This is a genomic window from Pseudomonas sp. SCA2728.1_7, from assembly GCF_018138145.1.
In the GTDB taxonomy this organism is placed as follows: Bacteria; Pseudomonadota; Gammaproteobacteria; order Pseudomonadales; family Pseudomonadaceae; genus Aquipseudomonas; species Aquipseudomonas koreensis_A.
Genome location: NZ_CP073104.1, coordinates 2,852,081 through 2,908,898, shown reverse-complemented (window position 1 = coordinate 2,908,898; position 56,818 = coordinate 2,852,081). Strand labels below are relative to the sequence as shown.

At 59.6% G+C, this 56,818-nt stretch carries 52 protein-coding genes and 1 pseudogene (2 of these 53 cut by a window edge); 36 read left to right on the top strand and 17 right to left on the bottom strand.

Annotated features, from left to right (window positions below):
• From dsbC to KBP52_RS13050, 6 genes are all read left to right on the top strand, one after another.
• Window positions 1–485: the 3' portion of a bifunctional protein-disulfide isomerase/oxidoreductase DsbC gene (gene dsbC / locus KBP52_RS13075; RefSeq protein ID WP_007908974.1), read on the top strand. It extends 247 nt beyond the left edge of the window; 485 of the gene's 732 nt are visible here — the last part of the coding sequence; its start codon lies off the left edge, out of view; its stop codon occupies window positions 483–485.
• A 131-nt stretch (window positions 486–616) separates the two neighbouring features.
• Window positions 617–1,921, top strand: a complete 1,305-nt coding sequence (locus KBP52_RS13070) for a homoserine dehydrogenase (protein ID WP_007908972.1) — start codon at window positions 617–619, stop codon at window positions 1,919–1,921.
• A gap of 109 nt (window positions 1,922–2,030) precedes the next feature.
• A complete protein-coding gene (gene thrC, locus KBP52_RS13065; protein ID WP_212622903.1) occupies window positions 2,031–3,440 on the top strand; it encodes a threonine synthase in 1,410 nt (469 codons plus the stop codon).
• Window positions 3,441–3,560: 120 nt separating this feature from the next.
• Window positions 3,561–4,934 (top strand): transporter substrate-binding domain-containing protein, encoded by a 1,374-nt coding sequence (locus KBP52_RS13060; RefSeq protein ID WP_116028698.1) that lies wholly within the window; start codon window positions 3,561–3,563, stop codon window positions 4,932–4,934.
• Between the two features lie 116 nt (window positions 4,935–5,050).
• A complete protein-coding gene (locus tag KBP52_RS13055; protein WP_077571265.1) occupies window positions 5,051–5,458 on the top strand; it encodes a response regulator in 408 nt (135 codons plus the stop codon).
• A gap of 166 nt (window positions 5,459–5,624) precedes the next feature.
• Entirely contained in the window at window positions 5,625–5,906 is a 282-nt protein-coding gene (locus KBP52_RS13050) for a DUF3509 domain-containing protein (protein WP_077571266.1), read from the top strand.
• A gap of 176 nt (window positions 5,907–6,082) precedes the next feature.
• On the opposite strand, the gene KBP52_RS13045 is transcribed toward KBP52_RS13050, so the two are convergent.
• Complete coding sequence (locus KBP52_RS13045) at window positions 6,083–7,063, bottom strand: TIGR02285 family protein (RefSeq protein WP_212622902.1); 981 nt, start codon at window positions 7,061–7,063, stop codon at window positions 6,083–6,085.
• The gene (locus tag KBP52_RS13040) at window positions 6,990–8,189 is read right to left on the bottom strand and encodes a CaiB/BaiF CoA-transferase family protein (protein WP_212622901.1); all 1,200 of its coding nucleotides are present in this window, start codon (window positions 8,187–8,189) and stop codon (window positions 6,990–6,992) included. The genes KBP52_RS13045 and KBP52_RS13040 overlap by 74 nt, the downstream gene beginning before the upstream one ends.
• Window positions 8,190–8,335: 146 nt before the next feature.
• Here KBP52_RS13040 and KBP52_RS13035 point away from each other — a divergent pair, with 146 nt between their 5' ends.
• From KBP52_RS13035 to KBP52_RS13025, 3 genes are all read left to right on the top strand, one after another.
• On the top strand, window positions 8,336–8,878 hold the full coding sequence (locus KBP52_RS13035) for a YaeQ family protein (RefSeq protein ID WP_007908961.1): 543 nt from the start codon (window positions 8,336–8,338) through the stop codon (window positions 8,876–8,878).
• A gap of 55 nt (window positions 8,879–8,933) precedes the next feature.
• A complete protein-coding gene (gene recJ, locus KBP52_RS13030) occupies window positions 8,934–10,643 on the top strand; it encodes a single-stranded-DNA-specific exonuclease RecJ (protein WP_212622900.1) in 1,710 nt (569 codons plus the stop codon).
• 268 nt (window positions 10,644–10,911) lie between these two features.
• Window positions 10,912–12,018, top strand: coding sequence for an NADH:flavin oxidoreductase/NADH oxidase (locus KBP52_RS13025; RefSeq protein WP_123594919.1), 1,107 nt, complete (start codon window positions 10,912–10,914; stop codon window positions 12,016–12,018).
• Window positions 12,019–12,226: 208 nt separating this feature from the next.
• On the opposite strand, the gene KBP52_RS13020 is transcribed toward KBP52_RS13025, so the two are convergent.
• Window positions 12,227–13,855, bottom strand: coding sequence for a glucan biosynthesis protein D (locus tag KBP52_RS13020; protein ID WP_116028700.1), 1,629 nt, complete (start codon window positions 13,853–13,855; stop codon window positions 12,227–12,229).
• Between the two features lie 391 nt (window positions 13,856–14,246).
• Between KBP52_RS13020 and KBP52_RS13015 the strand changes: the two genes are divergently transcribed.
• Window positions 14,247–14,432 carry a hypothetical protein gene (locus tag KBP52_RS13015; protein WP_007908956.1) on the top strand — a complete coding sequence of 62 codons (186 nt, stop codon included), beginning with the start codon at window positions 14,247–14,249 and terminating at the stop codon, window positions 14,430–14,432.
• Window positions 14,433–14,720: 288 nt separating this feature from the next.
• Here the strand turns inward: KBP52_RS13015 and KBP52_RS13010 are convergent, their stop codons facing one another.
• Window positions 14,721–15,233, bottom strand: coding sequence for a Bro-N domain-containing protein (locus KBP52_RS13010; RefSeq protein ID WP_212622899.1), 513 nt, complete (start codon window positions 15,231–15,233; stop codon window positions 14,721–14,723).
• Window positions 15,234–15,652: 419 nt separating this feature from the next.
• Between KBP52_RS13010 and KBP52_RS13005 the strand changes: the two genes are divergently transcribed.
• Both KBP52_RS13005 and KBP52_RS13000 read left to right on the top strand, forming a co-directional pair.
• The gene (locus KBP52_RS13005) at window positions 15,653–15,898 is read left to right on the top strand and encodes a type II toxin-antitoxin system PrlF family antitoxin (protein ID WP_116028703.1); all 246 of its coding nucleotides are present in this window, start codon (window positions 15,653–15,655) and stop codon (window positions 15,896–15,898) included.
• Window positions 15,898–16,299, top strand: coding sequence for a type II toxin-antitoxin system VapC family toxin (locus KBP52_RS13000; protein WP_077571271.1), 402 nt, complete (start codon window positions 15,898–15,900; stop codon window positions 16,297–16,299). The genes KBP52_RS13005 and KBP52_RS13000 overlap by 1 nt, the downstream gene beginning before the upstream one ends.
• Window positions 16,300–16,373: 74 nt before the next feature.
• On the opposite strand, the gene KBP52_RS12995 is transcribed toward KBP52_RS13000, so the two are convergent.
• The 8 genes and pseudogenes from KBP52_RS12995 to KBP52_RS12960 all read right to left on the bottom strand — a co-directional run bounded on the left by KBP52_RS12995 (window position 16,374) and on the right by KBP52_RS12960 (window position 26,490).
• Window positions 16,374–17,870, bottom strand: coding sequence for an amino acid permease (locus tag KBP52_RS12995; protein ID WP_137219484.1), 1,497 nt, complete (start codon window positions 17,868–17,870; stop codon window positions 16,374–16,376).
• A 219-nt stretch (window positions 17,871–18,089) separates the two neighbouring features.
• Window positions 18,090–19,514 (bottom strand): gamma-aminobutyraldehyde dehydrogenase, encoded by a 1,425-nt coding sequence (locus KBP52_RS12990; protein WP_212622898.1) that lies wholly within the window; start codon window positions 19,512–19,514, stop codon window positions 18,090–18,092.
• A 167-nt stretch (window positions 19,515–19,681) separates the two neighbouring features.
• Window positions 19,682–20,509, bottom strand: coding sequence for an ABC transporter permease (locus tag KBP52_RS12985; protein ID WP_077571274.1), 828 nt, complete (start codon window positions 20,507–20,509; stop codon window positions 19,682–19,684).
• Window positions 20,499–21,434 carry an ABC transporter permease gene (locus KBP52_RS12980; protein WP_016986394.1) on the bottom strand — a complete coding sequence of 312 codons (936 nt, stop codon included), beginning with the start codon at window positions 21,432–21,434 and terminating at the stop codon, window positions 20,499–20,501. The genes KBP52_RS12985 and KBP52_RS12980 overlap by 11 nt, the downstream gene beginning before the upstream one ends.
• A 1-nt stretch (window position 21,435) precedes the next feature.
• The gene (locus KBP52_RS12975) at window positions 21,436–22,473 is read right to left on the bottom strand and encodes an ABC transporter ATP-binding protein (protein WP_212622897.1); all 1,038 of its coding nucleotides are present in this window, start codon (window positions 22,471–22,473) and stop codon (window positions 21,436–21,438) included.
• A 277-nt stretch (window positions 22,474–22,750) separates the two neighbouring features.
• Window positions 22,751–23,903, bottom strand: a pseudogene (ydcS, locus tag KBP52_RS12970) (putative ABC transporter substrate-binding protein YdcS).
• 83 nt (window positions 23,904–23,986) lie between these two features.
• On the bottom strand, window positions 23,987–25,444 hold the full coding sequence (locus KBP52_RS12965) for a gamma-aminobutyraldehyde dehydrogenase (protein WP_212622896.1): 1,458 nt from the start codon (window positions 25,442–25,444) through the stop codon (window positions 23,987–23,989).
• A 131-nt stretch (window positions 25,445–25,575) separates the two neighbouring features.
• Window positions 25,576–26,490, bottom strand: coding sequence for a LysR family transcriptional regulator (locus KBP52_RS12960; RefSeq protein WP_007967749.1), 915 nt, complete (start codon window positions 26,488–26,490; stop codon window positions 25,576–25,578).
• A gap of 177 nt (window positions 26,491–26,667) precedes the next feature.
• Between KBP52_RS12960 and KBP52_RS12955 the strand changes: the two genes are divergently transcribed.
• The 16 genes from KBP52_RS12955 (at window position 26,668) to KBP52_RS12880 (ending at window position 43,975) form a co-directional block, all read left to right on the top strand.
• Window positions 26,668–27,390 (top strand): tellurite resistance TerB family protein, encoded by a 723-nt coding sequence (locus KBP52_RS12955; RefSeq protein ID WP_212622895.1) that lies wholly within the window; start codon window positions 26,668–26,670, stop codon window positions 27,388–27,390.
• 370 nt (window positions 27,391–27,760) lie between these two features.
• Window positions 27,761–29,383 (top strand): methyl-accepting chemotaxis protein, encoded by a 1,623-nt coding sequence (locus tag KBP52_RS12950; RefSeq protein WP_116028711.1) that lies wholly within the window; start codon window positions 27,761–27,763, stop codon window positions 29,381–29,383.
• Entirely contained in the window at window positions 29,383–29,919 is a 537-nt protein-coding gene (locus tag KBP52_RS12945; RefSeq protein ID WP_212622894.1) for a chemotaxis protein CheW, read from the top strand. The genes KBP52_RS12950 and KBP52_RS12945 overlap by 1 nt, the downstream gene beginning before the upstream one ends.
• The gene (locus KBP52_RS12940; RefSeq protein WP_212622893.1) at window positions 29,916–31,187 is read left to right on the top strand and encodes a CheR family methyltransferase; all 1,272 of its coding nucleotides are present in this window, start codon (window positions 29,916–29,918) and stop codon (window positions 31,185–31,187) included. Before KBP52_RS12945 ends, KBP52_RS12940 begins: the two co-directional genes overlap by 4 nt.
• Window positions 31,184–31,867, top strand: coding sequence for a chemotaxis protein CheW (locus KBP52_RS12935; RefSeq protein ID WP_212622892.1), 684 nt, complete (start codon window positions 31,184–31,186; stop codon window positions 31,865–31,867). The genes KBP52_RS12940 and KBP52_RS12935 overlap by 4 nt, the downstream gene beginning before the upstream one ends.
• Entirely contained in the window at window positions 31,864–34,152 is a 2,289-nt protein-coding gene (locus KBP52_RS12930; protein ID WP_212622891.1) for a hybrid sensor histidine kinase/response regulator, read from the top strand. The genes KBP52_RS12935 and KBP52_RS12930 overlap by 4 nt, the downstream gene beginning before the upstream one ends.
• Window positions 34,149–35,159, top strand: coding sequence for a chemotaxis response regulator protein-glutamate methylesterase (locus KBP52_RS12925; RefSeq protein WP_212622890.1), 1,011 nt, complete (start codon window positions 34,149–34,151; stop codon window positions 35,157–35,159). Before KBP52_RS12930 ends, KBP52_RS12925 begins: the two co-directional genes overlap by 4 nt.
• Window positions 35,160–35,207: 48 nt before the next feature.
• Complete coding sequence (locus tag KBP52_RS12920) at window positions 35,208–36,209, top strand: PleD family two-component system response regulator (protein WP_077571285.1); 1,002 nt, start codon at window positions 35,208–35,210, stop codon at window positions 36,207–36,209.
• A 106-nt stretch (window positions 36,210–36,315) separates the two neighbouring features.
• A complete protein-coding gene (locus tag KBP52_RS12915) occupies window positions 36,316–36,936 on the top strand; it encodes a hypothetical protein (RefSeq protein WP_212622889.1) in 621 nt (206 codons plus the stop codon).
• A 112-nt stretch (window positions 36,937–37,048) separates the two neighbouring features.
• Window positions 37,049–38,144, top strand: a protein-coding gene (gene prfB / locus KBP52_RS12910; protein ID WP_102900567.1) for a peptide chain release factor 2 whose coding sequence is annotated in 2 segments (ribosomal slippage) — window positions 37,049–37,120 and window positions 37,122–38,144 — 1,095 coding nt in all. Because the reading frame shifts where the segments join, the coding sequence is not laid out codon by codon here.
• A 113-nt stretch (window positions 38,145–38,257) separates the two neighbouring features.
• Window positions 38,258–39,760: a lysine--tRNA ligase gene (gene lysS, locus KBP52_RS12905; RefSeq protein WP_064120555.1), complete on the top strand. Its 1,503-nt coding sequence runs from the start codon at window positions 38,258–38,260 to the stop codon at window positions 39,758–39,760.
• 105 nt (window positions 39,761–39,865) lie between these two features.
• Window positions 39,866–40,579: a TetR family transcriptional regulator gene (locus KBP52_RS12900; protein ID WP_077571286.1), complete on the top strand. Its 714-nt coding sequence runs from the start codon at window positions 39,866–39,868 to the stop codon at window positions 40,577–40,579.
• A 155-nt stretch (window positions 40,580–40,734) separates the two neighbouring features.
• Window positions 40,735–41,289 carry a hypothetical protein gene (locus KBP52_RS12895; RefSeq protein ID WP_212622888.1) on the top strand — a complete coding sequence of 185 codons (555 nt, stop codon included), beginning with the start codon at window positions 40,735–40,737 and terminating at the stop codon, window positions 41,287–41,289.
• Window positions 41,290–41,340: 51 nt separating this feature from the next.
• Window positions 41,341–42,591 (top strand): flavohemoglobin expression-modulating QEGLA motif protein, encoded by a 1,251-nt coding sequence (locus tag KBP52_RS12890; RefSeq protein WP_176091693.1) that lies wholly within the window; start codon window positions 41,341–41,343, stop codon window positions 42,589–42,591.
• Between the two features lie 152 nt (window positions 42,592–42,743).
• A complete protein-coding gene (locus tag KBP52_RS12885; RefSeq protein ID WP_212622887.1) occupies window positions 42,744–43,649 on the top strand; it encodes an alpha/beta hydrolase in 906 nt (301 codons plus the stop codon).
• The gene (locus tag KBP52_RS12880; RefSeq protein ID WP_034154859.1) at window positions 43,646–43,975 is read left to right on the top strand and encodes a hypothetical protein; all 330 of its coding nucleotides are present in this window, start codon (window positions 43,646–43,648) and stop codon (window positions 43,973–43,975) included. Before KBP52_RS12885 ends, KBP52_RS12880 begins: the two co-directional genes overlap by 4 nt.
• A 431-nt stretch (window positions 43,976–44,406) precedes the next feature.
• Here the strand turns inward: KBP52_RS12880 and KBP52_RS12875 are convergent.
• The 4 genes from KBP52_RS12875 to KBP52_RS12860 form a co-directional block, all read right to left on the bottom strand.
• A protein-coding gene (locus KBP52_RS12875; RefSeq protein ID WP_212620801.1) for an IS3 family transposase occupies window positions 44,407–45,629 on the bottom strand; the annotation gives its coding sequence in 2 pieces (ribosomal slippage) (window positions 44,407–45,278 and window positions 45,278–45,629; 1,224 coding nt in all).
• Window positions 45,630–45,856: 227 nt separating this feature from the next.
• Complete coding sequence (locus KBP52_RS12870) at window positions 45,857–46,645, bottom strand: OmpA family protein (protein WP_212622886.1); 789 nt, start codon at window positions 46,643–46,645, stop codon at window positions 45,857–45,859.
• Between the two features lie 54 nt (window positions 46,646–46,699).
• Window positions 46,700–47,104: a DUF4398 domain-containing protein gene (locus KBP52_RS12865; protein ID WP_034154861.1), complete on the bottom strand. Its 405-nt coding sequence runs from the start codon at window positions 47,102–47,104 to the stop codon at window positions 46,700–46,702.
• Between the two features lie 375 nt (window positions 47,105–47,479).
• A complete protein-coding gene (locus KBP52_RS12860) occupies window positions 47,480–47,824 on the bottom strand; it encodes a pilin assembly protein (RefSeq protein ID WP_122843232.1) in 345 nt (114 codons plus the stop codon).
• Between the two features lie 213 nt (window positions 47,825–48,037).
• Here KBP52_RS12860 and ppc point away from each other — a divergent pair, with 213 nt between their 5' ends.
• The 7 genes from ppc (at window position 48,038) to KBP52_RS12825 (ending at window position 55,361) form a co-directional block, all read left to right on the top strand.
• Entirely contained in the window at window positions 48,038–50,668 is a 2,631-nt protein-coding gene (ppc, locus tag KBP52_RS12855) for a phosphoenolpyruvate carboxylase (RefSeq protein ID WP_212622885.1), read from the top strand.
• A 300-nt stretch (window positions 50,669–50,968) separates the two neighbouring features.
• Complete coding sequence (gene adk / locus KBP52_RS12850; RefSeq protein ID WP_008078383.1) at window positions 50,969–51,619, top strand: adenylate kinase; 651 nt, start codon at window positions 50,969–50,971, stop codon at window positions 51,617–51,619.
• A gap of 93 nt (window positions 51,620–51,712) precedes the next feature.
• The gene (gene tsaB, locus KBP52_RS12845; protein ID WP_116028724.1) at window positions 51,713–52,387 is read left to right on the top strand and encodes a tRNA (adenosine(37)-N6)-threonylcarbamoyltransferase complex dimerization subunit type 1 TsaB; all 675 of its coding nucleotides are present in this window, start codon (window positions 51,713–51,715) and stop codon (window positions 52,385–52,387) included.
• A gap of 256 nt (window positions 52,388–52,643) precedes the next feature.
• Entirely contained in the window at window positions 52,644–52,952 is a 309-nt protein-coding gene (locus KBP52_RS12840; protein WP_116028725.1) for a hypothetical protein, read from the top strand.
• Entirely contained in the window at window positions 52,952–53,812 is an 861-nt protein-coding gene (locus KBP52_RS12835; RefSeq protein ID WP_116028726.1) for a DUF72 domain-containing protein, read from the top strand. The genes KBP52_RS12840 and KBP52_RS12835 overlap by 1 nt, the downstream gene beginning before the upstream one ends.
• Window positions 53,813–53,844: 32 nt before the next feature.
• Window positions 53,845–54,666: an isocitrate lyase/phosphoenolpyruvate mutase family protein gene (locus tag KBP52_RS12830; RefSeq protein WP_116028727.1), complete on the top strand. Its 822-nt coding sequence runs from the start codon at window positions 53,845–53,847 to the stop codon at window positions 54,664–54,666.
• A gap of 2 nt (window positions 54,667–54,668) precedes the next feature.
• Window positions 54,669–55,361 (top strand): extensin family protein, encoded by a 693-nt coding sequence (locus tag KBP52_RS12825; protein ID WP_212622884.1) that lies wholly within the window; start codon window positions 54,669–54,671, stop codon window positions 55,359–55,361.
• A gap of 3 nt (window positions 55,362–55,364) precedes the next feature.
• On the opposite strand, the gene KBP52_RS12820 is transcribed toward KBP52_RS12825, so the two are convergent.
• Window positions 55,365–55,985, bottom strand: a complete 621-nt coding sequence (locus KBP52_RS12820) for an energy transducer TonB (RefSeq protein ID WP_077571299.1) — start codon at window positions 55,983–55,985, stop codon at window positions 55,365–55,367.
• 95 nt (window positions 55,986–56,080) lie between these two features.
• Between KBP52_RS12820 and KBP52_RS12815 the strand changes: the two genes are divergently transcribed.
• Window positions 56,081–56,818 carry the 5' portion of a class I SAM-dependent methyltransferase gene (locus KBP52_RS12815; protein ID WP_176091694.1) on the top strand. It continues 42 nt past the right edge of the window, so 738 of the gene's 780 nt are visible here — the first part of the coding sequence; it begins with the start codon at window positions 56,081–56,083; its stop codon lies off the right edge, out of view.

Sequence of the window (56,818 nt, the reverse complement as noted above, 5' to 3'; positions counted from 1 at the left end):
ATGGCAAACCGGTCAACCTGACCGAGAAGACCGAACGCCTGGGCATCTCCAAACTGATCAACGCTATCCCGGTGGCCGAAACCGTGGTTTATCCGGCCGTGGGCGAGACCAAATCGCACATCACCGTGTTCACCGACACCACCTGCCCGTACTGCCACAAGCTGCACGCCGAAGTGCCTGAGCTGAACAAGCGCGGCATTGAAGTACGCTACGTTGCGTTTCCGCGTCAGGGTTTGAACTCGCCGGGTGACGAGCAACTGCAAGCCGTGTGGTGCTCGAAAGACAAGAAAGCCGCCATGGACAAAATGGTCGATGGCAAGGAAATCAAGGCCGCCAAGTGCGATAACCCGGTTTCCAAACAGTTCGCCCTCGGTCAGTCGATCGGCGTGAACGGTACACCGGCCATCGTTTTGGCTGACGGACAAGTGATTCCGGGCTACCAGCCTGCGCCACAAGTCGCCAAACTGGCGCTGGGCGCGAAGTAAATTCGCATCGTCACGGTCAACCGTGACGATCATGGTCCGGCAGCCACATCGCCGGGCCATCAATAGAGAGCCGCGAGCACGCGGTTGTTTTCCGGCCGACCCCGCGTCGGCCGTTTTATGGGGAGTTCACAGTGAATCCGGTCAAAGTAGGCATCTGTGGGTTAGGGACCGTCGGTGGCGGTACCTTCAACGTACTTCAGCGCAACGCCGAGGAAATTGCTCGTCGTGCCGGGCGTGGAATCGAAGTGGCACAAATTGCCATGCGCACGCCAAAGCCTCAGTTCCAGACGACCGGTATTGCGATTACCAACGATGTCTTCGAAGTGGCCACGAACCCTGAGATCGACATCGTCATAGAGCTGATGGGCGGCTACACCGTTGCCCGCGAGCTGGTACTCAAGGCCATCGAGAATGGCAAGCATGTGGTCACCGCGAACAAGGCTCTGATTGCCGTTCACGGTAATGAAATTTTCGCCAAGGCTCGCGAGAAAGGCGTGATCGTGGCGTTCGAAGCGGCTGTGGCCGGTGGCATTCCGGTGATCAAGGCGATCCGTGAAGGTCTGTCCGCCAACCGCATCAACTGGGTCGCCGGGATCATCAACGGCACCGGTAACTTCATCCTCACCGAAATGCGTGAGAAGGGCCGTACCTTCGAAGACGTGCTGGCCGAAGCGCAGGCACTGGGTTACGCCGAAGCCGATCCGACCTTCGACGTTGAAGGCATCGACGCCGCGCACAAACTGACGATTCTGGCCTCCATCGCCTTCGGCATTCCGCTGCAATTCGACAAGGCTTACACCGAAGGTATCACCAAGCTGACCACCGCTGACGTCAACTACGCCGAAGCGCTGGGCTACCGCATCAAGCACCTCGGTGTGGCGCGCAGCACTGCCGCCGGCATCGAGTTGCGCGTACACCCGACGCTGATCCCGGCCGATCGCCTGATCGCCAACGTCAACGGCGTGATGAACGCGGTGATGGTCAACGGTGACGCCGCCGGTTCGACACTGTTCTACGGCGCTGGCGCCGGCATGGAGCCAACCGCTTCGTCGGTGATCGCCGATCTGGTCGACGTGGTTCGCGCCATGACTTCCGATCCGGAAAACCGCGTGCCGCATCTGGCCTTCCAGCCGGACTCGCTGTCGGCCCATCCGATCCTGCCGATCGAAGCCTGCGAAAGCGCGTACTACCTGCGCATTCAGGCCAAGGACCATCCGGGCGTACTCGCTCAGGTGGCGAGCATCCTCTCGGAGCGCGGCATCAACATCGAGTCGATCATGCAGAAGGAAGTCGAGGAACACGACGGTCTGGTGCCAATGATCCTGCTGACCCACCGTGTGGTCGAGCAGCGCATCAACGATGCCATCGCCGCCCTCGAAGCGCTGGCCGGCGTCAATGGTCCGGTTGTCCGGATCCGCGTCGAGCACCTGAACTAAACAGAAGCAGCTGCAAGCTTCGAGCTGCAAGCTGCAAGAGAAAAGCGGTCTGGCTTTTACTTGCAGCTTATAGCTCGTAGCTTGAAGCTCAAACCGAAGGTTTGAAATCATGCGTTATATCAGTACCCGCGGCCAGGCACCGGCCCTGAATTTCGAAGACGTCCTGCTGGCTGGTCTGGCGACCGACGGCGGTCTGTACGTTCCGGAAAACCTGCCACGTTTCACCCAGGAAGAAATCGCTTCCTGGGCCGGCCTGCCGTATCACGAGCTGGCTTTCCGCGTCATGCGCCCGTTCGTCACCGGCAGCATTCCGGACGCCGATTTCAAAAAGATCCTTGAAGAAACCTACGGCGTGTTCGCCCATAGCGCCGTGGCGCCGCTACGTCAGCTGAACGGCAACGAATGGGTGCTGGAACTGTTCCACGGCCCGACCCTGGCGTTCAAGGACTTCGCCCTGCAACTGCTCGGTCGTCTGCTCGACTACGTGCTGGAAAAGCGCGGCGAGCGCGTCGTAATCGTCGGCGCCACCTCCGGTGACACCGGTTCGGCCGCCATCGAAGGCTGCAAGCACTGCGAAAACGTCGACATCTTCATCTTGCACCCGCACAACCGTGTGTCCGAAGTGCAGCGCCGGCAGATGACCACGATTTTCGGCGAGAACATCCACAACATCGCCATCGAAGGCAACTTCGATGACTGCCAGGAAATGGTCAAGAACAGCTTCGCTGACCAGAGCTTCCTCAAAGGCACGCGCCTGGTGGCGGTGAACTCGATCAACTGGGCGCGGATCATGGCCCAGATCGTCTACTACTTCCACGCGGCCCTGCAGTTGGGCGGCCCGGCGCGTTCGGTGTCGTTCTCGGTGCCGACCGGCAACTTCGGCGATATCTTCGCCGGTTACCTGGCGCGCAACATGGGCCTGCCGATCAACCAGTTGATCGTCGCCACCAACCGCAACGACATCCTGCACCGCTTCATGAGTGGCAATCAGTACGTCAAGGACACTCTGCACGCCACGCTGTCGCCGTCGATGGACATCATGGTCTCGTCGAACTTCGAACGCCTGCTGTTCGACCTGCACGGTCGCAACGGCGCAGCGATCGCCGGCCTGATGGACACGTTCAAGCAAGGTGGTGGTTTCAGCGTCGAGCAAGAGCGCTGGACCGAAGCGCGCAAACTGTTCGATTCGCTGGCCGTGGACGACGCGCAGACTTGCGAAACCATCGCCGAAGTCTACGAGCAGACCGGTGAAGTGCTGGATCCGCACACCGCGATCGGCGTCAAGGCTGCACGCGAATGCCGACGCAACCTGGACATCCCGATGGTGATCCTCGGCACCGCGCATCCGGTGAAATTCCCGGATGCAGTGGAGAAAGCCGGCGTAGGAAAAGCGCTCGAGCTACCTGCACATCTTTCTGATTTGTTTGAGCGAAACGAGCGTTGCACCGTTCTGCCAAACGAGCTGAAAGCCGTGCAAGCCTTTGTCAGCCAGCATGGCAACCGCGGCAAGCCGCTTTAAGCCAGTAAAACCTGTCACATTTTGAAGCCCGTCTCCTGACGGGCTTTTTTGTTTCTGCTGCCACACTGCTCGGGTTTTCACCCACGAAGGACGGGTGAGTCGATCACGAAGGAAGTGGCAATGCTGTTTTATAGAGGTTTGAAACCGGCACTGGGTGTGTTGTTCATGTTCGGATTATTGGCGTTGATGCGCTGCAGCGTGGCGGCGCAACTGGCGCTGCACGATGATGCCGGGGCGTCCAGAGTCCAGCCCATCGAACTGGCTGCACACGAGCGTCAATGGATTCGCGACAACCCCAAAGTGACGGTGACGTCGGTGCAGTATCCGTTGTATCTGTTTCAGGATGAGCACGGGCAGTGGAGCGGCTTGAACAACGACGTGCTCAAGCGCGTCACGGCGATGACCGGGCTGCAGTTTGTGCATCAGGAGTCATTTTCCACTGATCACATGCTTGAACGTCTGGAGAGCGGCGCGGCCGATATCAGTACGACCCTGGCCATGAGCGAGGAGCGCAAGGCATTCCTCGATTACAGCCATGCGTTCGGTGGCGCGGGCTGGGTGTTTGTCGGCCGCGCTGACGCACCTCGGCTGGATGCCTTCGAGCAGTTGAGCAAACGCGTGCTGGTGCTACCGGCCCGGCATGCGCTGGAAGACATGATCAGGCGTGACTTTCCCTCGATCGAGATTCGCTCGGTCAAGACTTACGCCGAGGCGCGGGCGCTGGTTGAAAGCGGTGAAGCCTACGCCACCATCGAAAACGAAATTGGCGCGCAGCTTTACCCGCTGGGTTTGCTCAAGGTCGGCGGTCTGGTCGAGGGCAAATGGGAAGCGGATAACCTGGCCGTGCGCAAAGGCATGCCTGTGCTGCTGAGTATTCTCAACAAGGCCCTTGAGGCGTTTCCCGCAGCCGAATTGCGGGCGATCCGCCTGAAATGGCTGGAAGGTATTGCACCGGCGCCCGTGCCGTCAGTCTGGCAGCAGATGCTTGAATGGGGTTGCTGGGCAATGGGCGGGCTTGGCGTGTTCGGCCTGCTGTCGCTGATATGGAATCGGCGTCTGACCGCCGTGATCAAGCTGCGGCGCGCGGCGGAAAAGGATCTGGGCGATCAACTGGCATTTCAGCATGCATTGATCGACTCCATGCCGGACCCTGTGTTCGTCCGTGATCTGCAAGGGCGGCTGATCATGTGCAATCGTAGCTATGAGGAAGCGCTCTCGGTTCGACTGGATCAAGTGCTGGGGCGGCTGCTGATTGAAGTCAACGCGTTGCCTGAAGCCACGGCGCTGATGTTGCACGATGAGTTCATGGTGCAGTTGCGCACGCGCAAGTCGCGCTTCAGCAAACGGCGATTGCAGTTCAAGAGCGGTACCCGTGAGGTCTATCAGTGGACGGTGCCGTTCTACAGTGCCGACGGTAAATTGCGTGGGCTTTTGGGTGGCTGGACGGACATCACCCAGCGCCGCACAGAGAGCGGGTGCCGATGTCTGTATTGAAGATGGGAAATGTCCTATACGACGCGGCTACTTTTCCGATGGGAGGCTTAGGACGGCTGCCCTAGAGTGACAACCACTGCGGTGAGAGTCCGCGATTGTCGCTTCAGAGGCCGCTTATGCGCTCGCTTAAAGTCCTGATACTTGAACCCAATCCGTTCCAGCTGATGGCATTGCATCAAATGCTCAATGCCATTGGCATCTATGACGTGCTGACGGCGCCGTCGCTGGCGTCGGCCCTGTCTTCATTGGGCCATCGCGGCGTGGTCGATATCGCCATTTGCGATCCGCAGCTCAAGGGCGGCGATGGCCTGGCGCTGATCCAGCATCTGGCGGTTCAGCAGGAGGCACGCGCGCTGATCCTGCTGGGAACGGTCGCGCCAAGCCTGCTGAACGATCTCGACCCCTTGCTGAACGAACACAAAGTGCGGCTGTTGGGCCGCCTGCAAACCCCGGTGTCGGCGGTACTGATGCGCGGTTTGCTCGATAGCTACCTGATCGCCGCTTCGCCACCCGTGCGGGTTTGACGGGTACGGTTATTTTTCTGTCATCTTCGCCGTGCATGCTCTGACAGACCGGTGACACTCCAGGAATGGGGCAATCGGTATGCAGAACTTTCTTCTCGGGCCGGTGGTCATTTATTGTGAACACGCCCCAGGCACACAGTTTTCGGACTATTGAGTGGAGATCGAGATGGAAAGTATCAGTCTATTGCTCGGTGAGGCTCTGAGCCCGTATCAGGTTTCGTTGTCTCCAAGCGGTTCCCATGGCGAATGCCTGGTGACCTTGAAGAACAGTCACGGCGCCATCGTGGTTGAACGCGAATTCAATCAGGCACAGTTGACCGACAAGCGCCAGTTGACCGATGTCGTTGACGGCTTGCACCGCGACGTTCTGATTGCTGAAGGACGGCTGGAGCCTTGTGTGATCGCGGCCTTGCGCAATGCCGCACTGGACAAACGTGCGACGCTGTAAAGATGAAATATTTTTTGTGGGAACCTTCCTGCATCCCTGTCAGTCAGACCACGTAACAGCAGGATCAAGCATTGTGCTCCGGTGCTTGTCGCTTGCTGCTACGGGTCTTTATGTAGGCCACGTTTAACCCCGAGTCGTCTCCCCACTTCTCGGGGTTTCTTTTGTCTGCGATTTGCCTACTGCGCAGCCTGGCGTTCGAAGAATGTGCGGGCCTGTTCCAGATAATCCTCACGTCTGTCGGGATCCAGCCAAGCGGCGTAGAGCTGATTCAGGTGTTCATGCGGCAGGGTGCGCAGCAGATGATTGATCTCGCTGATGGCCTGGCGGCCTTGCGTGGTGTCGGAACAGGCGACGTAGCCTGACAGATACTTCCCATTGCCCTGAATCGGATAGAACTCCAGTTCATCTTCATTGATCTGTGCCTGTTTCGCCTGATAGCGAATCTCCGGCCAATAGCCCAACACCACCTGCAACCGACCGAGGCGCTGCATCGACAGCAGATTGGTCAGCGCATCGTTGCCGTAATGCGCAGTCAACGCACCGCTGGGCGCTTGATGCAAAAGGGTGTCGATGAACTCGCCGTAGCTGCGTTCCGCCACCACACCAACTTTGCGCTCCGTAGCGGCCAGCAGCGCCGCCAGGTCCACTTCACCGTCGACCAGATACGGTTCGAGCACCGAGCGATCTTGCTGGCGCACCACCAGGCCATTGCTCACGGCGCGAATCGCCGGGATCGAATACGCCACCCACTGCGCGCGCTCCTTGTTCCACAGCAGCGCGGGGTCACAGGCAAACGGGTTTTCATGGAGCATCTGCAGACCACGGGCGCGATTGACCCGCATCAGCGTGTGTTCGTATTGCGGCATGCCGGCGATCAGCAACGGCATCAGTTGGTCGATCACGCCCTGGCCCTTTTTCGGGCCTTCGAAAATGGTCAGTGGCGGCAAGTCGCGCAGCAACCAGATCAGCGTCGGTTTCGCTTGCGCTCCGGTCGACAGGGCGAGCAAAAACAACAGGCCGAACAGCCGCCACGTCCACCAATGGTGGGCGCGGTTGGCGTGCGATGTCTGCCGGTGTTTCAGCTTAAATGGCTCCGTCTTCACGCAGCTTGGCGATCTGTCTCTCGTCGTAGCCGAGGTCGTGAAGTACCTGCGCATTGTGTTCACCCAGTTGCGGTCCGACCCATTCTGAACTGCCCGGTGTCTCAGAGAGTTTCGGCACGATGCCCGGCATCTTGAAATCTTTGCCGTCGGGCAGTTTGGCGTGCAGGAACATCTCCCGGGCCAGATACTGCGGATCGTTGAACATGTCCTCGGCACTGAAGATCCGGCTGGCCGGTACCTCGGCCTGATTGAGCAGGTCGAGCACGCTTTGCAGCGGCAGCGAATTGACCCAGCGATCAATCACGCCATACAGCTCGTCGCGGCGATTATCGCGTCCGTCGTTGCTGGCCAATGTCGGATCGTTGGCCAGATCGTCGCGGCCGATGATCAGCATGAAACGTTTGAAGATCGCGTCACCGTTGGCGCCGATCTGCACATGCTTGCCGTCAGCGCTGGTGTGAATCGAAGAGGGCGTGATGCCGGGCATGATGTTGCCGCTGCGCTCGCGGATAAAACCGAACACGTCGAATTCCGGCACCATGCTTTCCATCATTGCGAAAATCGCTTCATACAGCGCCACGTCAACGACTTGGCCAAGGCCGCCGTTGACTTCGCGATGACGCAGCGCCATCAGCGCGCCGATCACACCCCACAGCGCGGCAATCGAATCGCCGATGGAAATGCCGGTGCGCACCGGCGGCCGGTCTTCGAAACCGGTGATGTAGCGCAGACCGCCCATGGACTCGCCAACCGCGCCGAAGCCTGGCTGATCTTTCATTGGTCCGGTCTGACCGAAACCGGACAGGCGCACCATCACCAGTTTCGGGTTCAGCGCGTGCAGGGTTTCCCAGCTCAGGCCCAGTTTTTCCAGCACGCCGGGGCGGAAGTTCTCGATGAGGATGTCGGCTTCGCTGAGCAATTTTTTCAGGATCGCCAAACCGTCAGGATGCTTGAGATTCAGCGTCAGAGATTTTTTGTTGCGCGCCTGGACGAACCACCACAGCGAAGTGCCTTCGTACAGTTTTCGCCATTTACGCAGAGGATCACCGCCGTCTGGCGACTCGATCTTGATCACTTCGGCGCCGAACTCGCCGCAAATACGCGAGGCAAACGGCCCGGCAATCAACGTACCCAATTCAATGACTTTCACACCGCTGAGCGGTTTGTTGGCGAACGGCATACTGAATCCTGTAGGACAAGGCTAAGCAGATACAGCGTTTTAACATAGCCGGCTGTCAGACGCCGCAGGTTGATCGCCATCAATTCGATGATTGCCTACCGCATCGGTTAGACTTGCCGACTTTCCTCGTATCAAGAAGCCCGTTCATGGCCCAGCCGTCCACTACCTACAAATTTGAACTGAACCTCACCGACCTCGACCGCAGTGTCTACGAGAGCGTCAAGCAGACCATCGCCCGTCACCCTTCGGAAACCGAAGAGCGCATGACGGTGCGCCTGCTGGCCTACGCCCTCTGGTACAACGAGCAGTTGTCGTTTGGTCGCGGTCTGTCAGACGTGGATGAACCTGCACTGTGGGAAAAGAGCCTGGACGACCGTGTTCTGCACTGGATTGAAGTCGGCCAGCCAGACGCCGACCGACTGACCTGGTGCTCGCGTCGTACCGAACGCACCAGCCTGCTCGCCTACGGCAGCCTGCGCGTCTGGGAAACCAAAGTGATCCCGGCGATCAAGAATCTGAAGAACGTCAACATCGCAGCAGTCCCGCAAGAAGTGCTGGAAACCCTGGCCAAGGACATGCCCCGCGTTATCAAGTGGGACGTGATGATCAGCGAAGGGACGATCTTCGTCACCGACGACCGTGGTCAGCACGAAGTCCAGTTGCAATGGCTGCAAGGTGAGCGCGGCTGATCCCGCGTCACCACCGGAATAATCCCACGTAATCAAGAGAAGTCTCCGTCACCCCATGCGTATCGAACCTCGTCAACTGCCCGAAACTCTGCCTTTTCTCGGTGATCTGCCGCCGCTGTTGACCCGCTTGTACGCGGCGCGGGGCGTGCAGTCCGAGGCAGAGCTGGACAAGAGCCTGGCGCGGTTGATCCCGTTTCAGCAACTCAAGGGCATCGACGCAGCGGTGGACCTGCTGGTGACGGCGCTGGAACAGCGCCAGCGCATCCTCATCGTTGGTGACTTCGATGCGGACGGCGCGACGGCCAGCACTGTCGGCATGCTTGGCTTGCGCTTGTTGGGCGCTGCGCACGTCGACTATCTGGTGCCGAATCGCTTCGAATATGGCTACGGCTTGACTCCGGAAATCGTCGAGGTCGCGATGACCCGCGATCCGCATTTGCTGGTGACCGTCGATAACGGCATCTCCAGCGTCGAAGGCGTGGCCGCCGCCAAACGTCATGGGCTCAAAGTGCTGATCACCGATCACCATTTGCCGGGCGATGAACTGCCATTGGCCGACGCGCTGGTCAATCCGAACCAGCCCGGTTGCGAGTTTCCGAGCAAGGCACTGGCCGGCGTCGGGGTGATTTTCTATGTGTTGATGGCGTTGCGCGCGCGTTTGCGCAGCCTCGGCTGGTACGAGAACAAGCCGCAGCCGAACATCGGTGAACTGCTTGATCTGGTGGCGCTGGGCAGCGTTGCCGACGTGGTGCCGCTGGACGCCAACAACCGGATTCTGGTGCATCAGGGCCTCGAACGAATTCGTGCTGGGCGTGCGCGGCCGGGGATCAAAGCGATCCTTGAAGTGGCCAAGCGAGACGCTGCACGCATTACCTCTACCGATCTCGGTTTCATCGTCGGCCCGCGTCTGAATGCCGCCGGGCGTCTGGATGACATGAGTCTGGGCATCGAATGTCTGCTCACCGCCGACGCCAATCTGGCACGGGAAATGGCCGCGCAACTCGACGGCATGAACCAGGATCGTAAATCCATCGAGCAGGGCATGCAGCGTGAAGCGCTGGCGCAGCTCAAGGACTTGCCGGTCGAGTCGATGCCGTTTGGTCTATGCCTGTTCGATCCGGAGTGGCACCAGGGCGTGATCGGAATTCTCGCGTCGCGGATGAAAGAACGTTATTTCCGTCCGACCATTGCCTTTGCCGATGCGGGCGATGGTTTGCTCAAGGGCTCGGGCCGCTCGGTTCAAGGTTTCCACATTCGCGATGCCTTGAGCGTGGTCGCAGCGCAGCATCCAAACCTGATAGCCAAGTACGGTGGCCACGCTATGGCGGCCGGTCTGACCTTGCCGCAGGAGAATTTTCCGCTGTTCGCCGAGGCCTTTGACGCTGAAGTGCGTAGGCAACTTCGCGAAGACGACCTGACCGGGCGCATGCTGACCGATGGCACGCTGGCGGTCGAAGAGTTCCACCTCGAACTGGCCCGCGCCCTGCGCCACGCCGGGCCTTGGGGGCAGCACTTCCCGGAGCCACTGTTTCATGGCGTGTTTCAGTTGGTCGAACAGCGAGTGGTCGGCGAGCGGCATCTGAAAGTGGTGCTGAAGAGCGAATGTGGCTCGGTGAAGCTGGATGGTATTGCCTTTGGCGTTGATCGCGATATCTGGCCGAACCCGACGATTCAGTGGGTTGAGCTGGCTTATAAGCTCGACGTTAACGAGTTTCGGGGTAATGAGACGGTACAACTGATGATTGCCCATATCGAACCGCGTTGACCCCTTCGCGAGCAGGCTCGCTCCCACAGGTACGGTGTTGTCCTTGTGGGAGCGAGCCTGCTCGCGAAAGCGTCCTTTCACACACTGAATCACTCTGAACCCTCCCTCATCCCCCGTTGTCGACTAGGCTCTAAGCACTGCTTGATTGGCCTTGTGACGTCTTGTCGAATTTTTTACCCGCGGGGGCGGGTGCTGCACCTTTTTCCTGTCACTCGTCGACTATTCAAACAGAACCCTGGAGCCTGCCCACTGATTTGAGAGGTGCCCCATGAGTCTGCTGCTTGAACCCTTCACCCTGCGCCAACTGACCCTGCCCAACCGCATCGCCGTGTCACCGATGTGCCAATACTCCAGCGTCGACGGCCTGGCCAACGACTGGCATTTGGTGCATCTCGGCAGCCGCGCGGTGGGCGGCGCCGGTCTGGTCTTCACTGAAGCCACGGCGATCACCGCCGACGGAAGAATCACCGCCGAAGACCTTGGCCTGTGGAACGACGAACAGATCGAACCGCTGCAACGCATTACCCGCTTCATTACGTCTCAGGGCGCGGTTGCCGGCATCCAACTGGCCCACGCCGGGCGCAAGGCCAGCACCCATCGGCCGTGGATCGGCAAGCACGGCAGCGTCAAACCCGATGATGGCGGTTGGACTCCGGTCGGGCCGTCGCCGATTGCCTTTGACCCGCAACACACTCAACCGAAACAGCTCGACGAAGGGCAGATTGCTGACGTCATTCAGGCGTTTGTCGATGCCGCCAAACGCGCACTGAAAGCTGGTTTCAGTGTGGTTGAGGTGCATGCGGCGCATGGTTATCTGCTGCATCAATTTCTCTCGCCGCTGAGCAATCAGCGTCGTGATCAATACGGTGGTTCGTTTGAAAACCGCATTCGTCTGGTGCTGCAAGTGACTGAAGCGGTGAGGGCGGTCTGGCCTGAGGAGTTGCCGCTGTTTGTTCGCGTTTCGGCCACAGATTGGGTAGAAGACGGTTGGAACCCGGATGAAACCGTGGAGCTGGCGCGGCGCCTGCACACCCTTGGCGCGGATCTGATCGACGTGTCGTCGGGCGGGACAGCGGCCAACGCCGAAATTCCGGTCGGGCCAGGCTATCAAACACGCTTCGCCGAACGTGTGCGCAAGGAGTCAGGCATCGCCACTGGCACCGTGGGAATGATTACCGAGCCGGCGCAAGCCGAGCACATTCTGCGCACCTGTCAGGCTGACATCATCTTCCTCGCCCGCGAGTTGTTGCGTGATCCGTACTGGCCGCTGCATGCCGACGATGATCTCGGTGGGCGCAAAGCGGTGTGGCCGGCGCAGTATCAGCGTGCGACTCATCGGGATCAGCCGATTCATGAGTCTGATTTGCGCGATTGAGTCAGTCGCGATAAAGCAAAAAGCCCCGGTCAGTGATGGCCGGGGCTTTGTTTTGTCTGGTTGTCGTTGCGCTGCCTGGTCGGACGCTATCGCGAGCAGGCTCACTCCTACAAGGGGCATGTGTCGTTCACAAAATACGTGTTCGACACAGATCAACTGTAGGAGTGAGCCTGCTCGCGATGAGGCCCTTGTAGGCGCTACATAACCATCAAGGGTACTTACGCTTGTCCGGCGCCGGCGGGAAGTACTGATACAACCAGGTCTCGCTCAACGTGCGGTCATTGGTGCGAATGAACAACCTCAGCTCCACCGGCTCCACGCTGTCATTGGTCGGGTACCAATCGAACAGAATCCGGTAACCCTTGATGTCATCCAGCACCAGCACGCTGAAGTCCTGCACCTTGCCGTTCGAGCAGGTCACCACTGGCTCGATCCCGGTGCCCTGCGGCAGTCGATCCAGACCGCCACCAGTGAAGTCCACGGCAAAACGACGCGCCCAAACCGGCGGATAATGCTCGCCCGGTGCCCAGCCCTCAACAAAACCGCCCATGCCGGAACGGGTTGCCTGCACTCGCGCCAACGGCGTACTTACCGGCGGCAATGCACTCCAGTAAAGCTTGTAGCCATAGTTCAGCGAATCGCCGGCAGCCACCGGTTTTTTCGGTGTCCAGAACGCGACGATGTTGTCGAGGGTTTCCCCGGTTGTAGGAATTTCCAACAGATCGATAGAGCCTTCGCCCCACGCCGTGGTCGGTTCGACCCACAGGCTCGGACGCTTGCTGTACCAGTCGACGGTGTCCTGATAGTTGGCGAATTCATGATCGGTCTGCACCAGCCCGAAACCTTTTGGATCGGTGTCGGCAAACGCATTGAATTGCAGGGTCGCCGGGTTGTTCAGCGGACGGCAGATCCACTCGCCGTTGCCGCGCCACATCGCCAGACGATCCGAGTCGTGGATCTGCGGGTGGATGGTGTCGCACATGCGGCGCTCGTGGGTGCCGCAACTGAACATACTGGTCATCGGCGAGATGCCCAATTGCTCGATCGCCGTGCGCGCATTGATGTGCGCATCGACTTCCATCACCACGCGCTCGGCCTGGCAGTCGATGTCGAAACGGTAAGCGCCAGTGGCACTCGGCGAGTCGAGCAGGGCATACACCACAAATCGGGTGGCGTTCTTGTCCGGTGTCTCGAACCAGAACTTGGTGAAGTCAGGGAATTCTTCGCGTTTTTTCGCGTACGTGTCGATCGCCAGGCCGCGCGCCGAGAGGCCATATTGGCCAGTGGCGTCTACCGCACGGAAATAGCTGGCGCCGAGGAACGACAACACATCGTGACGATCCAGCTCCGGCGCTTTGAACAGCTTGAAGCCGGCAAAACCGAGGTCACCCTTGAGCTGCTGGGTGTCGACTGAAGTGTTTTCATAGTTGAACAGCGCCGGGCGGAAATGCACTTCGCGGGCAGTGCGCGTCTTGGCGTCGACGCTGTACATGCGCACCGGCTGACGGAACCCCATGCCGACGTGGAAGAACTGCACGTCCAGCTGACCCTTGTTTTCCTTCCACAGCGAATGCTCGCCGTCGTAGCGGATCGCGTTGAAGTTCTGCGGGGTCATGGTCGCCAGGGTTGGCGGCAGCACCTGTTTGGTGTCCTGATAGGCGCTGCCAGCCAGTTGCTTGGCCTGGCGCTTCAGCGCTTCGAAGTCAAACGCCTGCGCCTCGCCATCGGCGGCGCCGCCATTGGCCGCCCACGCACGGCTGGCCAGCAGGCCAGTGGCCGAAAGACCGGTGTAAGCCGCAATGGCCATGGACGCTTTGAGCAAATTCCTGCGGTGCATAAATACAACCTGTCGTGTGCAATCCCGCGCCGTTCCTGGCACGTGCTGGATCAGAAATAACGGTTCGGACAAGCCTTCGGCCAAACGCAACGGACTATTAACAGATGCCCGCTAGCTTAAACGGTTCGCTCGCAATGCAAAATTCGTTGATTCACCGCGCCAGTGTGTCAATGAAACAAGACATGTCGGTTAAAAATCTGACAGGGCATTCTGATTTACACGGCATATCTGCTTTTTTCGACTAATTACTCTAAAAACCGCTTTTCAGCGCCGATTTAATTTCTATTCTATGGGCATGACCGGGCTGACCGGTAGGGCACACGGCGCTGCTGTAAGGGGCAGGGCGATGTGGTGGTTTAGCAATTCTTTGAAGTATTGAAGGACATCGTCCATGGCAAAAATACAAGGGATCACCGACATGTTGGGCATCTTTCCCTGCCTCGGCAGCGGCCGCAAAAGGCGTCGGCTCAGCTCTGACGAAGTGAAACTGGTGGAGCGTTATCGGGAGCTTTCGGAGAATGACCGGATTGCGATGCGGTATCTGGTGGATGCGATGCGGAGTGTTTCGCGGTTTTAACGCTGGGGTGGGCACCGTGAAAGCCATTTGGCTTTTACGGTGGCCAGGTCAATCAAATTGCCCGCGTCGGCATCGGTGATGCCGACGTGAATGGCTTTCTGAAGCTCGGCACTGTCGTTTAGTTTCAGGTAAGAGATCGCAAAGCTTTCATCACAGGGAATGACTTCCTCAATCTGAGGAAATTTGAGAGCAGTTCTACTCATCTGAATTCAACTCGCTAGAGGGGACACGCTAAACCTGTGGCGAGGGAGCTAGCTTCCTCGCCACAGGTTTTTTGTTCACTGGGGTTTAGCGACAAGTCCCCTGAACCGGATACGGCCGCTGGCCGTGCATCAACTCCGGCACATCCCGCCATTTGACCCACGCCTGCTGTTGCCAGTGCAGCAGCGGCACGGTGACGCCCGCCCAATGCATCGAGCTCAGGCTCGGGTGGTTTTCCACAGGGCTTGATTGGGTTTCGCGCAGCATCGGGATGACTTCATGGCTCAACCATTGGCGCAGGTGACGGTTTTCCGGAACGAAGTGATGGACGAGCAGGGCGAACAGGCCGGACTCGCTGACCATCGCGCAATCGATGATTTCGCCGTCCCGACGCAGAAGGACATGGCGACGCTGGTCGGGATCGAGTTTCAGGGTGAGACGTTCGTTTAGCGGATAGCCCATCAGGCGACCGAGATCCTGAACACAGAACCAGGCTTCGTGATCTTGCATGAAGGCGTGGAGGAAGCGGTTGTGGCGGGTGAATATGGTGGGGGTGAAGAAAGCAGAGGTTTCAGAAGGAATTTGTACGTGGTTAGGCATTTTTCGACTCCAATATTGAGAATAGAGCCGCCACTCAAGTGAGTGCGGTCACGCCGTTTTGATATTTACTCCGGCTCCGACACCGGGCCGATGATTTCGCCGCCAAGAAGAAGCCTATCGGCTAGCCACCCAAGACGCCAAGTTGACTCTGTCGACACCTACTGTAGGAAAGCGGGCTTGTCTCTGAAGGCAGTATCTGTAGGAAATGCCTGATTTTGCAGTGTCAGCAGCAACCGACCGCCCAAGCCGTAGTTTTTCCTTTATCTATTTGGGTCCACGGAATGAACTGCATGAGTGCCATCAGAGCTAAGAGGTCGAGGCCTGCAATCCGGTAAAAATAATCCTGCGATAAGCGGAGGTTGCAGATATCTCGATCAAGTAATACGTTGTTCCATTGAGTAATACTTTAGAGGTATGACATGTCGACGACCATGACCAGCAAGGGGCAAGTCACAATCCCCAAGCCAATTCGTGATGCGTTGCATCTTACGCCGGGCTCGGCCATTGAGTTCAGCGTCAACGATCATGGCGAAGTGGTTCTGCATAGTGCTAAGCGCGAAACGGGAAAGGCGCGAACTCCTGATCGATTTGATGCCGTAAGGGGCAAAGCCGATATCAAATGGCGAACCGATGATTTGATGGCCTTGCTCCGAGGGGATGATTGATGGTGCTGGTCGATACGAATGTGTTGATTGATGTGCTCGAAGACGATCCGGTCTGGGCCGATTGGTCGATTCAGCAACTTCGTGCTCAATCACTGATCCATGAGTTAGCCATCAACCCGATAGTTTATGCAGAGCTATCACAGACATTTTCGACGTTTGAGGCATTGGACGGAGTAGTGAGTCAACTGGGATTGGTCATGCAGGAGATTCCTAGACCCGCACTGTTTTTAGCTGGTAAGGCCTTCGTGAAGTATCGGAAGGTTGGCGGTGGAAAGCATAATGTTCTGGCGGATTTTTTCATCGGAGCACATGCGGCCGTAAAAAAATTACCCTTGTTGACGAGAGACTCCAAGCGTTACCGCAATTATTTCCCTTCAGTCGAATTGATAACGCCGTCCTGAGCTTATGGATTGCTACACGACGTGCGCTCTCGCAAATCGCCCCGGTAACAATCACCTACCGGGGCGATTCTGCTTTAGCGACTCACCTTCCACGCATCCCCAGCCGGGGCCTTGCCATGGTCATACGGCTTGCCAATCCACATATAAACCAAGCCCAAGCCAATCACGATCGCCGTGCTCAACACCATCGCATAGTTCACATACCACGCCGCATCCGGCGTACGTGGCCAGGCCATGTTGATGATTGCGCCAACGCCATACACCAGCGCGCCGATGTTCACCGGCCAGCCCCATGCGCCGAGGGTGAATTTGCCGCTGGGTTTCCAGCCTTTGCTGCGGGCGTACAGCGCGGCCAGCACGATCATCTGGAACGCGAGGTAGATGCCGATCGCGGCGAAGCTGACGATGGTGGCCACGGCGTCTTGCAGGAAGAAGCCAAGGGCGATGATCAGTGCCGGCAGGACGCCAGACACGAACAGTGCGGCAACCGGTACTTGGGTGGTAGGAGAAATCTTTTTCAGCAGTCGGCTGCCGATGACCATTTCGTCGCGAGCGTAGGAGTACAGCAGACGGCTCGCCGCGGCTTGTAGGCTGATGACGCAGGAAATGAAGGAAATCATCACCACGCCCATCACCACTTTCGAACCGACCGGGCCGAAGGCGTTGTTGAGGATGGTGGTGACCGGGTCTTTGTCGGTGCCGTTGATCACAGCTTGCATGTCCGGCACGGCGAGGATCAGCGCGAGGCAGGCGAACATTGCCGCGATGCCGCCGATGTAGATGGTCATGCGCATGGCCACCGGGATTTTTGCGCTCGGGTTCGGGGTTTCTTCAGCGACGTCGCCGCAGGCCTCGAAGCCGTAGTAGAGGAACATCCCCGCCAACGATGCGGTGAGGAACGCCGGCAGGTACGAGCCGTCGACGCTGATGTCGAAGGTGTTGAACAGCACGCTGAGCGGTTGATGGCGTTCGAACACCAGCAGGTAAACACCGACGATCACTGCGCCAACCAGTTCACAGAGAAAGCCGAACATGGCGATGCGCGCCAGCACTTTGGTGCCGCTGAGGTTGACCAGTGTGGCGAACAGGGTCAGCACCAGGGCGATGACGATGTTGGTGTTGTTGCTTGGCTCAAAACCGAGCATAGCGGCGAGGTACGGGCCAGCGCCGACCGCAACGGCGGCGATGGTGACGCAGAGGGCGATGGAGTAGATCCAGCCGACCATCCATGCCCATTTTTTACCGACCAACCGGCGCGCCCAAGGGTAAACACCGCCGGAAATCGGGAACTGCGAAACCACTTCGCCGAAGATCAGGCAAACCAGCAACTGGCCGCAACCGACCAGCAAATAAGCCCAGAACATCGGTGGCCCGCCGGCGGCGAGGCACAGGCCGAAGAGGGTATAAACCCCTACGACGGGTGACAGATAAGTGAAGCCTAGAGCGAAGTTTTCCCACAGGCTCATGCTGCGGTTGAAGTTCGAGGTGTAGCCCAGTTTGCGCAGTTGTTCGGCATCGCTGTCGGCATCGCTGTCGGCAACGTTGGCGGACAGATCGGGTGTGGCGCTCATATTGTTGGTGCTCCGTGAAATCGGCAGATTTCGGATGGCCGAGGCCGTGGCGGGGCCATGCAGGCGCCGCCCGGTTCGGTGGTTATTGTTTTGGGATCCTGGTGGTGCCTGATCCGGGTTCTTCCTGACACCGGGGTGACGCCTTCGCGAGCAGGCTCGCTCCCACAGGGAACCGCATTCCAAACTGTGGGAGCGAGCCTGCTCGCGAAGCTTTTGACCTTAGTGCTTGAACATCACATGCCGAACCGTGGTGTAGTCCTCCAGCCCATACATGGACATGTCTTTCCCGTAACCGGACAATTTCTGACCGCCATGGGGCATTTCGCTGACAAGCATGAAGTGCGTATTGACCCACGTGCAGCCGTACTGCAAGCGTGCTGACATCCGGTGCGCGCGTCCTACATCTGCCGTCCACACGGAGGACGCGAGGCCGTAGTCCGAATCGTTGGCCCACTCCAGTGCCTGTGCTTCGTCAGTGAACTTGGTCACTGAAACCACCGGCCCAAACACTTCGCGACGGACAATTTCGTCGTCCTGCTGCGCATCGGCCAGCACGGTCGGTTCAAAGAAGAAGCCGTTACCGTCAACGGCCTTGCCGCCAGTGATCAAACGAATGTGCGACTGCGCCACAGCACGCTCGACAAACCCGGCAACGCGGTCGCGATGTTGCGCAGTGATCAACGGCCCCAGCTCAGTCGATGGATCATCCTGCAAGCCGTATTTGATGCTGCCGACCGCCGCGCCGAGCTTCTCGACAAACTTGTCGTAGATGCCCTGTTGCGCATAGATCCGGCACGCGGCAGTGCAATCCTGCCCGGCGTTGTAAAAACCAAAGGTACGAATGCCTTCCACAGCCGCATCGATATCGGCGTCATCGAAGATGATCACCGGCGCCTTGCCGCCCAACTCCATGTGCATGCGTTTAACGCTGTCAGCGGTGCTGGAAATGATGTTGGCGCCCGTGGCAATCGAACCGGTCAGCGAAACCATGCGCACTTTCGGGTGGGTAACCAACGGACTGCCAACGGTAGGACCGCGACCAAATACCAGATTGAGTACACCAGCCGGGAAGATTTCAGACGCCAGTTCGGCCAGACGCAACGCGGTCAGCGGGGTTTGTTCCGACGGCTTGAGCACCACGGTATTACCGGCCGCCAGCGCCGGGGCGATTTTCCAGGCGACCATCATCAGCGGGTAGTTCCACGGCGCGATGGAGGCGATCACGCCGACCGGGTCGCGACGGATCATCGAGGTGTGGCCGGGCAGGTACTCGCCAGCGGCCGAGCCGCTCATGCAGCGGCTGGCGCCGGCGAAGAAACGGAACACGTCGGCAATCGCCGGAATCTCGTCGTTGAGCGCGGCGCTGTAGGGTTTGCCGCAGTTGTCGGATTCGAGTTTGGCCAGTTCTTCGCCGTGGGCTTCGATGGCGTCGGCGAGTTTGAGCAGCAGCAGCGAGCGATCTTTCGGCGCGGTTTGCGACCACTCGGCGAAGGCGTTGTCGGCGGCGCGCACGGCGGCGTCGACCTGGGCTTCGCTGGCTTCGTTGATTTCTACCAGGACTTCGCCGAGCGAGGGATTGAGCACTGGTTGCGCCGGGCCTTCGCCGTTGACCAGTTGGCCGTTGATCAGGAGTTTGGTTTGCATGTCTGTTGTCCTCACTAACGCTTTTATTGTTCTGCCGAAACCGGATTCAAATGTAGGAGTGAGCCTGCTCGCGATATCGGTCGTTCAGTCGACACCACTGTTGAATGACAGTCAGTCATCGCGAGCAGGCTCACTCCTACAGGGATTCGGTTTCTTCAGTTATTCGGTTATTTGCCGCCGCTACCGGCCACGCTTTCGCCACCTCGCGTCAGGTAATACGCGCCGAGAATCGGCAACATGGTCACCATCATCACCAGCATGGCGACGACGTTGGTCACCGGCACATCCCGTGGCCGGCTCAGTTGATTGAGCAGCCACAACGGCAACGTGCGTTCATGCCCGGCGGTAAACGTGGTGACAATGATCTCGTCGAACGACAGCGCAAACGCCAACATGCCGCCGGCGAGCAACGCCGAGCCAAGGTTCGGCAGGATGATGTAGCGAAACGTCTGCCAGCCATCGGCGCCGAGATCCATGGAAGCCTCGATCAAACTGTGCGAAGTGCGGCGCAGGCGGGCGATAACATTGTTGTAAACGATCACCACGCAGAAGGTCGCGTGGCCGACGATGATGGTGAACATCCCCGGCTCGATTCCCAGCGTTTTGAACGTCGCCAGCAGCGCGATCCCGGTGATGATCCCCGGCAGCGCAATCGGCAAAATCAGCATCAGCGAAATGCCCTGTTTGCCGAAGAAGTCGCGGCGATACAGCGCTGCCGAAGCCAGCGTGCCGAGCACCATCGCAATCAACGTGGCGATGGCTGCGATCTGCAGTGAAAGCTTGATCGACTCGAGAACGTCAGGCCGCGAAAACGCCACGCTGAACCAGTGCAGCGTGAAGCCCTTTGGCGGAAAACTGAACGCGGCTTCTTCGGTGTTGAAGGCGTAAAGAAAGATGATCAGTATCGGGAAGTGCAGAAACACCAACCCGCCCCAGGCTGCGATGCGCAAACCTAAAGAAGCTTTCTCCCCCTGCTTTTCTGAATTAGAGCGCATCGAAAGCCCCCAGTCGTTTGACGATGGACAGGTAAACCGCGATCAACACAATCGGCACCAGCGTGAACGCCGCCGCCATCGGCATGTTGCCGATCGCACCTTGCTGCGCGTAGACCATGCTGCCGACGAAGTAGCCCGGCGGCCCGACCAGTTGCGGCACGATGAAGTCGCCCAAGGTCAGCGAAAACGTGAAGATCGAACCGGCGGCAATGCCCGGAATCGACAGCGGCAAAATCACCTGCATAAAGGTCTGACGCGGCTTTGCACCAAGGTCAGCAGAGGCCTGCAACAGCGACGGCGGCAGACGCTCCAGCGAAGCCTGAATCGGCAAAATCATGAACGGCAGCCAGATGTAGACAAACACCATGAACCGCCCCAGATGCGAGGTCGACAAGGTGCTGCCGCCCACCCCGGGAATCCCCAAGATGAACTGCAAAACCGGCTCCAATCCCAAGTGCTGCACGAACCATTGCGCCACGCCGCCCTTGGCCAACAGCAACGTCCACGCATAGGCCTTGACGATGTAACTGGCCCACATCGGCATCATCACCGCGATATAGAAAAACGCTTTGGTCTTGCCCGTGGTGTAGCGCGCCATATAGTAGGCAATCGGGAACGCGACGATGGCGCTTGCGATCGACACGACGATGGCCATGCTCAGCGTGCGCAGGATGATGTCGAAGTTCGACGGCTGAAACAGCGCGGCGAAATTCGCCAGGGTCAGGTCAGGAGTGACCGCCATGGTGAAGTCGTCAAAGGTGTAGAAACCTTGCCACAACAGCACCAGCAGCGAGCCGAGATAAATCGCGCCAAACCACAGCAGCGGCGGCACCAGGAGCATCGATAAGTACAGGTTCGGCTTGCGGTAGAGCAGGTTGGAAAACCTGCGCAACGGCGGCGATGCAGTCATCGCGAGCGTGCTCATGTCACACCCCGCTCGCCACGGTGTCGTGCAGCGGAATCATCGCTTCCCGCGCCCAACGTGCGCTCAGGCGCTGACCGGTCTGATGCTGCGCGCTGCTGTCGATCCACTGATTGTTGGCGTGGCTGATGCTCAGGGTCTGGCCGTTTTCCAGCTTCAATTCATAACGCGTGGCGCTGCCTTGGTACTGGATGTCGTGCAGCAGACCGCTGACTTCGATTTCGTGGCTGGCCAATGGGCCTTCGGCAAACCGCACGTGTTCCGGGCGAATCGAAAACGGCTGCGGATGACCGCTGATTTCGCGGGCCAGATCACCGCGAATCACGTTTGAGGTGCCGACGAATTCAGCGACAAATGTGGTGGTCGGTTTCATGTACAGATTGCGCGGTGTGTCGACTTGTTCGATGCGGCCCTTGTTGAACACGGCGACGCGATCGGACATCGACAGCGCTTCGGTCTGATCGTGGGTGACGAAGATGAAAGTGATGCCGAGTTGGCGTTGCAGCTTCTTCAATTCGCTTTGCATTTGTTCGCGCAGTTTCAAATCGAGCGCGCCTAAAGGCTCATCCAGCAACAGCACGCGCGGACGGTTGACCAAGGCGCGGGCGAGGGCCACACGCTGGCGCTGACCACCGGACAACTGCACCGGTTTGCGTGCGCCGTAACCGCCGAGAGCGACCATGTCCAAGGCTTCTTCGGCGCGCTTGTGTCGTTCGGTTTTGCCGACGCCTTTGACCTTTAAGCCGTAGGCGACGTTGTCGAGGACATTCATGTGCGGGAACAGTGCGTAATCCTGAAACACCGTGTTGACGTCACGCTGATACGGCGGCAACCCGGCCGCTTCGACGCCGTGGATGCGGATCGAGCCGGCGCTCGGTTGTTCGAACCCGGCGATCAGGCGCAGGCAGGTGGTTTTGCCCGAGCCGGATGGGCCGAGCATGGAAAAGAACTCGCCGTCCTCGATATCGATGGAAACCCGGTCAACGGCCTTCACCTCGCCGAATTGCCGGGAAACGTTGGTGAACTGGACTGCAAGCGTCATGGTGCGGTGCTCCAAAAAGGCGAAAGCCATCGCAGCGGCCCTGCCTGGACTTCTGAAAAATCTGAATCGTTTTACGGTTTGCTTGGCTCACACATTCGGCGGACGAGATGCGATCCGCTTTTAGCTCCCTCTCCCTCCGGGAGAGGGCGGGGGGTGAGGGTGCTTTATTCGCCGTTGCTCTGAAGTCAAAGGCAAAGTCAAAAGCTACCCCCTCACCCCAGCCCTCTCCCCCAGGGGGGCGAGGGGGAAAGGGAGCAGACCGCGTCGTTATTGAGCGCTAGCGGCCACCCATGATCGCGATGTAGTCCTGAGTCCAGCGGCTGTACGGCACAAACTTGCCGCCTTCAGCCTGCGGGGTTTTCCAGAAGGCGATCTTGTCGAACTGGTCGAAACCGTTGGTCTTGCAACCTTCAGCGCCAAGCAATTCGCTCTCCTTGCACGCCGCCGGCACCGCCGGCAACGAACCGAACCACGCCGCCACATCCCCCTGGACTTTCGGTTTCAGCGACCAGTCCATCCACTTGTACGCGCAGTTCGGGTGCTTGGCCTCGGCGTGCAACATGGTGGTGTCGGCCCAGCCCGTAGCGCCTTCTTTCGGAATGGTCGAAGCAATCGGCTGCTTCTCGTTCATCAAACCGTTGACCTGATACGGCCAGGCACTCGATGCCACTACGCCTTCGTTTTTGAAGTCGCTCATTTGCACCGTGGTGTCATGCCAGTAGCGGTGGATCAACGACTGCTGCGCGCGCAACAGATCAAGCACAGCTTTGTACTGATCTTCGGTGAGTTGATACGGGTCTTTGATGCCCAGTTCAGGCTTGGTCGACTTCAGATACAGCGCCGCGTCGGCGATATAAATCGGGCCGTCATACGCCTGCACGCGGCCCTTGTTAGGCTTGCCGTCGGGCAGATTCCTGCGCGGCGAACACCACGTTCCAACTGCTCGGCGCGGTCTTGAACACGTTGGTGTTGTACATCAGCACGTTCGGGCCCCACTGGTACGGGGTGCCGTAAGTCTGCTGGTTGACCACGTACCACGGCGCGTCTTTGAGGCGCGGGTCGAGGGTGTTCCAGTTCGGGATCAACGCGGTGTTGATCGGTTGCACACGCTTGCCGACGATCAACCGCAGCGAGGCATCGCCGGACGCGGTGACCAGGTCGTAACCGCCCTTGGCCATCAAGCTGACCATTTCGTCCGAGGTCGCAGCGGTCTTCACATTGACCTTGCAACCGGTTTCCTTTTCGAAACCGGTGACCCAGTCGTAAGCCTTGTCGCTCTCGCCACGTTCGATGTAACCCGGCCACGCAACGATATCCAGCTGACCTTCGCCAGCGCCGACAGCCTTAAGCGGCTCGGCAGCTTGCAGGCTGGCGCTGGCCAGCAGGGCCGTGGTGATTGCACTGAGCAATGCGGTCTTGTGCAGGAACATGGTTGAACCCTCTTCTTTAAATTATGGTCGGGGCAGTTGTGAACGCGGTGAAGCATGCCGTTGACGGCTTGTTATTAGCGTAGTCAGAGATGCTGGCCGTGGCGGGCCATGATGTGCCGCACCACGCTGTAGTCCTGCAGCGAATCACTGGATAAGTCTTTGCCGTAACCGGAGCGTTTCAGCCCGCCGTGGGGCATTTCGCTGACCAGCATGAAATGGCTGTTGATCCACGTGCAGCCGTACTGCAAGCGCGCGGCGACCTGCATCGCCTTGTCCAGATTCTGTGTCCAGACCGACGAGGCGAGGCCGTATTCGGAGTCGTTGGCCCAGTCGACGGCTTGTGCGAGTTCGTCAAAACGGGTCACGGTGACCACCGGGCCGAACACTTCGCGCTGGACGATTTCGTCGCTCTGTTTGCAACCGGCGAGCAGCGTCGGTTGATAGTAGAAACCGGCGCCGGAGTGCACTGCTGCACCGGTCACGCGTTCGATGTGCGGCTGACCGAGGGCGCGTTCGACGAAACTGGCCACGCGGTCGCGCTGGCGGGTGCTGATCAGCGGGCCGATCTCGTTGTCGGCATCACGTTTGCCGGCGAAGCGCAGGCTGCTGACAGCGGCGCCGAGTTCGGCGACCAATTTGTCGTGAATCCCGGCCTGCGCGTAGATTCGGCAGGCGGCGGTGCAGTCCTGCCCGGCGTTGTAGTAACCGTAAGTGCGCACGCCTTCGACTACGGCTTGAATGTCGGCGTCGTTGCAGACGATCACCGGGGCTTTGCCGCCGAGTTCGAGGTGCGTGCGTTTCAGGGTTTTCGCCGCGGCCTGGAGGATTTTCTGTCCGGTGACGATATCGCCGGTCAGCGAGACCATGCGCACTTTGGCGTGGCCAACCAAATGGCTGCCGACGCCTTCACCGCCACCGCAGATAATGTTGATCACCCCGCGCGGGAGGATTTCGGCCAGCGCTGGCGCCAGGGCGAGGATCGACAGCGGCGTGTGTTCGGACGGTTTGAACACCAGCGTGTTGCCGGCGGCGAGGGCCGGGGCGATTTTCCACGCGGCCATCATGATCGGGTAATTCCACGGCGCAATCGAGGCGACCACGCCAATCGGATCACGACGGACCATGCTGGTGTAGCCGGGCAGGTATTCGCCGCTGAGCTGACCGGTCTGGCAACGCACGGCGCCCGCGAAGAATCGGAACACATCGACGGTCGCGGTCAAATCGTCCTGGCGCGCCAGGTGCAAAGGCTTGCCGCAGTTCAGCGACTCGAGGCGGGCGAGGTGGTCGGCGTGTTTTTCGACGGCGTTGGCGATGTCGAGCAGCAGGTTGGAACGTTGCTGCGGTGTGGTGCGCGACCACTCGGCGAAGGCGCGGTGGGCGGCGAGGATGGCGGCTTCGACCTGCTCGGTGCTGGCCTCGGCGATGTGCGTGAGGATTTCACCGGTGGCCGGATTAAGGATCGGCTCGACAAAACCTTCCCCAGCGACCAATTCGCCATCGATCAACAACGCGGTACACATCGGGGTCTGCACGCCAGCCATTTTCCGCGATCTCTTTTTTTGTGTGGCCATTGTTGCTCCCTGATATCGGGAGCCGGCCGTCTTATAGATGCAGCAAGACTAGTGCGCGGCTCCGAGGTCGACAAATTCTAAATACTGAAGGCAGCGTTCGATTAAATAGATGGCTTGCGTCCGCCGTGAGGTTGCTCACGGGCTACGGTCAGGAATGGGTCGACGAGAGCGGGGCGCGCAGTGCCACGGCGCCAGGCCAGACCGACGTCGAGGGTCTGGTTGAGGTCGGCGATGGGCCGCGCTTCGATGATGTCGCCTTCCAGTGACCACGGGCGATAGGTCATGTCTGGCTGGATCGACACGCCGAGACCGGCGGCGACCAGGCTTCGCACCGCTTCGGTCGAAGCGGTTCTCAAGGTGATTTTTGGCTGCAACCCGGCGCCGCGCCACAGTCGCTGGGCGTTGCGATCCATTTCATCGACGTTCAATTGAATCAGCGGCTCGCGGGCGACGTCAGCGAGGTTGATGCTGTCGTGTTCCAGCAGTGGATGTTGGGCCGGGAGCCACAAACGGTGCGGTGAGTGGGTCAGTACTTCAGTCTGCAAGGCGTGGCGATCTTCGAGGTTGGAGAGGATCAATACGCCGACATCGATCTCGCCGCTGACCAGCAAATGCTCGATGTAAGGGCGCTCGTCTTCCATCACGCGGATTTCGACATTGGGATACGCGCGCTGAAAACGGGTGAGCAAATCTGCCAGGTAATAACCGGCGACGAGGCTGGTCACGCCGACGATCAACTGCCCGGCGACCTGATCGGTGCTCTGTTGCAGGCTGCGCTTGGCGTTGTCCACGGTCGCGAGAATCAGGTGCGCCTGGCGTAGGAATTGATGACCTTGGTGCGTAAGGGTCATGCCTTTGGCGTGACGGCTGAACAGGCTGACGCCGATCTCCTCTTCCAGTTGCTGGATCGCCAACGTCAGAGTTGATTGGGAAATGAATGCAGTTTGCGCGGCGGCGGAGATCGAGCCGGTTTCGGCCACGGCGATGAAGTGACGAATCTGACGCAGGGTCATCATGAGAGGGGTACCCAGTGGGCGGTTTTTATAGATTGACCTGAGTGTATATCTATTTTTGCGAAGGGCCTGCGCCTGCTGAGCAACATCTGGAAGCACACTCGCAGGTCGGGCAGGGGCACTTTCGAACTAGGCTGAGGGCCTTATAGATCCGGATAACCCCTGTTTTGGAGGCGGAACATGAACACCCGTGGATTGCTCGATCAACTGCTCAAGTCCGGCCAGGATCTGTTGCAGAACAAGGCTGGCGGAACGCAGAACAAACCGGCTGCCGGTGGCTTGGGCGGTTTGCTCGGCGGCGCTTCTGGCTCCGGTGGCCTCGGCAGTCTGCTGTCGGGTGCAGGTGGTGGCGCGTTGGCCGCAGGCGCCATGGGCCTTCTACTTGGCAGCAAAAAGGCCCGCAAGGTCGGCGGCAAAGTTGCGATCTACGGCGGCCTCGCGGCGCTGGGTGTGTTGGCCTACAAGGCTTACGGCAACTACAACGCGCAAAAAGGCGCCGCTCCACAAAGTGAACCGCAGACCCTCGATCGTCTGCCACCGGCGCAGGCCGAGCAACACAGCCAGGCCATTCTCAAGGCGCTGGTCGCTGCCGCGAAGGCCGACGGTCATATCGATGACCGCGAACGCCAACTGATTGAAGGTGAATTCACCAAACTCGACAACGACCAGGAGCTGCAACACTGGCTGCACGCCGAACTCAACAAGCCCCTCGACCCGACCGACGTCGCCCGCGCCGCGAGCACGCCGGAGATGGCGGCGGAGATGTACATCGCCAGCGTGATGTTGGTGGATGAGGAGAACTTCATGGAGAAGAGCTATCTCGATGAACTGGCACGGCAGTTGAAGCTGGAGCCGGGGTTGAAGGTGGAGCTGGAGAAGCAGGTGCGGCTGGCCTCTGTGTAGAGACGGCGTGCTTCAACAATCGCAAATCCCCTGTGGGAGCGAGCCTGCTCGCGAAAGCGCCGGGTCAGACGACATCGATGTTGACTGTTCCGGCCTCTTCGCGAGCAGGCTCGCTCCCATTGGTTACTCCGACGGGCACGGAGCCTGCTCGCGATGAAGTTTTCAGCCTCACTAAACAAACCATGGCCGATCTATCGCCCCTTTTTGCCATTACCCCGCTGGCACGCCCACCCGCAATTGTCGGACAGTCCCAGCCCAGAGCCCTCCCGCCGACCAACGCGTACAGGCCCGAAGGTTACAAAGCGTCTTATAAATGAAACACCGCCCTCGGCTATACTCCCCGCATTTCGATCAGGCACGAGGAATCACTGTGAAGAACTGGACGTTGCGCCAACGCATTTTGGCGAGCTTTGCGGTGATTATCGCCATCATGTTGCTGATGGTCGTCGTCTCTTATTCGCGACTGTTGAAGATTGAAACCAGTGAAAACAGCGTGCGCGATGACGCGATTCCCGGCGTCTATTACAGCTCGATGATCCGTGGCGCCTGGGTCGACAGCTATCTGCAGACGCAAGAACTGCTCGGGCTCAAGGAAGGCGAGGGGATTTCCAGCGAGGACGCGGCGGACTACAAAGCCTTCGAGGCGCGTTTGCAGGAGCAGATGGCCAACTATCGCAAGACCATGGCGACCGACGAGGATCGTCTCGAGTTCGCCGCGTTCGAGAAGTACCACGACGCCTACATCCAGATTCAGGATGCCGTGCTGGACCTGCATAAACGCAATCTGGAAGCGGACGCGGTCAGGATGTTCCACGACAAGCTCACGCCTGCCTGGTACTCCGGGCGCATGAAGCTCAACGACATCATCGGCGAAAACAAGAGAGTCGCCGATCAGGCCATGAACAATATCGACGATGCCGTGGCGGCTGCCAAAGTCAGCATGTTCATTTCCCTGCTGGTCGCCGTGTTCGCCGCCGGCCTGTGTGGTCTGTTGTTGATGCGCGCAATCATGGCGCCGATGAACCGCATCGTGCAGATCCTCGAAACCATGCGCACTGGCGACCTCAGTTCGCGCCTGAACCTTGAGCGCAAGGACGAGTTCGGCGCAGTGGAAACCGGCTTTAACGACATGATGACCGAGCTGACTGCGTTGGTGTCGCAGGCACAGCGCTCGTCGGTGCAGGTGACCACGTCGGTGACCGAGATCGCCGCCACTTCCAAGCAACAACAAGCCACCGCTACCGAAACCGCCGCGACGACCACCGAGATTGGCGCGACGTCCCGTGAAATTGCGGCAACTTCGCGCGATCTGGTGCGCACCATGACCGAAGTGTCCACCGCCGCCGATCAGGCCTCGGTGCTGGCCGGCTCCGGTCAGCAAGGTCTGGCACGCATGGAAGACACCATGCACTCGGTGATGGGCGCGGCCGATCTGGTCAACGCCAAACTGGCGATCCTCAATGAGAAGGCCGGCAACATCAACCAAGTGGTGGTGACCATCGTCAAGGTTGCCGACCAGACCAACCTGTTGTCGCTCAACGCGGCGATTGAAGCCGAGAAGGCCGGCGAATACGGTCGCGGTTTTGCCGTGGTCGCCACCGAAGTGCGACGCCTGGCGGATCAGACCGCTGTCGCCACTTATGACATAGAACAGATGGTGCGCGAAATCCAGTCGGCGGTATCTGCCGGGGTGATGGGCATGGACAAGTTCTCCGAAGAAGTGCGTCGCGGTATGTCCGAAGTGCAGCAGGTCGGCGAGCAGCTGTCGCAGATCATCCATCAAGTGCAGGCGCTGGCGCCGCGGGTGTTGATGGTCAACGAAGGCATGCAGGCCCAGGCCACCGGTGCCGAGCAGATCAACCATGCGCTGGTGCAGTTGGGCGACGCCAGCAGCCAGACCGTCGAGTCGCTGCGTCAGGCCAGTTTCGCCATCGACGAACTGAGCCAGGTGGCCGTCGGGCTGCGCAGCGGCGTTTCGCGATTCAAAGTCTGATGAGCGAAATCATCGCCAAACGCAGCGCCGCGCAGGTGGCGAAGCCGGCGTTGTTCCTGCTGTTTCGCATCGGCAGCGAGCGTTACGCCCTGCGCGCCACTGAAGTCGCGGAAGTACTGCCGCGCCTGCCGTTGAAGCCGATCGCCCGGGCGCCGCAGTGGGTTGCAGGCGTATTCGCCTATCGCGGTGCGGTAGTGCCGGTGATCGACCTCAGTGCGTTGACCTTTGGCCATCCCGCCGAGGCGCGCACCAGTACCCGCTTGGTACTGGTCAATTATCGGCCGGATGAAGCGCAACCGGCGCAATGGCTCGGGCTGATTCTCGAACAGGCCACCGACACCCTGCGCTGCCATCCGCAGGAGTTTCAGCCTTACGGCCTCGCCAACCGCGAGGCGCCTTACCTCGGCCCGGTGCGCGAAGATGCCCAGGGATTGGTGCAATGGGTGCGGGTCAATGACTTGCTTGATGACGCCGTGCGCCGTTTGCTGTTCCCCGATCCGCCGTTGAATCCGGCGCAGCTTGAGGCGCAGGCATGAGCAGCGATCAGCGCTTTTTCGACTTTCTCAAGGAACGCATCGGTCTCGATGTCACCTCGGTTGGCCCGGCGATCATCGAGCGCGCCGTGCGTCAGCGCACGACGCTCTCGCAAGCTGCGCATGCCGATGAGTATTGGCTGTTGCTGCAAGGCTCGCGGGAAGAACAGCAAGCGCTGATCGAAGCGGTGATCGTCCCGGAAACGTGGTTTTTCCGCTATCCGGAATCCTTCGCGACGCTGGGCAAACTGGCGCGTAAACGCCTTGGCGAACTGAACAATATGCGTGCGCTGCGCATCCTCAGTTTGCCGTGTTCCACGGGCGAAGAACCCTATTCGATTGCCATGGCCTTGCTCGATGCCGGGCTCAAACCGCATCAGTTCAAAGTCGACGGCATGGACGTCAGCCCACTGTCGGTGGAGAAGGCGCGGCGTGCGCTGTACGGCAAGAATTCGTTTCGCGGTCAGGATCTGGACTTTCGCGACCGGCATTTCACGGCTGAGCACGAAGGCCATCGGGTCAATGACGACGTGCGTGAGCAGGTGCGTTTGCAGGTCGGCAATGTGCTCGATCCGACGCTGCTGGCCAGCGAGCCGGCGTTCGATTTCGTGTTCTGCCGCAATCTGTTGATCTATTTCGATCAGCCGACGCAAAAACTGGTGTTCGAGGTGCTCAAGCGCCTGACCCATTTCGATGGCGTGCTGTTTATCGGTCCGGCCGAGGGCAGTCTGCTCGGGCGTTTGGGCATGCGTTCGATCGGTATCCCGCAATCCTTCGCGTTCAGTCGCCACAACGATCCGCACCCCGAGCCGTTGCCGACACCTAAACCCGTGGCGGTACCTGTCAGTCAACCGCCACGCAGCACGCCGCCACCGGTGCTGCGTCAGCGACCGTTTGCCGCCGTGACGCCACTGCCAACCGCCAGCAAAAGCGCCAACCCGGACGCAGCGACCCTGCTGGCCAACATCGCCGCGCTGGCCAATGAAGGCAAAAGTGCCGAAGCCCGCGCCGCCTGCGAACAGTATTTGCGCAGCCACGAACCGGTGGCTCAGGTGTTTTACTGGCTCGGTCTGCTCAGCGACGTCGCTGGCCTGACCCTCGAAGCCCAAGGTTTCTATCGCAAAGCGTTGTACCTCGAACCGCAACACCCCGAAGCGTTGATGCACTTGGCCGCGCTGCTGCAGGCTCAGGGCGATACAGCGGGTGCCAGACGATTGCAGGAGCGCGCCGCCCGCAGCGGGCGCACCGCCGACAGTGAGCGTAAACGATGATCCCGTCCGACACCTTGAACGTCACCCACGAAGACGCACGGGCCATCGACGATTGCTGGAACCGCATCGGCATTCACGGCGACAAGTCCTGTCCGCTGCTGGAAGAGCATATTCATTGCCGCAATTGCTCGGTGTATTCCGCCGCTGCCACGCGTCTGCTTGACCGATATGCCTTGCAGCAGGACGAGCGCGATCCGGTGGCGATCGCCGTGGAAAGCGATGTGAAAACCCGTTCGCTGTTGATGTTCCGTCTCGGCGAAGAATGGCTGGGGCTGGCGACGCGCAGCCTCGTTGAAGTCGCGCCGCTGCAGGCGATTCACTCGTTGCCGCACCAGCGCTCGCGAGCCTTGCTTGGCGTGGCGAATGTGCGCGGCGCGCTGGTGGCCTGCCTGTCACTGGTCGAACTGCTCGATCTGGATGGCAGCGTTACGCCGACCACCAGCGGGCGAATCATGCCGCGCATGTTGATCATCGCCGCCCATGGCGGGCCGGTGGTGGTGCCGGTGGATGAGGTTGACGGCATTCATGCCATCGACGAGCGAATCCTCGATGCCGCCTCGCAATCCGGCGCGCAAGCCAGCGCCAAATATACTCGTGGCGTTCTGCAATATCGCGGTCGCAGCCTGCGTTGGCTGGATGAAGAACAGCTGTTGTCCGCCGTGACCCGGAGCCTCACATGACCCCCGAGCAAATGCGCGACGCCTCCTTGCTGGAGCTGTTCAGCCTCGAAGCCGAAGCGCAGACCCAGGTGCTTAGCGCCGGGCTGCTGGCACTGGAGCGCAATCCGACCCAGGCCGATCAACTGGAATCGTGCATGCGCGCGGCGCACTCGCTTAAAGGTGCGGCGCGGATTGTCGGCATCGACAGCGGCGTCAGCGTCGCTCACGTCATGGAGGATTGCCTGGTCAGCGCGCAGGAAGGGCGCTTGCTGCTGCGTCCCGAACATATCGATGCGTTGTTGCAGGGCACCGATTTGCTGATGCGCGTTGCTACCCCGGCGAATGCGCCACAGCCGAGTGATATCGACGCTTACGTGGCGTTGATGGCGAGTTTGCTCGATCCGTCGGCGCCGCGGGCAACGCTGATTGCACCGCCGATGGCCGAGTTGCAACTTCAAGCGCCGCCGGTCTTTGAACCCGCGCCAGCTCCGATCATGGACGCGTCGGTTGAGCCTTCCGAGCCGACGCCCCGCAAAAGCAAACGCACCACCGAAGGTGGCGAACGCGTCTTGCGCGTTACCGCCGAGCGCCTGAACAGCCTGCTCGATCTGTCGAGCAAATCGCTGGTGGAAACCCAGCGCCTCAAGCCGCACCTGGCGACCATGCAACGCCTCAAGCGCATGCAGAACAACGGCCTTCGCGCGTTGGAAAACCTCAACGTCCATCTCAAGGAACACGCGCTGAGTCTTGAAGCGCTCGAAGCCTTGGAGGACGCACGGCGTTTGCTCGCCGAATCCCAGCAACTGCTGAGCGAGAAAAACGCCGAGCTGGACGAATTCGCCTGGCAGGCCAGCCAGCGCGCGCAAGTGCTCTACGACACGGCGTTGGCCTGTCGCATGCGGCCATTTGCCGATGTCCTGACCGGTCAGGTACGCATGGTCCGTGATCTGGGGCGCAGCCTCGGCAAACAGGTACGCCTGGAGATCGAGGGCGAAAAGACCCAGGTCGATCGCGACGTGCTGGAGAAACTCGAAGCACCGCTGACGCATTTGCTGCGCAACGCCGTTGATCACGGCATCGAAACCCCGGAACAACGCCTGCTCAAGGGCAAACCGGATGAAGGCCTGATCCGCCTGCGCGCCTCGCATCAGGCCGGTCTGCTGGTGCTGGAGTTGAGCGATGACGGCAACGGCGTCGATCTTGAAAAGGTTCGCCGCAGCATCGTCGAGCGGCAGTTATCCCCAGCTGAAACCGCCGCGCAGTTGAGCGAAGAAGAACTGCTGACCTTCCTGTTCCTGCCCGGCTTCAGCCTGCGCGACACGGTCACTGAAGTGTCCGGGCGGGGCGTGGGTCTCGATGCCGTTCAGCACATGGTTCGCCAATTGCGCGGTGCCGTGGTGCTGGAGCAGACGGCGGGCGAGGGCAGTCGCTTCCATCTGGAAGTGCCGCTGACCTTGTCGGTGGTGCGCAGTCTGGTGGTGGAAGTCGGCGAAGAGGCGTACGCCTTCCCGCTGGCGCACATCGAGCGCATGTGTGATCTGGCCCCCGAAGACATCGTGCAGGTCGAAGGCCGCCAGCATTTCTGGCACGAAGGCCAGCACGTCGGGCTGGTCGCGGCCAGCCAGTTGCTCAACCGCCCGGCCAGCCACAACAGCGGCGAAACCCTGAAAGTCGTGGTGATCCGTGAGCGCGATGCGGTGTATGGCGTTGCCGTCGAACGCTTCATTGGCGAGCGCACCCTGGTGGTCTTGCCACTCGATGAGCGTCTGGGCAAAGTGCAGGATATCTCCGCTGGCGCCTTGCTCGACGACGGCTCGGTGGTGCTGATCGTCGACGTTGAAGACATGCTGCGTTCGGTGGACAAACTGCTCAACACCGGGCGCCTTGAACGCATCGCCCGTCACGGCAATCAGGCTGCCGAGGCCGCACGCAAGCGGGTGCTGGTGGTCGACGACTCGCTGACCGTGCGCGAGCTGCAACGCAAACTGCTGCTCAATCGCGGCTACGACGTCGCGGTGGCGGTGGACGGCATGGACGGTTGGAACGCGCTGCGTTCGGAGGACTTCGATTTGCTGATCACCGACATCGACATGCCGCGCATGGACGGCATCGAACTGGTCACTCTGCTGCGCCGCGACAATCGCCTGCAATCGCTGCCGGTGATGGTCGTGTCGTACAAGGATCGAGAAGAGGATCGCCGCCGTGGACTCGATGCCGGCGCCGACTATTATTTAGCCAAAGCCAGTTTTCATGACGACGCCCTGCTCGATGCAGTGGTCGAGCTTATCGGAGGAGCGCGGGCATGAAGATCGCAATCGTCAACGACATGCCCATGGCGGTAGAGGCGCTGCGCCGGGCGTTGGCCTTCGAGCCGGCGCATCAGGTGGTCTGGGTCGCCCGCAACGGCGCCGAGGCGGTACAACTGTGCGCCGAAAATACCCCGGATCTGATCCTCATGGATCTGATCATGCCGGTGATGGACGGCGTCGAAGCCACCCGCCGGATCATGGCCGAAACCCCGTGCGCCATCGTCATCGTCACCGTCGACCGCCAGCAGAACGTGCACCGGGTCTTTGAAGCCATGGGTCACGGCGCATTGGACGTGGTCGATACCCCGGCCCTCGGCGCCGGCGACGCTCGGGAAGCCGCAGCACCGTTACTGCGCAAGATCCTCAATATTGGCTGGCTGATCGGCGACAAAGCGCCGCGCTCACGTCCCGCGCCGACGCCTCCGCGCAGTTCGGGTTCGCGCCAACGGCTGGTAGCGATCGGTTCATCCGCAGGCGGGCCGGCGGCGCTGGAGCTGCTGCTCAAAGGCTTGCCCAAGGATTTCTCGGCAGCCATTGTGCTGGTGCAGCACGTCGATCAGGTGTTTGCTGCCGGCATGGCCGAATGGCTGGCCAGCGCCAGCGGCCTCGATGTGCGTCTGGCCCGCGAAGGCGAACCGCCGCAGGCCGGCGCGGTGTTGCTGGCCGGGACCAACCACCATATTCGCTTGTTGAAAAACGGCACGCTGGCTTACACCGCCGAGCCGGTCAACGAGATCTATCGGCCCTCGATCGACGTGTTTTTCGAAAGTGTCGCCAGTTATTGGAATGGCGACGCTGTCGGGGTTTTATTGACCGGGATGGGACGCGACGGCGCGCAAGGGCTTAAGCTCATGCGCCAACAGGGCTACCTGACCATCGCGCAGGATCAGCAAAGCAGTGCGGTGTATGGCATGCCCAAGGCTGCAGCGGCCATTGATGCCGCAGTTGAAATCCGTGCACTGGAAAAGATAGCGCCACGATTGCTGGAGATTTTCCCCAAATGAACAGGTTTATCCGCAATCCTGGCCCCCGCAGTACTCAGGTGACCGCCCATGAATGACTTACAGATCGATGACATTAAAACCGACGAAAACGCCGCCATGGTGTTGTTGGTGGACGATCAGGCGATGATCGGCGAAGCGGTGCGCCGTGGGCTGTCGAATCAGGAAAACATCGACTTCCACTTCTGCTCCGACCCGCAGCAGGCCATTGCCCAGGCGGTGCGGATCAAACCGACAGTGATCCTGCAGGACCTGGTGATGCCCGGCCTCGATGGCCTGAGCCTGGTGCGCGAATACCGCAATCATCCAGCGACCAAGGACATCCCGATCATCGTCCTGTCGACCAAGGAGGACCCGCTGATCAAGAGCGCGGCGTTTTCCGCCGGCGCCAACGATTATCTGGTGAAACTGCCGGACACCATCGAACTGGTGGCGCGCATCCGCTATCACTCGCGCTCGTACATGACGCTGCTGCAACGCGATGCCGCGTATCGCGCGTTGCGCGTCAGCCAGCAGCAGTTGCTCGACACCAATCTGGTGCTGCAACGGCTGATGAACTCCGATGGCCTGACCGGGCTGTCCAATCGCCGCCACTTCGACGAGTACCTGGAACTGGAGTGGCGCCGCTCGTTGCGGGATCAGAGTCAGTTGTCGCTGCTGATGATCGATGTCGATTACTTCAAGTCCTACAACGACAGTTTTGGTCATGTGGAAGGCGATGAAGCGTTGCGCAAGGTCGCCACGGCGATCCGCGAGGCCAGCGCACGACCGTCGGATCTGCCGGCGCGTTATGGCGGTGAGGAGTTTGTGCTGGTGCTGCCGAACACCTCGCCGGGCGGCGCGCGGCTGGTGGCGGAGAAACTACGGCAGACCGTGGCGTCGCTGAAGATTCCGCACAATACCCCGGCGGAAGGGGCGAGTCTGACGATCAGTATTGGTCTGGCGACCATGGTGCCGCAGGCGGGCAGTGATTGCCGTTTGCTGATCTCGGCGGCGGATCGTGGCCTTTACCTGGCTAAAAACAACGGGCGTAACCAGGTCGGGATCGAGTAACGGCTTTCCCTCACCCCAGCCCTCTCCCGGAGGGAGAGGGGGCCGACCGAGGTGTCTGGCGCTGTACATCGACCTGATCGACCGAGTCGATTATGGATCTTCAAGCTTGGCGATTCCGGATTCGGCAAAGCCCTTTCACGTCGGCGTACCTCCCGAACATCCCCCAACCAGTCCCCTCTACCTCTGGGAGAGGGCTAGGGTGAGGGCAGGCCCATACGCCAATTTCCGCCTGAAAGCCTTGGCGATCATGGATTCGGCAAAGCCCTTTCACGTCGGTGTACCTCTCGAATATCCCCCGATCAGTCCCCTCTACCTCTGGCAGAGGGCTAGGGTGAGGGCAGGCCCCTACGCCAATTTCCGCCTGAAAGCCTTGGCGATCATGGATTCGGCAAAGCCCTTTCACGTCGGCGTACTTCCCGAGCATCCCCCAATCAGTCCCCTCTACCTCTGGGAGAGGGCTAGGGTGAGGGCAGGCCCATACGCCAATTTCCGCCTGAAAGCCTTGGCGATCATGGATTCGGCAAAGCCCTTTCACGTCGGCGTACCTCCCGAGCATCCCCCAATCAGTCCCCTCTACCTCTGGCAGAGGGCTAGGGTGAGGGCCTGGCCCATACGCCAATTTCCGCCTGAAAGCCTTGGCGATCATGGATTCGGCAAAGCCCTTTCACGTCGGCGTACCTCTCAAATATCCCCCGATCGGTCCCCTCTCCCTCCGGGAGAGGGTTAGGGTGAGGGCAAAGGCTTTAATGATCCCCACACCCGCCAGACGGGCTGCCGTCACAGCCTGATTACGTTATACTCGCCGGCTTTCAAAAGTTCGCCAACGAGTGCTGCCCGTCATGGAAATCAACCCGATCCTGAACACCATCAAGGACCTGTCCGAGCGCTCCGAAACTATTCGGGGGTATCTTTGACTACGATCAAAAGCATGAGCGTCTGACTGAAGTCAATCGCGAGCTTGAAGATCCGAGCGTCTGGAACAAACCTGAATACGCCCAGGAACTGGGTCGCGAGCGCGCCGCGCTGGCACAGATCGTCGATACTCTCGACGAACTGAACGGCGGCCTGGCCGATTGCCGCGATCTGCTGGACATGGCCGTCGAAGAAAACGACGAAGGCGCAGTGGGCGATGTCGTCGCCGAGCTGGCCCGTCTCGAGGAAAATCTGGCCAAGCTGGAATTCCGCCGCATGTTCAGCCATGAAATGGACCCGAATAACGCGTACCTGGACATCCAGGCCGGTTCCGGCGGCACCGAAGCCCAGGACTGGGCCAACATCCTGCTGCGCATGTACCTGCGCTGGGCGGACAAGCGCGGTTTCGATGCGACCATCATGGAACTGTCAGCCGGTGAAGTCGCTGGTATCAAAGGTGCGACCGTGCACATCAAGGGCGAATACGCCTTTGGCTGGCTGCGTACCGAGATCGGCGTGCACCGTCTGGTGCGCAAGAGCCCGTTCGACTCCGGCAACCGTCGCCACACCTCGTTCTCCGCGGTTTTCGTCTCGCCAGAGATCGACGACAAGGTCGAAATCGAAATCAACCCGGCAGACCTGCGGATCGACACCTATCGTTCCTCCGGTGCCGGTGGTCAGCACGTAAACACCACCGACTCGGCCGTACGTATCACTCACGTACCGACCAACACCGTGGTCAGTTGCCAGAACGAACGTTCCCAGCACGCCAACAAGGACACCGCCATGAAAATGCTGCGGGCCAAGTTGTACGAGCAGGAAATGCAGAAACGCAACGCCGCGTCGCAAGCGCTGGAAGACACCAAGTCCGACATCGGCTGGGGTCACCAGATTCGCTCGTACGTGCTTGATGCGTCGCGGATCAAGGATCTGCGCACCAACATCGAACGCAGCGACTGCGACAAGGTACTCGACGGCGACATCGACGAATACCTGTATGCCAGCCTGAAATCCGGGCTGTAAAAGACGCATTACAGGATCGGCTGATTTAACCCGATCCCTGTAGGAGCCAGCCTGCTGGCGATCCCCGGGCTGCAAAGTCCGGGGGCAACGAACCTGATGGAATATCTAAAGACATGAGCGACCAACAACTCGACCCGCAAGCCCTGCAACAGGAAGAAAACTCCCTGATCGCCCTGCGCAAGGAAAAGCTGGCTGCCGAGCGCGCCAAGGGCAACGCCTTCCCGAACGACTTCCGCCGCGAAAACTACTGCGAAGATCTGCAGAAGAAGTACGCGGACAAGACCAAGGAAGAGCTGGCAGAGGCTGCAATCCCGGTCAAGGTTGCCGGTCGCATCATGCTCAACCGTGGCTCGTTCATGGTGATTCAGGACATGACCGGTCGCATCCAGGTCTACGTCAACCGTAAAACCCTGTCGGAAGACACCCTGGCCGCGGTGAAAACCTGGGACATGGGCGACATCATTGCCGCCGAAGGCACCCTGGCGCGTTCCGGCAAGGGCGACCTGTACGTTGAAATGACCAGCGTGCGTCTGCTGACCAAATCGCTGCGTCCGCTGCCGGACAAGCACCACGGCCTGACCGACACCGAACAGCGTTACCGTCAGCGCTACGTTGACCTGATCGTCAACGACGAAGTGCGCCAGACCTTCCGCGTACGTTCGCAAGTGATCGCGCACATCCGCAGCTTCCTGATGAAGCGCGACTTCCTCGAAGTCGAAACGCCGATGCTGCAGACCATCCCTGGCGGCGCTGCGGCCAAGCCGTTCGAAACCCACCACAACGCGCTGGACATGGAAATGTTCCTGCGTATCGCGCCTGAGCTGTATCTGAAGCGACTGGTGGTCGGTGGCTTTGAAAAGGTTTTCGAGATCAACCGCAACTTCCGTAACGAAGGCGTTTCGACTCGTCACAACCCAGAATTCACCATGTTGGAGTTCTACCAGGCTTACGCCGACTACGAAGACAACATGGACCTGACCGAAGAACTGTTCCGTGAATTGGCGCAGCTGGTGCTGGGCAGCACCGACGTGCCTTACGGCGACAAGGTGTTCCACTTCGGCGAGCCGTTCGTGCGCCTGTCGGTGTTCGACTCGATTCTCAAGTACAACCCTGAGCTGACTGCCGATGATCTGAACGACATCGACAAAGCGCGCGCCATCGCCAAGAAGGCCGGCGCCAAGGTGCTGGGCTTCGAAGGTCTGGGCAAGCTGCAGGTGATGATTTTCGAAGAACTGGTCGAGCACAAGCTGGAACAGCCGCACTTCATCACTCAATACCCGTTCGAAGTGTCGCCGCTGGCGCGTCGCAACGACGACAACCCGAACGTCACTGACCGTTTCGAGCTGTTCATCGGTGGCCGTGAAATCGCCAACGCCTATTCCGAGTTGAACGACGCAGAAGACCAGGCCGAGCGCTTCATGGCGCAGGTGGCCGACAAGGACGCTGGCGACGACGAAGCCATGCACTACGACGCCGACTTCGTGCGCGCGCTGGAGTACGGCATGCCGCCAACGGCCGGTGAAGGCATCGGCATCGATCGTCTGGTGATGTTGTTGACCAACTCGCCGTCGATCCGCGATGTGATCCTGTTCCCGCACATGCGACCGCAAGCGTAAACGTTTCAGTTGAAAAGCCGCCTAAAACAGGCGGCTTTTTATTGCCTGTCTGGTACAAATGTATCAATTGGTTAATTTCGCAATAGCAGAGGAAGTTCTGTCGTGATGGGTGCAATAGCTCAAGAGGGTGCAGCGGGTATCGCCACTGCGGTCGCTGAAAGTGTTCAGTACCAGGGCCGCAAGGCCAGCCGACAGGGCAGCGAGCAGCGTCGACAGGACATTCTCGACGCGGCGATGCGCATTGTCGTGCGCGACGGCGTGCGTGCCGTGCGCCACCGCGCCGTGGCTGCCGAGGCCGGTGTGCCGTTGTCGGCGACCACCTATTACTTCAAAGACATCGATGACCTGCTCACCGATACCTTCGCCCAGTATGTGGAGCGCAGTGCGGCGTACATGGCCAAGTTGTGGATCAACAACGAAGGTTTGCTGCGCGAAATGGTCGTCAGTGGCGACGGCAGCCCCGAGTCGCGCTCGCAACTGGCCGACGATATCGCGCGGTTGATGGCCGACTATGTTCACCGGCAATTGCTTAACCGTCGCGAGCATTTGATGGCCGAACAGGCATTCCGCCAGGAAGCGTTGCTCAACCCGCGTCTGGCGATTCTGGTGCGCTCGCATCAGCAGATTCTGCTGCAGGGCACCTGCCAATTGTTTCAGGTGCTGGGCTCGCGTGAACCGCAACAGGATGCCAAGGTGTTGACGGCGATTATCGGACGGATGGAATATCAGGGCCTGCTCAACGACGCCGAGCCTTTGGCCGAAGAGGACATGCTCGGCATTCTGACGCGCTACATGCACCTGGTGCTCGCGTCGGTGTAATCCGCTGTTGCTTCACCCTGTGGGAGCGAGCCTGCTCGCGAATGCGGTCTGACATTCAACATCTTTGTTGCCTGACACACCGCTTTCGCGAGCAGGCTCGCTCCCACAGGGTAATGTGGCGATGTTCAGGGCCGTGTGTTCATAGGGAGTATTGAATGAAAGCCTGGCGTGGCGTGCTGATCGCCTTGTCGTTCCTGCTGCTCAGTGGCTGTCTGGTGACCTTCAAGGAGCCGCTGACCGCCAGTGACCCGGCGCCCAAGGGCCTGCTCGGCAAATGGTCGAGCACCAATGCCTGGGGCGAGCCGATGAACCTTGAGCTGACGCGGTTGGGCAACGATCGCTATCAGGCCGTTACGTACTTCAAGGCCAAACCCCACGAACGTGAAGCCTATCCGTTCACCGTGTCGCGCCACGGCAGCCGCTGGTATCTGTCGGCGAAAGTCCCGGCGCAGTACGGTGGCCACTTCACCATCGCTGGTTTCGAGCTCACCGACAAACACGAACTGGTGGTCTACAACCTCGATCTCGAGCAGATCAATCAAGCGATCAAGCAGAAAGCCCTCGACGGTCAAGCCTTCCAGACCGACGATGGCGACGGCGTGCATGTCGACAGCAACCTCGACAAGGTCTTTGCTTACCTCGACGATCCGGCCAATTCCGATGTGTTCGTTGAAGCCGTGCGCTACCAGCGCCAGGCACGCGCCAAATAATTCAGTTTTCTACAGGAGTTTCGGGTGGACGATTACCAGCAGACGATACGTATGTTGTCCGACCGCATTGTGCTGGCGCAGACGCCGATTCGCGTACTCGACGCGGTCAAGTGGGACGAGAACATCCGTAAGGGCTTCCTCAAGGCCAAAGGCAAGGAAATGCCGGCGGTGGATCGCGACTATTACCTCAATCGGCCGCTGAGTTTCGATTCGAGCAAGGTCAAGCTGGAATTCCAGAACATCGAGCGCGACATCACCCGCCAGCTCGGCCAGTTCAACCCGGTCGGGCAGATCATGCGGCGCATGTGCAAGGAATACCGCATGGTGGTGCGCATGCTCGAAGCGCGCGGCACCGAGGATTTCGGCCTGATCTCGCAAGAACTGTACGGCGCCGCCTCCGATGCTTTCCACGCCGGCGACCCGACCCTGGCCGACCTCGGCCTGATGATGTCCGACTACCTGAACAACATCGATGGCCGTGGCGACTTGAAGGATGAGCCGAAAATCCTTACCGCCAAAGACGCGGTGCACTTGCTGCAGACCCGTTTGAACAAAGTCTTCGGTGAGGCCGAGGAAACCATTCGCGTGTTCGAGTCCGACGGCATTGTTGCTGACGCCGCAGCGGGCGCCGACTACATCAAGATCCGCACCGACGCGATGTTCAACGATCGCGATGTGCGCGCGCTGGAAGTCCACGAAGGTCTGGTCCATGTGGGCACTACGCTCAACGGGCTGAACCAGCCGATCTGCACCTTCCTGTCCAAAGGCCCACCGTCGTCGACGGTGACTCAGGAAGGCCTGGCGATTCTGATGGAAATCATCACCTTCGCCTCCTACCCGAGCCGCCTGCGCAAACTGACCAACCGCACGCGCGCCATTCATATGGTCGAGGAGGGCGCGGACTTCTTGCAGATCTTCGAGTTCTTCCGCGAGCAGGGCTTCGAGATGGCGGAAAGTTACGGCAACGCCAGTCGGGTTTTCCGTGGATCTACGCCCACCGGTCTGCCATTCACCAAAGACTTGTCCTACCTCAAGGGCTTTATCATGGTTTACAACTACATTCAGTTGGCCGTGCGTAAAGGCAAGCTTGAACAGATTCCGTTGTTGTTCTGTGGCAAGACCACGCTGGAAGACATGCGGACCTTGCGCCAGCTGGTGGATGAAGGGCTGGTGGTACCGCCGAAGTATCTGCCGGACCAGTTTCGCGATTTGAACGCGTTGTCTGCGTGGATGTGCTTCTCCAACTTCCTCAATCATTTGAGCCTGGACCGGATCGAAGCGGATTACTCCAATATCCTTTAACCCACAAAAAATCCCCTGTAGGAGTGAGCCTGCTCGCGATAGCGGTGTGTCAATCAACATTAATATCGACTGATGCACCGCTATCGCGAGCAGGCTCACTCCTACAGGTTTGTTCTGTATTCCAACCCGAATTTTTTGCGAGGTTTCACCGGATGAGAATCCTCGGCATCATCTGCCTGCTACTGACCCTCGGCGGTTGTAGCTCTTTGTTGTTCTACCCCGAACCGGGCCAGATATTCACTCCGGAAAAAGCCAAACTCGAATACCGCACCGTCACCCTGGTCACGGCGGATGGCTTGAAGCTCAATGCCTGGTGGCTGCCGGCCAAACCCGGCGTCGAGGTCAAAGGCACCGTCCTGCATCTGCACGGCAACGGCGGCAATCTGCCGATGCATCTCGGCGGCAGTTGGTGGTTGCCGAAAAACGGCTATCAAGTGTTGCTGGTTGACTATCGCGGTTATGGCTTGTCCGAGGGCGAGCCGAGTTTGCCGGCGATCTATCAGGACATCGACACCGCATTTGCCTGGCTGGACAAAGCGCCGGAGGTCAAAGGCAAGCCGCTGATTCTGCTCGGACAAAGCCTCGGCGGTTCGATGGCGGTGCATTGGCTGGTACAACATCCCGAAAGACAAAAGCAGCTCAAGGCTTTGGTCCTCGACGGCGTGCCCGCCAGTTACCGCAGCGTTGGCCAATATGCGCTGAGCACCTCGTGGCTGACCTGGCCGTTCCAGGTGCCGTTGTCGTGGCTGGTGCCGGACAGCGACAGCGCGATCAACTCGATGCCGCAGCTGAACGGTGTGCCGAAACTGATCTTTCACAGCATCGATGATCCGCTGGTCCCGCTTTCCAACGGCATTCGTCTGTATCAAGCTGCGCCGCCACCGCGCGTGCTGCAACTGACCCGAGGCGGTCATGTGCAGACCTTCGGCGACCCGGTCTGGCGTCAGGTGATGCTGCGCTACCTTGACGACCCCGAGCATTTCAACGGCCTGCGCCGCCTCGGCGAAATCCCCAATTACCCGACACCCCCGAATTCTGACGATGAGAGTCCGCAATGACTGAAGAACGCAACGCCATCCCGCTGATCATCACCGGTATCTGCAGCATCCTCGGCACCGTCGGGGCGCTGTGGTACTACGGCTACCTGCACTTCGCCAAACCTGAGGATGCGTTGCTGCTCAACGAATTCACCATGCTCAAGACGGTGCCGGGTGAGGATTACAAAGTCTCACTGGACCCGGCGCCGCAAGTGGCGCAGTGCATCGATGGCGTGCTGGTGTTGTTCGATACCGAGCAGAAAGGTTTGACCGGTGTGTTGATCAACGCGCAGAAAAAAGCGGTGCGCTGCATGGGCGAAGAGACCCCGCAGAAGCTCGAGCAGTGATTCTGCAGGACCAGCCCTCACCCTAACCCTCTCCCAGAGGGAGAGGGGACTGACCGAGTTGTCTTTCGAGTTACGCCGACCTGATCCATCGTGTCGAACACAAATTCTGAAAACACCACAAATCGGCTCCCTCTCCCTCGTGAGAGGGCTGGGGTGAGGGGCCGCGATTTCAGCCCGCACAAAAAAGCCCAGCCTGATCCATCGTGGCGAGCACAAATTCTGAAAGCACCACAAATCGGCTCCCTCTCCCTCGGGAGAGGGCTGGGGTGAGGGGCCGCGATTTCAGCCCGCACAAAAAAGCTCCGCCTGATCCATCGTGTCGAACACAAATTCTGAAAGCACCACAAATCGGCTCCCTCTCCCTCGGGAGAGGGCTGGGGTGAGGGGCCGCGATTTCAGCCTGTCTAGTCCTGAAATAGGTTTACACCTATTCACCCTAACGCCCGATGCACCGCATCGGGCGTTTTGTATTTTAAGGAAAGGTGCGGCCGCTCTTGGTTGTAGATCGTAATAGCCTCCCGCACCATCTGTTCAGCCTGTTCTAGATTTTCTGGCCTGTAGAGCAGCAGCTCTGTTTTCAGAATGCCGTTAACCCGCTCTGCGAGAGCGTTTTGGTAGCAATCGTAGCCATCGGTCATTGAGCAAGTGACGTCATGTTTGGCGTGCAGCTTCTGGTAAAGATCAGAGCAGTACTGTGCGCCTCGATCCGAGTGATGCACCAGTCGTTGCTTTGTTCGGCGCTCTTTTAGCGCCTTTCGGAAGGCTTGAGCCACGGATTTGGCGTGCAGGCTGTCATGTACGTGAAAGCCGACAATTTTTCTCGAGTAAGCATCTGTCACCAAACTCAAGTAAACAGATCCTTCTCGTGTGGGGATGTAGGTGATATCTGCTACCCAGACTTGTTCTGGGCCGGTCGCAATCACTTGATGCGGGCCAGGTTTCAGGAGGTTGGGATGGCAGCGAAAACGATGATGGCTGTCAGTCGTCTTGTGATAGGCCCGTTTTCTACGTACCAGTTGTCGATGATCGCGCAAAACATCGAATAGACGATCCCTTCCAACATGCAGTTCTTGTCTCTCGCGTTTGGCATGCATCATCGAATGTAACTTACGAGTACCGATGCAGGGCTGACGTAAGCGGATCTCATGCACAAACTTGATGAGCTTCTGGTCTTGCTCAAGCCTGGATCGGTAAGCCCGATCTCGCTTGTAATAGGCTTGGCGACTTATTCCCATAAACTGGCAAGCCCTGCTGACACTCAGGGTTTGGGTTTGCGCAACGACTTGCCTGGCCGCTTTTTTACAACGGATACGCCATAGTCATTCTTCAGAACATCGACCACGTCTTCAAAAAATTTGGCTTTCTGATTGGCCAGCGCCAATTGTTCTTCAAGCTCTTTGATTCTCTGCTCAGGCGTCAGCGGCAAAGTTGGCTCGTCCATCGGTCGAGTCCTCTGAGAGCGAATGGAGGCGCCTTGGCTCCAATCCTGCCGACCATGCTTGCGTAACCAAACCAGAACCGTCGACCGGCCTTGAATCCCATAGCGCCGTTGAGCCTCTTTATAACTCAACTCGCCTTTTTCGACCTGATCGACAACCGACAATTTAAAAGTCAGTGTGTAATCGCGCTGACTCCGCTTTTCGCCCGTCTCCATTGCACCCTCCTGATAAGAAGCCAGAAGGTGTAAACCTTATTTAGGACGAGGCAGCCCGCACAAAAAAGCCCCGCCTGATCCATCGTGTCGAACACAAATTCTGAAAGCACCACAAATCGGCTCCCTCTCCCTCGGGAGAGGGCTGGGGTGAGGGGCCACCATTTCAGCCTCACAAAAAAAGCCCCGCCTGATCGCTCAGGCGGGGCTTTTGCGTTACTGCAGGGCGCTTAGTTCGAGCTTACCGCCGAACGAGGTACAACCGGCTGGTTGTCGTTGGAAATGGTCACTTCCACACGACGGTTCATCGCACGGCCGGAAACACTGCCGTTCTCGGCAACCGGGTATTCCTTGCCGTAGCCTTGAGTGACGATGCGCGCTGGATCAACGCCCATTTTCACCAGTGCGGTGCGCACGGAGTTGGCGCGACGCTCAGACAGCGACTGGTTGTGGCTGGCGGTCCCGGTGCTGTCGGTGTAGCCCTCGACGATCACTTTGCGATCCGGGTTTTCCTGAAGGAATTGCGCCAGTTTGTTGATGTTGACCAGACCGCTGGATTTCAGGTCGGCACGGTCGGTGGCGAACAGTACGTCACCGAAGGTCACCAGCGTACCGCGATCGGTCTGCTTGGCGTTGAGGCTGTCCTGCAGCTGTTTGATCTGCTGGTCACGGGCATCCAGACGCGCCTGGGCACGTTGGGCTGCAGCGTTCTTCAGATTGTTTTCAGCGGTGCGCAGGGCGATGGTCTGCTTGGCCACTTCCACGCGCTGGTTGGTCAGGTAGGCCAGTTGGTCAACCTTGGCGGCGTCTTGCTTGTCCAGATAAGCCTTGTCGGCCTTGTCCAGGTAGTCGCTGGCGTCTTTGGTTTCCAGTGCTGCGACTTTGCTCGCCTGTGGGTTGGCTTGCAGGCCGGCGTAGTTGGTGCGCGCGTTTTCCAGATTCGGGTTAGGCGGAGTGGAGCAGGCAGCCAAGGCAACGCTTGCGGCGAGGAGAGCGGGGATCATCAGTTGCTTACGCATAATTTTCGTCCTTTCTATCGATAAGAGATTCAGCTTTGCGGTCGGGATGCGCGCTTACTGCACGGTGCGCTGACTTTCCTGACGCAGTTCCTGAACACCTTTCTGGGAATCCTTCACGGCTTGTTCAGCCTTGGCGGCCTGAGCTTTGCGTTCGGCTACGCGAGCGTCCCACTCGGCTTGCTCGGACAGGGTGCGAGCCTCGTCATACTTCTTGTCGTGCATGGCGATTTCGGCTTGTTTCAGCTTGTCCTGCGCCTGCTTCATCTCAACCGCAGCGAACTCGGTACCGCCGGCGCTGACCGCGCTGTTCACGGCCGATTGGGTTACGGCGTATTGCTCGGTCGGTGGGTTACCAGCGCAACCGGCCAGTACGAAGCTGGTGCCGATGGCCAGAGCCGCCAGTTTCAGACCGCGCAGGTGGGTAAACGAGGTTTGGTTTTTCATGGTCTTCAACTCCATTAGGCATCTCCTGAAAACATCTGAATCCATCCTGGTCGAGGAGCCGCAAGCGACGTGTGAAAGCGCGTTTTTGAAACGCTCGTTCCAGGCGTGGTTACAGGTTCCGACCGGCGGGATTTTTCAAAAGTTCAGAAAAGATGGCCTATCGCCAAAAAAAACTTTGACCGAATGGACAAGGCTCTAGAGCGGGAACTTTGGCGGCAGAGAGTGGTACGCGCGGGTTTTCAAGACGCCGAAAACACATCGATTTTCAGCTTGAATACGATCCCTGTAGGAGTGAGCCTGCTCGCGATGCGTCGTGTCAGACAACAAAAATGTTGAATGAAAAACCGCTATCGCGAGCAGGCTCACTCCTACAGTTTGATCTGCATGGTGTCAGTGTTTTTGCTTGCCCTCAGCCGCCGAGAGGTCATGCAAATGCCGACGCGAAAGCGCCAGAAACCGCGGCGTAGGCCCAACATCCTCATACAACGGATCACCTTCCTCATCGGTCGCCACTACCGTCGAACCCTTCACATACGGCAGGCTCGCTTCAAACTCTTCAAGGGCTGCGCCAATCAGTTCACCGAGCAGTTCTTCGGCATGCCGTTTGGGGTACATCTCGGCAATCGCTGCCAGACGCGCAGCGGCTTCGACGTCCAGATGAATCGTGTAGCCAGTGTCGGTCAGGCGACCCTTGGCGTTTTCTTCCCAATGCTGGGCGAGTTCACGAATTTTCATGATGACCTCATTTCGCGCCTGCTCATGGCAGGCCTGGGTGAGTGTCCGGCAGCGCCGGCGGCAAGCCGTTGTACGGCTTACTGTTGAGACTAGCTTTCGCCCGCAAGGTTTAACGTCCCTTCGTCGGCTGCTTGTAAGAAGCGTCGTAGAGCGGCACTCTCTAGGTCATGCACTCGTTTCTAAGCCGTCCGGATTACTGCTGGGGAATTGCTGATGACCGATATTGATGCACGCTTGCGCGAAGACGTTCACCTGCTCGGAGAGCTGTTGGGCAACACCATTCGAGACCAATACGGCGAGGCATTCCTCGACAAGATCGAGCAGATCCGCAAGGGCGCCAAGGCTGACCGGCGTGGCTCGATGGACGCAGAACTGAGCGCCAGCCTCAATCAATTGAGCGAGGACGAATTGCTCCCGGTAGCGCGGGCGTTCAACCAGTTTCTCAACCTGGCGAACATCGCCGAGCAGTATCAGTTGATCCATCGCCGCGAAGAATCGCAGCCGGCGCCGTTCGAATCCCGTGTACTGCCGGAATTGCTCGCCCGTTTGCGCAACGAAGGCCACAGTGCCGAGTCGTTGGCCCGGCAACTGGCACGCCTGGAAATCGAACTGGTGCTGACCGCGCACCCGACCGAAGTGGCGCGACGCACGCTGATCCAGAAGTACGACGCGATCGCCGCGCAACTCGCCGCGCAAGATCATCGCGACCTGACCAGCGCCGAACGCGAACAAATTCAAAACACCCTGCAACGGCTGATCGCCGAAGCCTGGCACACCGAAGAAATCCGCCGCACGCGGCCGACGCCGGTCGATGAAGCCAAATGGGGTTTCGCAGTGATCGAGCATTCGCTGTGGCAAGCGATCCCCAACCATATGCGCAAGGCTGACAAGGCTTTGCATGAAGCGACCGGCCTGCGTCTACCATTGGAAGCGGCGCCGATTCGCTTCGCGTCGTGGATGGGCGGCGACCGTGACGGCAACCCCAATGTCACCGCAGCCGTGACTCGTGAAGTGTTGCTGTTGGCGCGCTGGATGGCCGCCGATTTGTACCTGCGTGATGTCGATCATCTCGCCGCTGAACTGTCGATGCAGCAGGCCAGTGATGCCCTCAAAGCCAAGGCCGGTGACAGCGCTGAACCCTATCGCGCGGTGCTCAAACAACTGCGCGAACGCTTGCGCGCGACGCGCAACTGGGCACACGCTGCGCTGACCGCACCGACGCCAGCGCCGGCCGATGTATTGCACAACAACCGCGATCTGCTCGATCCGCTGGAGCTGTGTTTCAACTCGCTGCACGAATGCGGCATGGGCGTGATTGCTGACGGCCCGTTGCTTGATTGCTTGCGTCGTGCGGTGACCTTCGGCCTGTTCCTTGTACGTCTGGATGTGCGTCAGGACTCCTCGCGGCACAGCTCGGCGATGACCGAAATCACCGATTACCTCGGTCTCGGTCGTTATGAAGACTGGGACGAAGAACAGCGGATCGCCTTCCTGACCCGCGAGCTGAGTAATCGTCGACCACTGCTGCCGGCACATTTCAAACCGTCAGCTGATACCGCCGAAGTGCTCAACACCTGCAAGGAAATCGCCGCCGCACCGGGTGCGTCGCTCGGTTCCTACGTGATCTCCATGGCCGGTGCCGCTTCTGATGTGCTCGCCGTGCAACTGCTGCTCAAAGAGTCCGGCGTGTTGCGGCCGATGCGCGTGGTGCCGCTGTTCGAAACCCTCGCCGACCTCGATAACGCCGGGCCGGTGATGGAGCGGCTGTTGCTGCTGCCGGGTTATCGCGCACGGCTGCAAGGCCCGCAGGAAGTGATGATCGGCTACTCCGATTCGGCCAAGGACGCCGGCACAACGGCGGCAGCGTGGGCGCAATATCGCGCGCAGGAACGCTTGGTGGAGATCTGCCGCGAGCAGCAAGTCGAACTACTCCTGTTCCATGGTCGCGGCGGCACCGTGGGCCGTGGCGGTGGCCCGGCGCATGCGGCGATTCTGTCGCAGCCACCGGGGTCGGTGGCGGGGCGTTTCCGCACCACCGAGCAGGGCGAAATGATTCGATTCAAATTCGGCCTGCCAGACATCGCCGAGCAAAACCTCAATCTGTATCTGGCGGCAGTGCTTGAAGCAACGCTGTTGCCGCCACCACCGCCAACACCAGAATGGCGCCATCTGATGGATGAATTGGCCGCTGACGGAGTCAGTGCTTATCGCCAGGTCGTGCGGGAAAATCCGCAATTCGTCGAGTACTTCCGTCAGTCCACCCCGGAGCAGGAATTGGGACGTTTGCCGCTCGGCAGTCGCCCGGCCAAACGTCGGGCCGGCGGTATCGAAAGCCTGCGGGCGATCCCGTGGATCTTCGGCTGGACGCAAACGCGGCTGATGCTGCCAGCGTGGCTCGGTTGGGAATCGGCGCTGAGCAAAGCGCTGGAGCGTGGCGAAGGCGAGTTGCTCGGGCAGATGCGCGAACAGTGGCCGTTCTTCCGCACCCGTATCGACATGCTCGAAATGGTCCTGGCCAAGGCTGACGCGGATATCGCGCTGTCCTACGATCAGCGTCTCGTCGAGCCGGACTTGCTGCCGTTGGGCGCGCAGTTACGCGACCTATTGTCGCAGGCGTGCACCGTGGTGCTCGGTCTGACCGGGCAGTCGCAACTGCTGGCACATAGCCCGGACACCCTTGAATTCATCCGCTTGCGCAACACCTACCTCGACCCGCTGCATCTATTGCAGGCCGAGTTGCTGGCCCGCTCGCGACAGCAGGATGTCGAGCAGGGCAGCCCGGTGGAACAGGCGTTGCTGGTGTCTGTGGCGGGGATTGCCGCCGGTTTGCGAAATACCGGCTAACGTTTTTGTCGTGGCACGCGGCACCGGACACAAACGCCGGATGCCGCTTTGCCTGACGGGGGGAAGTGCCGCCAGGCGACAGTTAATGATGGGGTTGCGACTTGGGTTACCGCGTCGCAAGGTCGCGGGGGGCGTCGGTTTCTCCGACTTTTGGCGTCTTGTGTGGGCGCAGCCTGCTGTGTATCTTGATCAGCCTTTGGCCGTTTGTGCGGCCACGACCCGTATTTTCAGGATTCGTCCCAAGCGGCGAATCCTTTGTTTTGTAAAAGCTTTTTATAAAAAAATTGAGGAGCACATCTAATGCGCGTCATTCTGCTGGGAGCTCCCGGGGCCGGTAAAGGTACTCAGGCTAAGTTCATCACCGAAAAATTCGGCATTCCACAAATTTCCACTGGCGACATGCTGCGTGCAGCGGTCAAGGCCGGTACTCCGCTGGGCGTACAAGCCAAGAGCATCATGGATGCCGGCGGCCTGGTGTCGGATGACCTGATCATCGCACTGGTTCAGGACCGTATCGCTCAGCCAGACTGCGCCAACGGTTTCCTGTTCGACGGTTTCCCGCGCACCATTCCGCAGGCTGAAGCACTGGTGACTGCCGGCGTTGAGCTGGATGCTGTGGTTGAAATCGCTGTTGAAGACGAAGAAATCGTGCAACGCATCGCCGGCCGTCGTGTTCACGAAGCCAGCGGCCGCGTTTACCACATCGTCTACAACCCGCCGAAAATCGCCGGCAAAGACGACATCACTGGCGAAGAACTGGTACAGCGCAAGGACGACACCGAAGAAACCGTGCGTCATCGCCTGTCGGTCTACCACTCGCAGACCAAGCCGCTGGTGGAGTTCTATCAGAGCCTGTCCGCGAAAAACGCTGGCAAGCCGAAGTACAGCCACATCCCGGGCGTTGGTTCGGTCGATGCGATCACCGCCAAGGTGCTGGCCGCGCTGAGCTGAAAAGTCTGAACCGCAGCATCATCCACGGCCCGCTTGCGGGCCGTAGTTGTTTATACTGACGCACTTTTTCCCTTCCCTGTTTTGGAAACATCGATGAGCACCTTGCTGGCCCTGGACACCGCGACTGAAGCTTGCTCCGTTGCCTTGCTGCATGACGGCAAGGTCACGAGCCATTACGAGGTGATCCCGCGCCTGCACGCGCAGAAGCTGCTGCCGATGATCCAGCAATTGCTGGCCGACGCCGGCACCACGTTGCAAGCGGTCGATGCGATTGCCTTCGGTCGCGGGCCTGGCGCGTTCACGGGTGTGCGGATCGCCATTGGTGTGGTGCAGGGTTTGGCGTTTGCGCTGGATCGTCCGGTGTTGCCAGTGTCCAACCTCGCAGTGCTGGCGCAGCGAGCGTTGCGTCAACATGGCGTGAGCCAGGTCGCGGCGGCCATCGATGCGCGGATGGATGAAGTGTATTGGGGCTGCTACCGCGAGACGGCGGGGGAGATGCGTCTGGTCGGTGCCGAAGCGGTGTTGCCGCCGGAAGTCGCGGCGTTGCCGGCGGATGCCAGTGGCGACTGGTTCGGCGCCGGCACCGGTTGGGGTTATGCCGAGCGCATTGCGGTCGATCTGACGGGTTCCGACGCCGGCATGTTGCCCCACGCCGAAGACCTGCTGACGCTGGCGCGTTTTGCCTGGGAACGCGGCGAATCGATCCCGGCGGATGACGCGCAACCGGTTTACCTGCGCGACAAAGTCGCCACCCCGAAAGCCCGCTGATTCACCACTTTACCTGTGGGAGCGAGCTTGCTCGCGAAGGCGTCGGGTCAGCCTATATCAATGTTGCATGTGCTGAAATCTTCGCGAGCAAGCTCGCTCCCACAGGGAATTAAGTCGCCCGCGAATCCGCCAATCGTCAGTTTGTAACCCCTCGCTTTAAACCTTTTGCGCTTTATGTGTTCTAGTTATCACTCGGCGGTTTGCTAAGTCGGTCAAGTGCCGCTAAATTGCCATCATCGATACCGAGCATGAAATTATGCGTATAGACGGCCTTTCCTCTCAGTCCTACCCCATCAAGCGCAAGCCTCGCAAAGGCCATGTGACTGTGGATGAGTCCGTCGACGATATTGACGGCGAGCTGGAATTCCCGACTGAAGAGCAATTGGCCGCCCGCGCTGCCAAAGCCTCGGCCCAACGCCTGAGCAATCTGCCTGCCCGTCAGCAAGACATGATCTACCACCGTGCGATGAAAAAAAGCGTAGCGATGGCCCTGGCCAGTTACCTGAGCACTGCCGGTTTTGTCGATTGGGATGCAGACGTGCTGGGCCTCGATCTGTACATCTGATGGATCTGCCTTACTACCTCGGTTGCCCGTCCTGGAGCGAAAACGCCTGGCGCGAGTATTTGTACCCGGTAGACGCCAAAACCTCTGATTTCCTCGGTCTCTATTCGCAAGTGTTCAACGCCGTTGAAGGCAACACGACCTTCTACGCCAGTCCGTCGCCCGCCACTGTGCAGCGTTGGGCTGAGGTGATGCCCGAACACTTTCGCTTCACCGCCAAATTCCCCGGCGACATCAGCCACAGCGGTGATCTGCGCGAGCAACTGACCGCCGCCGAAACCTTCCTGCAATTACTCAAACCGCTCGGTGAGCGCGTCTCGCCGATGTGGTTGCAACTTTCGAAAAGCTTCACACCGCATCGGCTGCCGGAACTGGCGGCGTTCATTGATGCGCTGGATTGCCCGCTGGCGGTGGAAGTGCGGCATGAACAGTTCTTCGCCAAGGGCGAGAGCGAACGCTTGCTCAATCGGCTGCTGCTGGATCGTGGTGTCGAGCGCATCTGCCTCGACCCGCGTGCGCTGTTCAGCTGCCTGTCGACCGAGTCTTCGGTGATCCACGCGCAATCGAAAAAACCGCGCGTGCCGACACGCCCGGCGGCATTTACGCAATTTCCGCAGGTGCGCTTCATTGGCCATCCAGAGCTTGAGGCCAACGACCCGTTTCTGCTGCCATGGGTGGCGAAAATCGCCGAGTGGATCGAAGAGGGCCGAACGCCGTATATCTTTCTGCACACCGCCGACAACCTCCTGGCGGCGAAGCTGGCGCAACGTTTTCACGCACAACTGATGCAACGTTTGCCTGGCCTGCCGGCGCTGCCTGAGCTATACAGAGAACCCGCTGCGGAGCAACTTGGCCTGCTCTGAGGCGGATTTTTTTCCTGCCCTGGAGCCTGCCGATGGATGCCCAAGCCCTTAAAGCACACGCCTTCAAAGCCCTGCATGAACGTCCGGGGATTTTCGTCATTCCCAATCCGTGGGATGCGGGGTCGGCGAAAATGCTCGCCAGCCTCGGCTATCAGGCCTTGGCAACGACCAGCGCCGGTTATGCGTTTTCCCAGGGCAAGGCCGATGGTGCGTTAAGTCTCGACGAGACCCTGGCCAATGTCCGCGCGATTGTCGCCGCCACCGATTTGCCGGTAGCGGTGGATCTGGAAAACGGTTTTGCCGATGACCCGGCCGAGGCTGCAAAAAGCCTGATTCGCGCAGCAGAGGCGGGTGCGGTGGGTGGTTCGATCGAAGACGCGACGGGCCGCGCGGATGCGCCGATCTATTGCTTCGAACACGCGGTGGCACGTATCGAAGCCGCCGTCGCCGCCGTGCGCACGCTGCCATTTCCCTTCATCCTGACTGCCCGCGCGGAAAATTATCTGCACGGCAACCCCGATATCAACGACACCATTCGCCGCTTGCAGGCCTTCGCCGAGGCCGGCGCTGACGTGTTGTACGCGCCAGGTTTGCGTAACGCCGAAGAAGTGCTGGCGGTGGTACGCGCGGTGGCGCCGAAACCGGTCAATGTGCTGATGTCCGGCGGCTTGAAACTGACCGTGCAGGAACTGCAGGAAATGGGCGTACGCCGCATCAGTACCGGTTCTGCATTGGCGTTGGCAGCATTCGGCGAGTTCTTCCGCGCCGCTGAAGAGATCCAGCAATCGGGCACATTCGGCTTTACCTCGCAGTCGATGCCGTACGCCAAGGCCAATCAGTTTTTCAAAGGCTGAACATGGGGCGGTGGATATTCTGGCTGGTGCTGCTGATGATTGGCGGCGCTGCGGTCAGTGTCTGGCGCGGTTGGCTTGAAGTCCCGCCGCAGTGGAATCCGTGGGCACCGCTGGACGTGAAAGCCGCGCCTAATTGGCTGACCGGCTACAAGCTGATGCGTTTGCGCAGTGATCCTGAGCTCTGCGCGCAGGCGTTAAGCAGCTCGGATCTTCGTGTCACGCGGCAATCCGACAGCCCGGACGCCAAGTGCCCGCTGATCGGCGCCCTGCGCGTACAGGGCGGTGAGGTGGCGCTGAGCAGCAGTTTCCTCGCCAGTTGTCCGCTGGCGGTGGCCTACGCGATGTTTGAACACCACACCCTGCAACCCGCCGCTCAGTCTGTATACGGCCAGAAGGTCACACGTCTCGATCACCTCGGCAGCTTCGCCTGCCGCAATGTCTACAACCGCGAAAGCGGGGCGCTCAGTCGCCACGCCAGTGCCGATGCATTGGACATTGCCGGGTTTCGTCTGGCGGATGGCCGCAACATCAGCGTACTCAAGGACTGGCCCAAGCAAAATCAGCACGCGCAGTTTCTCCGTCAGGTGCGCGATGGCGCCTGCGAGGCATTCAGTGTGGTGTTGAGTCCGGATTACAACGCCGCCCATCGCAATCACTTTCATGTCGATGTCGGGCGCTGGAGCGTGTGTCGCTGAGGCTTAAGCGGCGAGGCGCAGGTTCTGCAGAACGATCGGGCGCGCCCAGCCGTTATCGAAGTCCAGCGCTTTCTGTTGCTCGACGATTTCTTCTGGCGGGAACGGCGGGTAAGGCTTTTGCAGCAGGTCCAGATCGAATTCGGCAATCGGCAGGTACAGCGGTTTCTTCTGCGGTGCCGGACCTGGTTCTGGTGTTGGCTGACCGTTGTTGATCACCACCGGCCGTACCCAGCTGCTGTCGAAATCCTGTTGCTCTTGCTGAGCTTTGAGTTCTTCAGGTGGGAACGGTGGGAATGGCTTGTCCAGCAAGTCCATTTCGAACTCGGCGATCGGCAGGAACAGCGGCTCTGGTGGGCGCACTTCGGTCTCCACCACATCGCACTCGCGCTGGCTGACGATGTGCGCGTGCAGCTCGCTGCCGATGGTCGGCTCTTCCGGGCTGCTCAGGTCAACCGGCGGAAACGTACCGCAGGCAGGCACCACTTCACTCGTCTGTTCGGCCAGCGCCTGGGCAAAGAAATCCTGCCACAGGTGACTGACGCCGCTCAGTGCTTGAGTGTTGTGACGGCTAAAGTCGCCATGGGGCGAGATGTAGCCAATCGATGTGGGAAGAATGCCTGACATTTTTTTCGGTTGACGCTCAGCTCTGGCAAAATGCGCGTTGAATGAATTATCGGCGGTTTTTGCCGATCCTTGAATTTTTGAGCGTGTTTTCCATGATCGAGCAACCTGCGGCCTGCCGCATCCATGTTCAGGCCCTCGGCCCTACGTTTGAAGCGCAAGCCGGGCAGTGGGCCGAGCGCTTGGGCCTGCCGCTTGAAGTGGCGGATGGCGAGTTTGCCTTGCAGGTCGGCGAGCAGGGTTTGCAGTTGCAACAGCTTGGCCCGGACGCACCGGGGCCGGTGCGCGTCGACTTCGTCGAGGGCGGCGCGGCACACCGGCGCTTATACGGTGGTGGCAGCGGGCAGATGATTGCCAAGGCTGTCGGCATTGCCCAAGGCGTGCGCCCACGGGTGCTGGATGCCACGGCGGGGCTGGGCAAGGATGCGTTTGTGCTGGCCAGTCTCGGTTGCGAAATGAGCCTGATCGAGCGCCAGCCGCTGATTGGCGCGCTGCTGGAGGATGGTCTGGCACGGGCGGCGGAGGATTTCGACGTGGCACCGATCGTGGCGCGGATGAAATTGCTCAAGGGCAACTCCATCGAGGTCATGCAGAACTGGGAAGGTGAGCCGCCGCAGGTGATTTATCTCGATCCGATGTTTCCCCATCGCGAGAAGACCGCGCTGGTGAAGAAGGAAATGCGTCTGTTCCGGCCTTTGGTGGGCGATGATCCGGATGCGCCGGCGTTGCTCGAAGCCGCGTTGGCTCTGGCGACGCACCGGGTGGTGGTCAAACGGCCGCGCAAGGCGCCGTGCATTGAGGGGCCGAAGCCGAGTCATGCGCTGGATGGCAAATCG

Excerpts from the sequence above, each read along its gene's own strand:
- thrC (WP_212622903.1), top strand. The coding sequence starts at position 2,031 with ATGCGTTATATCAGTACCCGCGGCCAGGCACCGGCCCTGAATTTCGAA.
- KBP52_RS13060 (WP_116028698.1), top strand. The coding sequence starts at position 3,561 with ATGCTGTTTTATAGAGGTTTGAAACCGGCACTGGGTGTGTTGTTCATG.
- KBP52_RS13055 (WP_077571265.1), top strand. The coding sequence starts at position 5,051 with ATGCGCTCGCTTAAAGTCCTGATACTTGAACCCAATCCGTTCCAGCTG.
- KBP52_RS13050 (WP_077571266.1), top strand. The coding sequence starts at position 5,625 with ATGGAAAGTATCAGTCTATTGCTCGGTGAGGCTCTGAGCCCGTATCAG.
- KBP52_RS13045 (WP_212622902.1), bottom strand. The coding sequence starts at position 7,063 with ATGCGCAGGTACTTCACGACCTCGGCTACGACGAGAGACAGATCGCCA.
- KBP52_RS13040 (WP_212622901.1), bottom strand. The coding sequence starts at position 8,189 with ATGCCGTTCGCCAACAAACCGCTCAGCGGTGTGAAAGTCATTGAATTG.
- KBP52_RS13035 (WP_007908961.1), top strand. The coding sequence starts at position 8,336 with ATGGCCCAGCCGTCCACTACCTACAAATTTGAACTGAACCTCACCGAC.
- recJ (WP_212622900.1), top strand. The coding sequence starts at position 8,934 with ATGCGTATCGAACCTCGTCAACTGCCCGAAACTCTGCCTTTTCTCGGT.
- KBP52_RS13025 (WP_123594919.1), top strand. The coding sequence starts at position 10,912 with ATGAGTCTGCTGCTTGAACCCTTCACCCTGCGCCAACTGACCCTGCCC.
- KBP52_RS13020 (WP_116028700.1), bottom strand. The coding sequence starts at position 13,855 with ATGCACCGCAGGAATTTGCTCAAAGCGTCCATGGCCATTGCGGCTTAC.
- KBP52_RS13015 (WP_007908956.1), top strand. The coding sequence starts at position 14,247 with ATGGCAAAAATACAAGGGATCACCGACATGTTGGGCATCTTTCCCTGC.
- KBP52_RS13010 (WP_212622899.1), bottom strand. The coding sequence starts at position 15,233 with ATGCCTAACCACGTACAAATTCCTTCTGAAACCTCTGCTTTCTTCACC.
- KBP52_RS13005 (WP_116028703.1), top strand. The coding sequence starts at position 15,653 with ATGTCGACGACCATGACCAGCAAGGGGCAAGTCACAATCCCCAAGCCA.
- KBP52_RS13000 (WP_077571271.1), top strand. The coding sequence starts at position 15,898 with ATGGTGCTGGTCGATACGAATGTGTTGATTGATGTGCTCGAAGACGAT.
- KBP52_RS12995 (WP_137219484.1), bottom strand. The coding sequence starts at position 17,870 with ATGAGCGCCACACCCGATCTGTCCGCCAACGTTGCCGACAGCGATGCC.
- KBP52_RS12990 (WP_212622898.1), bottom strand. The coding sequence starts at position 19,514 with ATGCAAACCAAACTCCTGATCAACGGCCAACTGGTCAACGGCGAAGGC.
- KBP52_RS12985 (WP_077571274.1), bottom strand. The coding sequence starts at position 20,509 with ATGCGCTCTAATTCAGAAAAGCAGGGGGAGAAAGCTTCTTTAGGTTTG.
- KBP52_RS12980 (WP_016986394.1), bottom strand. The coding sequence starts at position 21,434 with ATGAGCACGCTCGCGATGACTGCATCGCCGCCGTTGCGCAGGTTTTCC.
- KBP52_RS12975 (WP_212622897.1), bottom strand. The coding sequence starts at position 22,473 with ATGACGCTTGCAGTCCAGTTCACCAACGTTTCCCGGCAATTCGGCGAG.
- KBP52_RS12965 (WP_212622896.1), bottom strand. The coding sequence starts at position 25,444 with ATGGCTGGCGTGCAGACCCCGATGTGTACCGCGTTGTTGATCGATGGC.
- KBP52_RS12960 (WP_007967749.1), bottom strand. The coding sequence starts at position 26,490 with ATGATGACCCTGCGTCAGATTCGTCACTTCATCGCCGTGGCCGAAACC.
- KBP52_RS12955 (WP_212622895.1), top strand. The coding sequence starts at position 26,668 with ATGAACACCCGTGGATTGCTCGATCAACTGCTCAAGTCCGGCCAGGAT.
- KBP52_RS12945 (WP_212622894.1), top strand. The coding sequence starts at position 29,383 with ATGAGCGAAATCATCGCCAAACGCAGCGCCGCGCAGGTGGCGAAGCCG.
- KBP52_RS12940 (WP_212622893.1), top strand. The coding sequence starts at position 29,916 with ATGAGCAGCGATCAGCGCTTTTTCGACTTTCTCAAGGAACGCATCGGT.
- KBP52_RS12935 (WP_212622892.1), top strand. The coding sequence starts at position 31,184 with ATGATCCCGTCCGACACCTTGAACGTCACCCACGAAGACGCACGGGCC.
- KBP52_RS12930 (WP_212622891.1), top strand. The coding sequence starts at position 31,864 with ATGACCCCCGAGCAAATGCGCGACGCCTCCTTGCTGGAGCTGTTCAGC.
- KBP52_RS12925 (WP_212622890.1), top strand. The coding sequence starts at position 34,149 with ATGAAGATCGCAATCGTCAACGACATGCCCATGGCGGTAGAGGCGCTG.
- KBP52_RS12920 (WP_077571285.1), top strand. The coding sequence starts at position 35,208 with ATGAATGACTTACAGATCGATGACATTAAAACCGACGAAAACGCCGCC.
- lysS (WP_064120555.1), top strand. The coding sequence starts at position 38,258 with ATGAGCGACCAACAACTCGACCCGCAAGCCCTGCAACAGGAAGAAAAC.
- KBP52_RS12900 (WP_077571286.1), top strand. The coding sequence starts at position 39,866 with ATGGGTGCAATAGCTCAAGAGGGTGCAGCGGGTATCGCCACTGCGGTC.
- KBP52_RS12895 (WP_212622888.1), top strand. The coding sequence starts at position 40,735 with ATGAAAGCCTGGCGTGGCGTGCTGATCGCCTTGTCGTTCCTGCTGCTC.
- KBP52_RS12890 (WP_176091693.1), top strand. The coding sequence starts at position 41,341 with ATGTTGTCCGACCGCATTGTGCTGGCGCAGACGCCGATTCGCGTACTC.
- KBP52_RS12885 (WP_212622887.1), top strand. The coding sequence starts at position 42,744 with ATGAGAATCCTCGGCATCATCTGCCTGCTACTGACCCTCGGCGGTTGT.
- KBP52_RS12880 (WP_034154859.1), top strand. The coding sequence starts at position 43,646 with ATGACTGAAGAACGCAACGCCATCCCGCTGATCATCACCGGTATCTGC.
- KBP52_RS12870 (WP_212622886.1), bottom strand. The coding sequence starts at position 46,645 with ATGCGTAAGCAACTGATGATCCCCGCTCTCCTCGCCGCAAGCGTTGCC.
- KBP52_RS12865 (WP_034154861.1), bottom strand. The coding sequence starts at position 47,104 with ATGGAGTTGAAGACCATGAAAAACCAAACCTCGTTTACCCACCTGCGC.
- KBP52_RS12860 (WP_122843232.1), bottom strand. The coding sequence starts at position 47,824 with ATGAAAATTCGTGAACTCGCCCAGCATTGGGAAGAAAACGCCAAGGGT.
- ppc (WP_212622885.1), top strand. The coding sequence starts at position 48,038 with ATGACCGATATTGATGCACGCTTGCGCGAAGACGTTCACCTGCTCGGA.
- adk (WP_008078383.1), top strand. The coding sequence starts at position 50,969 with ATGCGCGTCATTCTGCTGGGAGCTCCCGGGGCCGGTAAAGGTACTCAG.
- tsaB (WP_116028724.1), top strand. The coding sequence starts at position 51,713 with ATGAGCACCTTGCTGGCCCTGGACACCGCGACTGAAGCTTGCTCCGTT.
- KBP52_RS12840 (WP_116028725.1), top strand. The coding sequence starts at position 52,644 with ATGCGTATAGACGGCCTTTCCTCTCAGTCCTACCCCATCAAGCGCAAG.
- KBP52_RS12835 (WP_116028726.1), top strand. The coding sequence starts at position 52,952 with ATGGATCTGCCTTACTACCTCGGTTGCCCGTCCTGGAGCGAAAACGCC.
- KBP52_RS12830 (WP_116028727.1), top strand. The coding sequence starts at position 53,845 with ATGGATGCCCAAGCCCTTAAAGCACACGCCTTCAAAGCCCTGCATGAA.
- KBP52_RS12825 (WP_212622884.1), top strand. The coding sequence starts at position 54,669 with ATGGGGCGGTGGATATTCTGGCTGGTGCTGCTGATGATTGGCGGCGCT.
- KBP52_RS12820 (WP_077571299.1), bottom strand. The coding sequence starts at position 55,985 with ATGTCAGGCATTCTTCCCACATCGATTGGCTACATCTCGCCCCATGGC.